We start from the raw sequence: 57,423 nt of genomic DNA on the forward strand, positions 1-57,423 counted from the left end.
CAACGATACCCAGCGACTGCGGCTCAACCACGGCAGCAATGGCAATAAACACCGCGGCCAGGCCGATCATGCTGTGCATGAAGGCGACCAGTTCCGGCATCTTGGTCATTTCCACGCGCTTGGCCATCACCGAGCCAGCGGTACCGCCGACCAGCAGGCCGACAATCACGTAACCGATGCCCTGGGTGGCGATTTCAGCACCGAGCTTGTAGATCAGGCCGACGGTGGTCAGCACCGCCAGACCCATGCCGATCATGCCGAACAGGTTGCCGCGACGCGACGTAGTCGGGTGCGACAGGCCTTTAAGCGCCTGGATAAAGCAGATCGAGGCGACGAGGTAGAGAACAGTGATCAGATTCATGCTCATCAGTGTTTCTCCACCGCAGCGGCTTTCGGCGCTTTCTTCTTAAACATTTCCAGCATGCGCCGGGTAACCAGGAAGCCACCGAACACGTTAACCGCGGCCAACGCCACGGCCAGGGTGCCCATGGTCTTGCCCAGCGGGGTCACGGTCAGTGCCGCGGCCAGCATGGCACCGACGATAACGATCGCGGAAATCGCGTTGGTCACCGCCATCAGCGGGGTGTGCAGGGCCGGAGTCACGTTCCACACCACGTGGTAGCCCACATAGATGGCCAGCACGAAGATGATCAGGTTGTAGATGCCGTCGGAAATCATATCCATGAGCGGTGCTCCCCTTAGCCGTTAGTGCGCACGACGTTGCCGTCACGGCACATCAGGCACGCGGCGACGATGTCGTCTTCAAGGTTGAGGTGGAACTTGCCTTCGCCGTCGATAACCAGCTTGAGGAAGTCCAGCAAATTGCGTGCGTACAGCGCCGAAGCATCGGCCGGCACCAGGGCCGCCAGGTTGCTGTGGCCGACGATGGTCACGCCATGCTGCACCACCACCTGCTCGGCGACGGTCAGCGGGCAGTTGCCGCCTTGCGCTGCAGCGAGGTCGATGATCACCGAGCCTGGCTTCATTTCCGCCACGGTGGCGGCATGCAGCAGGGTCGGTGCCTTGCGGCCCGGGATCAGCGCAGTGGTGATGACGATATCGGCCTGCTTGGCCTTCTCGTGCACTGCCTTGGCCTGACGCTCCATCCACGAAGCTGGCATCGGCCGGGCATAGCCGCCAACACCCTGGGCGCATTCGCGCTCTTCATCGGTCTCGAACGGCACGTCGACGAACTTGGCACCGAGCGACTCGATCTGCTCTTTAACAGCAGGGCGTACGTCGGAGGCCTCAATCACCGCACCCAGGCGCTTGGCCGTGGCGATGGCCTGCAGACCGGCAACGCCAGCACCGAGGATCAGAATGCGCGCGGCCTTAACGGTACCGGCAGCAGTCATCAGCATCGGCATAAAGCGCGGGTAGTGGTGCGCGGCCAGCAGCACGGCCTTGTAGCCGGCGATGTTGGCTTGCGACGAGAGCACGTCCAGGCTCTGCGCACGGGAAGTGCGCGGGGCGGCTTCCAGGGCGAAGGCAGTAACGCCGCGGGCATTGATGCGCGCGATGGTCTCGTTGCTGAACGGGTTGAGCATGCCAACCAGCACAGCGCCGGTTTTCATGTGGGCCAGTTCGGCGTCGGTCGGGGCAACCACTTTCAGCACCAGATCGGCACCAAAAGCGGCAGCATCGTTGCCGATAGCCGCGCCAACAGCCTGATAAGCACTGTCCGGAATGCTCGCGCTAACGCCGGCACCGGTTTGTACTGTGACCTGATGGCCTTGGCCAATCAGCTTCTTGATGGTTTCGGGAGTTGCGGCAACGCGCGTCTCACCAGCATGGGTTTCGAGAGGAACACCGATGTGCACTTCAATTCTCCTGCGTGATCTTTTTGGTGAACCGGCGCACTGCGGATGGCACGCGGGCGTTGGGGAGGATCAGCACAAACCCGGCCGGCAAATAGCACTGACGCAGGCGGGGCGCGGCATTTTGCAGGCGAAGGGCATGGTCATCAAGCCGTTATGAAGTAAAACCTGGTGATAACTACAAGTCACCGGGTGACCTTGTCGCTCGCAAAACCCGACGAAGCCTTGTGCTGCCTGGCTTGCAGCCAGGAAGGCGCGGTTTTATGACGCACCCATATTCTTGACGGAAATGCTGCGCCATCAGATCAGCGGCTGAGCCGCCAGTTACAGGGCAAAGCCACTGATTCAGGGCTCTGCAGTGGGGTGAGTGTGCAAAAAACACCACACTTTCGGCCGGTAGGCGCGGTTGCAAGTGTAGCAACCCAGATAGCTGACTACGGGGTCAGCATTGAGCGACGACCCAGCCTGCATGGGCTCTCGCCGCCGAGCGACGGCCCAGTTAAAGCTCAGTCGACGGACAATTGGCGGGATTTTGCGTCAGGACCTTGGCAACTGTTGCCTATTTCAAACCACTGGCCAGGGCATAAGCCGCCGCTTCCCGCACCAGCCAGTCGCGCAGGAGCAACAGGGCCGCCGACTCCAGCTTGCGTTCGGGGATGATCAGGTAATAGGCCTTGTCACTGGCCAGGCTGTGCGTCGAGGCCATCACCAGGTGACCCTCGTCGAGTTCGCGGCGGATCAGGAACGGCGGGATCAGCGCCACGCCCATCTCATGCATGGCCGCCTGGGCCAGCATGGAAAACAGCTCATAACGCGGCCCGCTCATATCCCGTGGGCTGTCCAGCCCCTGGGCGTTGAACCACTGACGCCAGGCATAGGGCCGCGTGGTCTGTTGCAACAGCGGCAGGCTGGCGATCTGCTCGGCGCTAAGCGCAGCCTGCCCGGCGAGCAGCGCCGGGCTGCACACCGGCATCGGATTTTCACGCATCAGCAAGTGCGCCTGGGTACCGGACCAGTCGCCATCGCCGAAATACACCGCCGCGTCGAACTCGGTGTCGGCAAACAGAAAGGGGCGGGTGCGGTTGGTCAAGTTGACCGTGATCTCCGGGTGCAACCGCTGAAAGTCCTTCAGACGCGGCAGCAGCCACTGCGTACCAAAGGTCGGCACCACCGCCAGCTCGATGCTCATTGCGCCCTGCTGGCCCATCACCGCCAGGGTGTCGCGCTCCACCGCATCGAGCTGGCCGGCCACCCGGCGCGCATAGGACTGCCCAGCTTCAGTCAGCTTCACCCCACGGCGCGAGCGGCGGAACAGCTCGATATTAAGGAAGGTCTCCAACCCGGAGATCTGCCGGCACACCGCGCCCTGGGTCAGCGCCAGTTCCTCGGCGGCCTTGGTAAAGCTCTGGTGGCGCGCCGCCGACTCGAAGGCGATCAGCGCGGCGGTGCTGGGGATCTTGCGGCGCATCTGTGCGTCACCCTCACTTTATTTGGCTAAAAATGCCACACAAGCCTATCTCGAAGTGAGTAATACGCACAATTGCGTGCACAATCCTCGTTTGCCTGTCTGCCACAAGCCGCCTAGGATCAATCCCACATCAACTGCGGGCGCAGTCTAGCTGCGCACACAACCGCCCTATCACTGTCTGAATTCGAGGTTTTCGCGATGGCCAAGGCAAGCTTTAACTGGATCGACCCGCTACTGCTCGACCAGCAACTGACCGAAGAAGAGCGCATGGTGCGCGACAGCGCCCAGCAGTTCGCCGCCGACAAGCTGGCCCCGCGCGTGCTCGAAGCCTTCCGCCATGAGCAGACCGACCCGAAGATCTTCCGCGAGATGGGCGACACCGGCCTGCTCGGCGCGACCATCCCTGCCGAATACGGCGGCAGCGGCCTGAACTACGTGTGCTACGGCCTGATCGCCCGCGAAGTCGAGCGCATCGACTCCGGCTACCGCTCGATGATGAGCGTGCAGTCGTCGCTGGTGATGGTGCCGATCTTCGAATTCGGCAACGAAGCGACCAAGCAGAAGTACCTGCCCAAACTGGCCAGCGGCGAATATATCGGCTGCTTCGGCCTCACCGAGCCGGATCACGGCTCCGACCCAGGCTCGATGATTACCCGGGCGAAGAAGGTCGACGGCGGTTACCGCCTCAGCGGCAGCAAGATGTGGATCACCAACAGCCCGATCGCCGATGTGTTTGTGGTCTGGGCCAAGGATGACGCCGGCGAGATCCGCGGCTTTGTGCTGGAAAAAGGCTGGCAGGGCCTGAGCACTCCGACCATCCACGGCAAGGTCGGCCTGCGCGCCTCGATCACCGGCGAGATCGTGATGGACAACGTGTTCTGCCCGGAAGAGAACGCCTTCCCTGACGTGCGTGGCCTGAAAGGCCCGTTCACCTGCCTGAATTCAGCCCGCTACGGCATCAGCTGGGGCGCGCTGGGTGCGGCCGAGTTCTGCTGGCACACCGCGCGTCAGTACACCCTCGACCGCAAACAGTTTGGTCGCCCGCTGGCGCAGACCCAACTGATCCAGAAGAAGCTCGCCGACATGCAGACCGAGATCACCATGGCCCTGCAAGGCTGCCTGCGCCTGGGTCGGATGAAGGACGAAGGCACCGCCGCGGTGGAAATCACCTCGATGATGAAACGCAACAGCTGCGGCAAGTCCCTGGATATCGCCCGCATGGCCCGCGACATGCTCGGCGGCAACGGCATCAGCGACGAGTACGGCGTGGCCCGCCACCTGGTCAACCTGGAAGTGGTGAACACCTATGAAGGTACCCACGACGTCCATGCGCTGATCCTCGGCCGCGCGCAGACCGGTCTGCAGGCGTTCTTTTAAAGCTGCCCGCGAACTTACGCCCTCTAACCGTAGGGTGGATGACACTCTGTTCATCCACCGCCTCTACCGCATGGTGGATGGATAAAACCTCATCCACCCTACGCAGGAATCTTCGCTATGCCCGGTGCCCTATCGCATATCCGTGTTCTCGACCTGTCTCGCGTGCTGGCCGGGCCCTGGGCCGGGCAGATTCTCGGTGACTTGGGCGCTGAGGTGATCAAGGTCGAGCGCCCCGACAGCGGCGACGACACCCGCCACTGGGGTCCGCCCTATGTGAAAGACGCCGAGGGCAACGACTCGCGCGAAGCGGCCTACTTCCAGAGCGCCAACCGCAATAAACAGTCAGTGACCCTGGATTTTACCCAGCCGGAAGGCCAGCGCCTGGTGCGCGAGCTGGTGCAGAACTGCGACGTGCTGCTGGAGAACTTCAAGGTCGGCGGCCTGGCGGCCTATGGCCTCGACTATGAATCGCTGAAGGCCATCAACCCGCGGCTGGTCTACTGCTCGATCACCGGCTTCGGCCAGGACGGCCCGTACGCCAAGCGTGCAGGCTACGATTTTATGATCCAGGGTCTCGGCGGCCTGATGAGCCTGACCGGCAAGCCGGATGGCGAGGAGGGTGCCGGACCGATGAAAGTCGGCGTCGCCCTCACCGATATCCTCACCGGCCTGTACGCCACGGTCGGTGTGCTGGCGGCGCTGAATCAACGTGAGCAGTCCGGCCTCGGCCAGCATATCGACGTGGCGCTGCTCGACGTGCAGGTCGCCTGCCTGGCCAATCAGGCGATGAACTACCTCAACACCGGGGTCGCGCCCAAACGCCTGGGTAACGCTCATCCGAATATCGTGCCCTACCAGGATTTCCCCTCGGCCGATGGCAACTTCATTATCGCCGTCGGTAACGACAGGCAGTTCCGCAAGCTGTGCGAGGTTGCCGGCCTTACGGCTTTGATCGACGACTCGCGTTTTTCCTCGAACAAGGCCCGCGTCGCCCACCGCGCCGAGCTGATCCCGCTGCTGCGCCAGGCCACGGTATTCAAAACCACCGCCGAATGGGTAACGCTGCTGGAAGCCGCCGGCGTGCCGTGCGGGCCGATCAACGACCTGGCTCAGGTGTTCAACGACCCACAGGTCAAAGCCCGCGGCCTGCGTATCGACCTGCCCAATAGCCTGGGCAGCACAACACCCCAGGTCGCCAGCCCGCTACGCCTGTCCGAGACCCCGGTGGAATACCGCAACGCACCACCACTGCTCGGCGAACACACCGAACAGGTGCTGACCCGCCATCTGGGCCTGAGCGCGGAACAGATCGCCGCGCTGCGTGAGGCCGGGGTACTGTAGAGACGGCTAGCAGGCCGTTGAAAAACGTAGGCGAGGCCCTTGTTTCAACTGTCCAGCGCGCTAGCCGGACCAAAGAACTCGTAATGGCTCTGCGCCGCCGGCACGCCGAGGTGCTGCAGATGCCGTTTGACCTGCGCCATAAACGGTTTAGGGCCGAGGAAGTAGGCATCCAGATCGCGCTGCTCGGGCAGCCATTGCTCTAGCTGCTCCAGACTAAGCAAACCTTCGGCATCGGCCGCATCGCCTTCGCGCGGCTCGCTGTAGCACACGTAATGGCGCAGCTGCGGCCGCTCAACACGCTGCGCCTCAATCCAGTCGCGGAAGGCATGCACGCCGGAATGCCGGGCGCAGTGGATAAAGTGGATATCGCGACCCGTGTCGCGCGCTGCTTCCAGCATGCTCAGCGCCGGGGTGATGCCGACCCCCGCGGTGATCAGCACCAGCGGCTTGGCCGACTCGCGTAGTACGAAATTCCCCGCCGGGGCAAACAGCTCCAGGCTGTCACCGACCTGCAGCTGGTCATGCAGGTAGTTGGAGACCTTGCCGCCGACCTCGCGCTTGACGCTGATGCGGTACTCGCGGCCATTGCTCAAGGCCGACAGCGAGTAGTTGCGGCGCTGTTCGCCGCCGTCCAGCAGCAGGCGCAGGCCGATGTACTGGCCCGGCTGGAATGCCGCCAGCGCGCCGCCGTCCGCCGGCACCAGGTACAGCGAGACGATCTCCTCGCTCTCCTGCACTTTGCGACTCAGGCGGAAACTGCGCGCTCCGCGCCAGCCACCCTCAGCATTAGCGTTGGCGCTGTAAGCAGCCTCTTCGGCACCGATGAGGATGTCCGCCAGCTGCCCATACGCCACGGCCCAGGCCTCGATCACCGCATCGGTGGCGATCTCCGCACCGAGCACTTCCCGAATCGCCCGCAGCAGGCAGCTGCCGACAATCGGGTAATGCTCGGGCAGGATCTGCAGCGACACATGCTTGTTGACGATCTGTCCTACTAGAGGCCCCAACGCCTCCAGCCGGTCGATATGCCGGGCGTACATCAGCACCGCATTGGCCAAGGCACGCTGTTGGCCGCCGCTGGCCTGGTGCGCCTGATTGAACAGCGCGCACATCTCGGGATACTCGTTGAGCATCATCTGGTAGAAGTGCCGGGTCAGGGCCTCGCCACCGCTTTCCAGCAGGGGCACGGTGGCTTTGATCAGGGCGGTTTGTGCAGGGGTCAACATAGAGCTTCCTCGTCAGGGCGACACGCTGCACTTGCGCAGCGATGCGGTTCATATCACCCTGACTATTACAGGAAGCGTGCCAATTATTTTATTTATATAAATCATAGACTTATAAATACTTGTGTCTTTATGACAGCAGGCATTTCGAGTCTTAATGACAGCTAGCGTGTCCTTATGACAACAAATCCACTGCTTACCGCGCTGATTCCTCTGGTCGCCGATCTGTCCCGCGAGCTGCCGGAAGCCGAGCGCTATCGCCGCCTGCTGCAAGCGCTGCGGCAACTATTGCCGTGCGACGCCGTGGCGCTGCTCAAACTCGATGGCGAGGTGCTGATTCCGCTGGCCGTCGAGGGCCTCAGCGCCGACACCCTCGGCCGGCGCTTCAAGCTCAGCGAACAGCCGCGCCTGCAGGCGCTGTTGGCGCAACGCGGGCCGACCCGTTTTGCCACCGATTGCGAGATGCCCGACCCCTATGACGGCCTGGTCGACGGCCATCGCGGCCACCTGCCCGTGCACGACTGCCTCGGCTGCCCGCTGTATGTGCAGGACCAGCCCTGGGGCCTGCTGACCCTCGACTCGCTCGACCCGGCGAGCTTCGGCCGGGTCGATCTGGACAACCTGCAGGCCTTCGCCAGCCTGGCCGCCGCCACCGTGATGGCCAGCGAGCGGATCAACGCGCTGCTGCAACGCGCCGAGGATCAGCACCAGTTGGCCGAAGCCTACAAACAGGCCGCCGGCCAGCAACGCCCGCGTGAACTGATCGGCCAGAGCGCCGTGCACAAACGCCTGCAGGAGGAGATCGCGCTGGTCGGCAACAGCGAGCTGAGTGTGCTGATCAGCGGTGAAACTGGGGTCGGCAAGGAGCTGGTCGCCGAAGCCTTGCATGCCGCCTCGCCCCGCGCCGCAAAGCCGCTGATCAGCCTCAACTGCGCGGCGCTGCCGGACAATTTGGTGGAAAGCGAACTGTTCGGCCACGTGCGCGGGGCCTTTACCGGCGCGCACAACGAGCGCCGCGGCAAGTTCGAACTGGCCGATGGCGGCAGCCTGTTTCTCGATGAAATCGGTGAGTTGCCCTTGGCCGCGCAAGCCAAGCTGCTGCGCGTATTGCAAAGCGGCCAACTGCAACGGGTCGGCGCCGACCAGGAACAGCGGGTCAACGTGCGCGTGCTGGCCGCCAGCAACCGCGACCTGGCCGAGGAAGTGCGCGCCGGACGCTTTCGCGCCGACCTCTACCACCGCCTCAGCGTCTATCCATTGAAAGTCCCGGCGCTGCGCGAACGTGGCCGCGACGTGTTGCTGCTGGCCGGCTACTTCCTCGAAGAAAACCGCGCCCGCCTGGGGCTACGCAGCCTGCGTCTGACTGCTGAAGCTCAGGCCAACCTGCTGGCCTACAGCTGGCCGGGCAACGTGCGCGAACTCGAACACCTGATCGGCCGCGCCGCCCTCAAGGCCCTGGCCGGTTGCAGCGAACGCCCGCGCATCCTCAGCATCGACAGCGCGCACTTGGACCTGCCTACCCGCCAAGCCGTCGCAGTGCCTGCAACTCAACGCGCCGCAGAGCCACACAACGAGCTGCCGCTACGCGAGGCCCTCGACGCCTACCAGAAACAGTTGATCAGCCAGGCGCTTGCCCGCCACCAACACAAATGGGCCGCCGCCGCCCGCGAACTGGGCATCGACCGCGCCAACCTGATCCGCCTGGCCAAACGCCTGGGCCTACAGTGAGCAGGCCCTAAAACGCAAAAAGCCCCGGATTTTCATCCGGGGCTTTTCGTTTATATGGCGCACCAGGCGGGATTCGAACCCACGACCCCTGCCTTCGGAGGGCAGTACTCTATCCAGCTGAGCTACTGGTGCAGCGCGGGCGCAATCATACGCATGTCGCTGGCGGGCGTCCATGCCGCTGCCTTGTTCGCAATTCTGCACGGCAGCGGCTACTCAGCTGTTTAACCACATAAAGCGGGTGAATAAGCGCAATATTCCGTTAATTTTTTCGAACAGGCTATTGCCCTTTACCCCTCGTGACCCTAGGATTCGTTTGAGATTTCAAACGCTCTTGCTAAAACTGTGCGCAATTCCGGGTGATTGGTCATCTGCGAGGCGCACATCAGCGGCAAAAGCGCACACACCGAACCTACACGCGCCGCTTGGCGGCGCACCCAGTGCAAGTGCCGATACCAGGGTGTCGGAATTTAGGAGACTGCCATGCAACTGAAAGACACCCAGCTGTTCCGTCAGCAGGCTTATATCGACGGCACTTGGCTGGACGCCGACAGCGGCCAGACCATCAAGGTCAACAACCCGGCCACCGGCGAAATCATCGGCACCGTGCCGAAGATGGGCGCAGCGGAAACCCGTCGCGCCATCGAAGCGGCCGACCGTGCGCTGCCGGCCTGGCGTGCCCTGACCGCCAAGGAGCGCTCGAACAAACTGCGCCGCTGGTTTGAACTGCTGATCGAGAACCAGGACGACCTCGGTCGTCTGATGACCCTGGAGCAGGGTAAGCCGCTGGCCGAAGCCAAGGGCGAGATCGTCTACGCCGCTTCCTTTATCGAGTGGTTCGCCGAAGAAGCCAAGCGCGTTTACGGCGATGTAATCCCTGGTCACCAGCCAGACAAGCGGCTTATCGTCATTAAACAGCCGATTGGCGTGACCGCAGCCATCACCCCGTGGAACTTCCCGGCGGCGATGATCACCCGTAAAGCCGGCCCGGCCCTGGCCGCTGGCTGCACCATGGTGATCAAGCCAGCCTCGCAGACGCCGTTCTCCGCTCTGGCCCTGGTGGCTCTGGCCGAGCGCGCCGGCATTCCGAAAGGCGTGCTGAGCGTGGTTACCGGCAGCGCCGGCGATATCGGCAGCGAGCTGACCAGCAACCCGATCGTGCGCAAGCTGAGCTTCACCGGCTCCACCGAAATCGGTCGCCAGCTGATGGCCGAATGCGCCAAGGACATCAAGAAGGTATCCCTGGAACTGGGCGGCAACGCGCCGTTTATCGTGTTCGACGATGCCGACCTGGATAAAGCCGTCGAAGGCGCGCTGATCTCCAAGTACCGCAACAACGGCCAGACCTGCGTCTGCGCCAACCGCCTGTACATTCAGGACGGCGTGTACGACGCCTTCGCCGCCAAGCTGGCAACAGCCGTGGCCAAACTGCAGATCGGCAACGGCCTGGATGATGGCACCACCACCGGCCCGCTGATCGACGACAAGGCCGTGGCCAAGGTGCAGGAACACATCGCCGACGCCATCAGCAAAGGCGCACGCCTGCTCGCTGGCGGCAAGCCGCACGCCCTAGGTGGCAGCTTCTTTGAGCCGACCATTCTGGTCGACGTGCCGAACAACGCAGCAGTCGCCAAGGAAGAAACCTTCGGCCCGCTGGCACCGCTGTTCCGCTTCAAGGACGAGGCCGACGTGATCGCCATGTCCAACGACACCGAGTTCGGCCTGGCCTCGTATTTCTATGCCCGTGACCTGGGTCGTGTGTTCCGTGTGGCGGAAGCCCTGGAATACGGTATGGTCGGCGTCAACACCGGGTTGATCTCCAATGAAGTCGCGCCGTTCGGCGGCGTAAAAGCCTCGGGCCTGGGCCGTGAAGGCTCGAAGTACGGCATTGAGGATTACCTGGAAATTAAGTACCTCTGCCTGGGTATCTAATCCTGGCGAAGTGGCAATAACCCCGCCGAAGACGCACGAGAGCGCTGCGTCTTCGGCTTTTATACGGACATAGCTGTGGCCGGGTGTGCTGTGACAGTCGATCATCGAATACTGCCAAGCCGTCGCCGGTGACACATCCTTGAACCACGCCGAAATTAACCGGCGAATGAGGACATCATGAGCAAAACCAACGAATCTTTGATGCAACGCCGCACCGCTGCCGTTCCGCGTGGCGTGGGCCAGATCCACCCGATCTTCGCCGAGTCGGCGAAGAACGCCACCGTAACCGACGTTGAAGGTCGTGAATTTATCGACTTCGCCGGCGGCATCGCGGTGCTCAACACCGGTCACCTGCACCCGAAAGTGATTGCCGCCGTGCAGGAACAGCTGACCAAGCTGACTCACACCTGCTTCCAGGTGCTGGCCTACGAGCCATACGTCGAGCTGTGCGAGAAGGTTAACGCCAAGGTCCCGGGCGACTTCGCCAAGAAGACTCTGCTGGTCACCACTGGCTCCGAAGCGGTGGAAAACGCCGTGAAGATCGCCCGAGCCGCCACTGGCCGCGCTGGCGTGATCGCCTTCACCGGCGGCTACCACGGTCGCACCATGATGACCCTGGGCCTGACCGGTAAAGTGGTGCCTTACTCGGCCGGCATGGGCCTGATGCCCGGCGGCATCTTCCGCGCCCAGTACCCGTGCGCGCTGCATGGCGTCAGCACGGATGACGCGATCGCCAGCATCGAACGCATCTTCAAGAACGATGCCGAGCCGCGCGATATCGCCGCGATCATCATCGAGCCAGTACAGGGCGAGGGCGGTTTCTACGTCGCGCCGAAAGACTTCATGCTGCGCCTGCGCGCCCTGTGTGATCAGCACGGCATCCTGCTGATCGCCGACGAAGTGCAGACCGGTGCCGGCCGCACCGGCACCTTCTTCGCCATGGAACAGATGGGCGTCGCCGCCGACCTGACCACCTTCGCCAAATCCATCGCCGGCGGTTTCCCGGTGGCGGGCGTGTGCGGCAAGGCCGAATACATGGACGCCATCGCCCCGGGCGGTCTGGGCGGCACCTATGCCGGCAGCCCGATTGCCTGCGCCGCGGCCCTGGCCGTGATGCAAGTGTTCGAGGAAGAGAAACTGCTGGATCGCTGCAAGGCCGTTGGCGAGCGTCTGGTCACTGGCCTCAAAGCCATCCAGGCCAAGCACAAGGCCATCGGTGACGTGCGCGCCCTCGGTGCGATGATCGCCGTCGAGCTGTTCGAAGGCGGCGACCTGCACAAGCCCAACGCTGCACTGACCGCCGCCGTGGTGGCCAAGGCACGCGACAAGGGCCTGATCCTGCTGTCCTGCGGCACCTACGGCAACGTGTTGCGCGTATTGGTACCGCTGACCGCCGAAGACACCTTGCTCGACAAAGGCCTGGCCATCATCGCCGAGTGCTTCGCCGAACTGGCCTAAGTACGCCGCGTTAACCCGGCAATAAAAAAGACCCGCTTCGGCGGGTCTTTTGTTTTCGGCGATTGAGTAGGCCATCGAACTGATAGCCAGGTGCTATTGGCGAGAAACAAGCCATAGCCTGCATCATGCCGCCCGACACAGCCTTGTCAGCTACCTCCGCAGCGCTTTGTAGGACAACCAGACCGCTCTATCACGGCCTATTCAGGCCGCATAAGAAAGTTGACGAGTTGTTCAGCACTTCGTCGGCCGACGCTGGTTTTAAAGTTGCCACCCCGTACACTGCGCGCCGTCACACCGCTGACGCCATTATTTTGCTATCACGCTTTACCCTGAGGTTTTCATGACTGCCCTGGCCAACGCTCCGGAGATTCTGATCGCCGAAGCAGACCCCTGGACTGCCGACCTGCTCGTGCAACTGGTACTCGACGTTCGCGCCGATGCACGCATCATCCGGGTCACCGACGGCGCGGCGGCACTGGCCAAGTGCAAGCGTCGCCTGCCCGCCCTGGTGATTGCCGACGGCGACCTGCCGGGCCTCGACGGCCTGGAGCTGCTGCGCCAGTTGCGCCGACACCCGCGTACCCCGGCCTTGCCGTTTATCCTGATCAGCAGCCGCCTGGATGCCAGCAGCGTGCGTGCCGCGCGGCCACTGGCACCGACTGCTTATCTGGCCAAGCCGTTCAATGCCGAACAACTGCGCCAGCGCCTGCTCGGTATTCTCGGCAGCGCCGCAGCCCACGAAACCGAAGTGGCCGCGCCGCTGCTGGTCGACAGCCTGGATGACTACCTCAATGCGGTGCGCGAAGAAGGTCAGGGCGCGCCGTTGCTGGCCTCGGTGCGTGATTCGGTGAGCCAGTGCCTGAGCGGCGATGACAGCGACCTGCGTGAGCTGGAACAGGTGTTCGCCCGTGACCCGCAGATCACCGCGCGATTGATCGCCGCCGCCAACAGTGCCGCGCAGCACCAGGGCGCACCCTGCCAGACCCTCAGCCAGGCGCTACCTCGCCTGGGCCTGGCGCGCACGCTGAATCTGGTGCTGGGCATGGCCGTGCAACGCAATGCCCGACTCAGCGACCCACGCCTGGCCGAGCTGGCCGGCAGCGCCTGGGACAACGCCCAGCGCAGCGGCGAACTGGCGCGCTGGCTGGCCAATGAACTGAACCTGGATGCCGAGCTGTGCTTTACCGCCGCGCTGCTGCACAACATCGGCGAGCTGGCCTTGCTGCGCAGCCTGCAGGACTGGCAGGACGCCGGCGGGGCCCTGCGCGATGAGGATATTCAGCAGAGTTTCCAGCAGCGCGCCGCCAGCTTCGGCTCGGCGCTGCGCATCCGCTGGCGCTTGCCATTCGGCCTGCGCGAGCTGATCGCCGCGTTCTACAGCCTCGGCAGCGGGGTGTTTTCCCGCGAGGCGCTGGTGCTCAACCTGGTTGGCCTGATGCTGCGCCAGCGCAGCAATCAGTCACCCAGCGACCTGCGCGAGGAGCGCTGTGTGCGCATGCTGCGCCTGGACAGCGAGCTGCTGGAGCGCATGCCGCGCCTGGCGGCTTAGCGGCGGTTAAACACCTAGCGGCCGGACGGGTCGAGCGCCAGCGTCATCTGTGTGTCCGGCAAATGGGCATCGGCCAGTTGGGTCAGCGGCTGCGGGTGGCCGATAAAGTAGCCCTGGGCGTAGTCGAGCCCCAGCCCGCGTACGCATTCCAAGGTGGCCTGGCTTTCAACGAACTCGGCCACGGTGCTCAGGCCCAGCTGACGAGCGATCTGCTGCATCGAGCCGACCATCGCCTGGTTGATCGGATCGGCTTCAATGCCGCTGATAAAGCTGCCATCGATCTTGACGATATCCAGCGGCAGGTGGCGCAGGTAGGCATAGGACGCAAAGCCGCTGCCGAAATCGTCCAGCGCCACCTTCAGGCCCAGGCTGCGCAGCTGCTTGATCCACTGCGCGGACACGCCCAGCTCGCCGAGCGCGACCATCTCGGTCACTTCGATGCACAGCTTGTGCGCCGGCAGGTTGAGCCGCAGCAGTTCGCTGTGCAGCAGCTCATGGAAATGCGCATTGAGCAGCGAGCTGGCGGTCAGGTTGAAATTGACCTGGGCCAGTTGCTGCACATGCCGCGGGTTGTCCGCCAGCCACTGCAATAGTCGCAGCAGCACCCAGCGGTCGATTGCGCCGAGAAAACCATAGCGCTCGGCCGCGCCGAGAAACTGGCTGGGGCTGATCCACTCACCGCTGTGCGGGTCGCGGTAGCGCAGCAGCACCTCATAACGCAGGCCGTCGGCGGCGCCCTGCAGTGCCACCACCGGCTGATAGAACAGCTCAAAGTGGCCCTGATCGATGGCCTCACGCAGGCGGGTGATCCACTGCAGCTGGCGCTGATGTTCGAGCAGCACGCCATCGGCCGGATTGAACTGCTGCACCCGATTGCGTCCCAGGTGCTTGGCCAGCTGGCTGGCGCTGTCGGCCCAGTTCAGCGCGGTTTCCCAATCGCTGACGCCGCTGCCCAGTTCGAGCAGGCCTATGCTGGCCTGCACGCGGAACGGCCGGCCCTGCCAGTTGAACACGAACTGCTCGACGCACAGGCGCAGCGCCTCGGCGTGCTCGAGGGCCGCCTCGGCATTCACCTCGCGCAGCAATACCGCGAACTCGTCGCCACCGATGCGCGCCAGCTCGGCATGCCGTGGCAGCTGGTGTTGCAGATGGCTGGACAGCTGGCGCAACAGCTGGTCGCCGGCCGAATGGCCGCAGAGGTCGTTGACCTGCTTGAACTGATCCAGATCCAGGCACAGCAAGTGGCTGAAGCGCAGCCGCGCGCCACTCGTCAGGCTTTCGCGCAGCAGGCGTTCCAGCTCGCGGCGATTGAGCAAGCCGGTCAGCGAGTCGTGGGCGGCCAGGTGCTGCAAGCGCTCCTCCAGCGCACGGCGCTCGCTGAGGTCGACGACGATGCCTTCGATGCAATCCTGGGTCGGGCGCAGGTGCAGCGACAGATAGACCCAATGGCTCTGCCCGTCGAGGCCCTGCATCTGGCATTCCTGGCTCAGCGTCGGCTGCTCGTGCTGCAACGCCGCCACCCGCTCGGCCCATTGCTCGGCCCCCAGCAGCTGCTGCATGGACAGCCCCTCGCTGCCCTGTTCCAGACCCAGCAGCGCTGCAAAGCTCGGGTTGGCTTCAATCAGCGCGCCACTGCGGGTGCAACGAAAAATCCCTTCGCCACTGCTGCTGAACAGCGCCTGGTATTGCTCCAGGTTGCCCAGCGCCTGGGCCTTGCTTTGCAACAGGGCGCGGCGGATCTGCTCAAGCTGCTTGTCGAGCATGCCGCCGAACAGCAGCATGCTCAGCACCGGCAGGTAGGCGTGCATGTAGTTGAAGGCCGGTGGCAGCGGAATCAGCCCGCTGCGGCTGAGCGGCACCAGCAGCATCAACAGCAACGCGGCGCTCCAGCACAGCAGGTAGCCGATGGCGTAAGGCCGCCGCTGACGCACAGCCAGCAGCAAAAGCAGCAGCTGGAACAGACCGGTCAGCAGAATCAGCCCATTCAGGGCCTGGTAGGAACGGTAGTGGCCGTAGCTGAGCATGGTCCAGGCGCTGACCAGCAGGATCAGTCCGAACAGGCCGTTGCGCAGCAGGTGCAGGCGCGGCAACTCAAGCTTCAGCGCGCTGGCGAGGAACAGGCTGCTGAAAATCAGCATGCCCGGGTTGGCCAGGTTGGCCAGTTGCATCGGCAGCCACACCCACTGCGGCGCGAGCATGGCGCTGACGCCGTGGAGGCTGGCGTTGTACAGGGCGACACTGGCCAGGGTCAGGCAGAACCACACCAGCTGCGGCTCACGCAGGGTGCTGAACTTGACCAGGTAGAACAGCGCCAGGCTGAGCAAAGCTCCGAGTAGCAGGCCGCTCTGCAGCCAGACTTGCGCCAGCAGCAGCGGGCTCTGCTCCGCCGCGACCAGCTGCAACGGCAGGCTGATTGCCGAACCGCTTTGCACCCGTACCAGCAGGGTATGCGGGCCCTGACCGAGACGCGGCAGACTCAGCATAACGTTCGGCGAGGGTTCGCCGCGCAGCTGAAAGGCGCGGTGATCACCGCTGTAGAGCGACGTCACCAAACGCCCGCGCTCATACAACCAGACCTCAATATCGTCGAGCACGGGCCGGTCGATGATCAGGTTGAGGCGCTCGGCCGGCGGGGCCTCAAGGCTAAACGCCAACCACCAGGCACTGGCCGAGTACCCCATGTGCGGGATGCCCTGCACCCGCTGGCCCTGGCGCTCGATCAGCGCCAACACTTCACCCGCGGTCAGGTTTGCCCCCGGGTCTTCCAGCACCTGGCTGGCGGGCACCGCGACCGGCTGCGCCAATTGCTCGGCGCTCAGTTGCAGCACCGGCAAGGCAGCCAGCGCCTGGCCGGTGAGACCCAGCAAGAGAACCAGCAGGGGAAGTTTGAACAGACGAAACATCCTTGACGCCTCAATACACTGCAAGGCGTCACGGCTCAGGGTGAACACAGCCCGTTCGGAGAAAACGAGATGACGCTGCGAAATTCTAGCTGAGAACCGCCGTCTTGATTGCGTCGACCGTCTCACTCGGTGCCCGCGCCAGGCACGCATGCCGAAACGATTGTTCACGGCTGATCGGTAACAAAAGCGCCCAGGCAGTCTCTATAGTGGCTACAGACCGGCTGGCAGCGCTCAACGCGTTGCAATATCCGCCAGCATAAGGAGCCCAACCGTGCACGCCATGCTGCCCCTGCTCGACCAACTGGCCTTTCCGCCGATCCGCCGTGGCCGGCTGGAAGCGCTGCAGATCAACCTGACCTACCGCTGCAACCAGCGCTGCCTGCATTGCCATGTGAATGCCGGGCCGACCCGCACCGAGGCGATGACCGACGATAGCCTGGCGCTGCTGCACCAGGTGATCGACGCCCATCCGGTGCACACCCTGGACCTCACCGGCGGCGCGCCGGAGATGCACCCGCGCTTTCGCGAGATAGTCGAGCACGCCCGGCGCGAGGGCCTGCGGGTAATCGACCGTTGCAACCTGACCATCTTGAGCGAGCCGGGCTTTGAGGACTTGGCGCAATTTCTCGCCGGGCAGGGCGTGGAAGTCACCGCCTCCTTGCCCTGTTATTCCCGCGATAACGTCGATAAACAGCGCGGCGACGGCGTGTTCGATGCCAGCATCCAGGGCCTGCAGCAGCTCAATGCCCTGGGCTACGGCCAGGCGGACAGCGGCCTGATCCTCAACCTGGTGTACAACCCGCAAGGGCCCAGCCTGCCGCCGCCACAAGCGGCGCTGGAAGCCGATTACAAACGCCACCTGGCCGAGGACTTCGGCATCGTCTTCAACCACCTGCTGTGCATCACCAACCAGCCGATTGCCCGCTTCGGCAGCACCCTGGTCAGCAAGGGCCAGTTCAACGGCTATATGCAGCTGCTACGCGACAGCTACCGCGCGGAAAACCTCGAACCGCTGATGTGTCGCTCGCTGGTCAGCGTCGACTGGCAGGGCTATCTGTACGACTGCGACTTTAACCAGATGCTCGATCTGCCGCTGCAACTGCCCGGGGTGATCGGGCGTGATCGGCCACACCTGCGTGATCTGCTTAACGCATCGCTGAGCGGCAATCCCATCGTTACCCGCGACCATTGCTTCGCCTGCACCGCCGGGCAAGGCTCCAGCTGCGGCGGCTCGTTAACTTCCTAAGGATCGAAGCATGCAACCAACCAGTCTGACCGGGCTGTTTTTCTGGGGCTTTCTCGTGGTCTACGGCGCGCTGATGCTGGCCTTGTCGCCACGCGCCGTGACCCTGGGCGGGTTCTTCAATGGCGAGGACAATCAGGGCCGCAGCGCCAGCCCCTGGCTGATCACCTCCAGCATCTTTATCAGCTGGATCTTCGCCAAATCGGTGACCAACGCCGCCAACCTGGGGGCCAGCTACGGCCTGGTCGGCGGCCTCGCCTATGCCATGTACTGGCTGTCTATTCCGCTCACCGGCTTTGTCATCTACCGCCTGCGTCGGCGCTTTGCCGCCACCGGCCTGGTCAGCTTCCTGAGCAGCCATTACGGCCGGGGCGCGGCCCTGGCGTTCTCGGCGGCGATTCTGATCCGCCTGTTTAACGAGGTGTGGAGCAACACCGCGGTGGTCGGCGGCTATTACGGCGACTCGGGCAGCTTTGAATTTATCGCCTCGGCCCTGCTGTTTACCGCCGTGACCCTGGCCTACAGCCTACGTGGAGGCTTGCGCAGCTCGATTCTCACCGACGCGGCGCAGGCGGCGATCTTCGTTATCGCCCTGGTCTGGGTGCTCGGCCTGGTGCTGCCACAGCATTCGCCCAGCGAGCTGGCCAGCACCAGCAACTGGGCGCTGAATGCCGGTGTCGACCTGCTCCTGGTCGCCGGCCTGCAGGCCTTCAGTTATGGCTTCCATGACCCGGTGCTGACCGACCGCGGCTTTATCAGCGAGGAGAAGGCCATGCGCCGCTCCTTTCTGATCGCCGGCATTCTAGGCTTTATCGCCATCCTGGCCTTTAGCCTGATCGGCGTACACGCCCAGCTGACCGGCCTGGCCGCCTCGGACAATGTGCCCGCCGCCCTGGCCAAGAGCCTGGGCATCGGCGCGCTGCTGGTGATGACCGTGGTGATGGTTTCGGCCGCCGGCTCGACCCTGGATTCGACCTTCTCCAGCCTGGCCAAACTGGCCGGGCGCGAGCTGCCGAAACTGGCCGGCCGCGACCTGGGGCAGAAGGCCATAGGCGTCGGCATGGCGGTGATGGTGCTGTTCGCCCTGCTCGGCAACCTGCCGATGATCGCCGGCACCGATATCCTCAAGGCCACCACCATCAGCGGCACCATGGTGATCGGCCTCGCCCCGGTGTTCGTCCTGCACGGCCTGACCCGTCCGACCCGCCTGGGCTTTCACCTAAGCTTCTGGACCGGTCTGGGCCTCGGCGTAGCCCTGACCCTGAACTGGACTCCGCAAAGCTGGGCCATAGGCGACGGCAAATATGCACTGTTGCTGGGTACCAACCTGTATGGCCTGGGGCTCTGCGTACTCGGCTATCTGATCCCGGGCTGGCTGCGGGGCAAAGCCTGATGCGCGCCGGCCGCGATTGCCCGCTGGACTACCGCCTGGCGCGAGATGCCTTTAGCGGTGAGCCGCTGTTCGACTGCGATGTGCTCTATGTGGTCGGCGGCCTCTATGGCAATCGCCAGGCCCTGGCGGCCGTACAGCGCCGCCTGGTCGCCGAACCAAAGGCACGCGTGGTGTTTAACGGCGACGCCCACTGGTTCGACCGTGATCCCGAGATTTTCCAGCAGATCGAGCAAGGCCTCGCTGCCCATCTGGCCTTACGCGGCAATGTCGAGACCGAACTGGGTCGCGCGACCGACAGCGGCGCGGGCTGCGGCTGCGCTTACCCGCTGACCGTGGAAGAGGCGGTGGTCGAACGCTCCAACGCCATCCAGCAGGAATTGAATAAAACCGTGCAGGGCTTGCCCGGGATGGCTGAACGCCTGGGCGCAGGGCCCAGCACTGCACTGATCAGGGTCGGCGGCCAACGCGTGGCGATCAGCCATGGCGACGAGCAGTCCCTGGCCGGCTGGAGCTGCTCGCGGGAAGCTCTCAGCGAAGCGGCGCGCCAGCAGCAACTGGATAACTGGTTGCAGAGCGCAGACATCCGCGGTCTAGCCACCAGCCATAGCTGCTCGGCGGTGGCGCTAAATCTGACTCATGGCGCGCTAATCAATAACGGCGCGGCCGGCATGCCCAACTTTGCCGGCGGCCGCTATGGCCTGCTTAGCCGCATCGCGACGACACCACATCCGGCGGCGCTGTATCGCTGCCAACGCGACGGCCTGTTTATCGAGGCGCTGCCGCTGAACTATAACCACGATGATTTTCTCGCCGACTTCGACCGCCAGTGGCCCGCCCATAGCCCAGCGGCGCTGTCCTATCGTTCACGGGTACTCGGCCAACTGAGCGACCGCCCCGAAACTGCCCTGCTGGCCGGCTTTAGCCTGTGCCAAAGCCTCTGCGCCCTGGAGGCGCTGACTGATGAATAGCCGCAAACTCGCCCTGATGGGCCTGATCCTCGCGCTTCTGGGCAGTTTCTTTGTCTTCGACCTCGGCCAGTACCTCAATCTGGAAGCGCTCAAGACGCAGCAGGCGGCGCTGAATGCCCAGGTAACGGCGCAGCCCTGGCTGGCGGCTGGCGTGTTCTTTCTCGCCTATGTGGCGGTCACAGCCCTGTCGCTACCCGGCGCGGCGCTGATGACCCTGCTGGCCGGCGCGCTGTTCGGCCTGTTCGAAGGCTTTGTCCTGGTGTCCTTCGCTTCCACCCTCGGCGCGACCCTGGCCATGCTCAGCAGCCGCTTTCTGCTACGCGACTGGGTGCAGAGCCGCTTCGGCCAACGTTTGGCCGGCATCGATGCGGGGATTGAGCGCGAAGGCGCGTTCTACCTGTTCGCCTTGCGCCTGGTGCCGCTGTTTCCGTTCTTTCTGATCAACCTGGCGATGGGCCTGACCCGTCTGCCGGCGCGCACCTACTGGTGGGTCAGCCAGCTCGGCATGCTGCCGGGCACCCTGGTGTACGTAAATGCCGGACGCGAACTGGGTCAGCTGGATTCGTTGGCCGGCATCCTCTCGCCAGGGCTGCTCGGCGCCTTCGTACTGCTCGGGGTATTCCCGCTGATTGCGCGCAAGCTGCTCGACCTGATCCAGGCGCGACGGGTGTATGCCGGTTGGCACAAACCGAAAACCTTCGACCGCAATCTGCTGGTGATCGGTGCCGGTGCCGGCGGCCTGGTCAGCGCCTATATCGCTGCGGCGGTGAAGGCCAAGGTCAGCCTGATCGAGAAGCACCAGATGGGCGGCGACTGCCTGAACACCGGCTGCGTGCCATCCAAGGCGCTGCTGCGTTCGGCCAAGCTGGCCAATGAACTGAAAAAGGGCGCGGCACTAGGCTTTACCGGCGTGCAGGGCACGGTAGATTTCCCGGCGGTGATGCAGCGCATCCAGCGGGTGATTGCCGATATCGAACCGCATGATTCGGTCGAGCGTTACACAGGCCTGGGCGTCGAGGTGATTCAGGGCGAAGCGAAAATCCTTTCGCCCTGGAGCGTGGAGGTAAACGGCCAGACCCTGACCAGCCGCAACCTGGTTATCGCCGCCGGCGCGCGGCCACTGGTGCCGAAAATTCCCGGCCTGGAGCAGGTGCAGAGCTACACCTCGGACAGCATCTGGGGCCTGCGTGAGCAGCCGCGTTGGTTGCTGGTGCTGGGTGGCGGGCCGATTGGCTGCGAGCTGGCCCAGGCCTTTCAGCGCCTCGGCAGCCAGGTGATTCAGGTGGAACTGGCCGAGCGCCTGTTGCCGCGCGAGGATGCCGATGCCAGCGAGCTGGTATTGAATAGTCTGCGCAGCGACGGCGTGGATGTGCGCCTGCAACACAAGGCCGAACGCTTTGAAGTGGTGGATGGCGAACAGCGGATGGTCGCTCGCCGTCTGGACACCGGCGAGGAGGTGACCATCGCCTTCGACGGTCTGCTGCTGGCCCTCGGCCGCGTCGCCAACGTCACGGGTTACGGCGTCGAGGAACTGGGCCTGACTGTGCGGCCCAACGGCACCCTGGAAACCGACGAGTACCTGGCCACGCGCTTTCCCAATATCTACGCGGTGGGCGATGTCACCGGGCCGTATCAGTTCACCCATGTCGCCGCGCACCAGGCCTGGTATGCCGCGGTGAATGCGCTGTTCAGCGGTTTTAAGCGTTTCAAGGTGGATTACCGGGTGATTCCCGCCTGTACCTTTACCGATCCCGAGGTCGCCCGCGTCGGTCTCTCCGAAGGCGAAGCAAAAGCGCAGAACATTGCCTATGAGGTGACCCGCTACGGCATCGACGACCTCGACCGGGCCATCGCCGACGAAGCCGCCCACGGCTTTGTCAAAGTGCTGACTGTCCCGGGCAAGGACCAGATTCTTGGCGTAACCATAGTCGGCGAGCATGCCGGCGAACTGCTGGCGGAATACGCTCTAGCGATAAAACACGGCCTGGGCCTGAACAAGATTCTCGGCACCATCCATAGCTACCCGACCATGGCCGAGGCCAACAAGTACGCCGCCGGCGAATGGAAGCGCGCGCATGCACCGCAGGGGTTGCTGCGGTTGGTTGAGCGCTTTCATAGCTGGCGCAGAAGCTGATGCGCGCCCTGTTAATCACCCTGCTGCTGGGCACACCGCTGGCCCAGGCCGATAACCAGCTAACGCCCTGGACGGCCGGCCCACCCAGCGGCGAATGGTCGGCACCCTGGCGCCTGGCGGATATCCCCAAACTCAAACCATCCGCGCGCACGCTGGTCGAACAGGACGGTAAGCCGGTGTTACGCATTCAGGCCGATGCGGCGGCGGGCGGCCTGCTGCACCCGCTGGATCTACCCGGCGAGCAGCCCTGGCAGCTGAGCTGGCAATGGCGCACCGAGCAGAAACTGGAGCAGGCGCGCTTTGCCACCCGCGAGGGCGACGACTACGCGGCGCGGGTTTATGTGCTGCTGGATTACCCGCTGGACTCGCTAAGTTTTGTCACCCGGCAGAAGCTGCGCCTGGCGCGGACCTTCTTCGATCCGAATCTGCCGGCGGCGACCCTGAGTTACGTCTGGGACAACCGCGCCGCGCCCAGCACCCATGCCCGTAGCGCCTATACCGAAACGGTGGAAATGCAGGTGCTGCGTGGCCCGGAAGCGCCGCTGGGGCAATGGCTCAGCGAAAGCCGCGATCTAAACGCCGACGCCATCGCCGCCTTTGGCAGCGCGCCACGCAAGATCCTCGGCGTGGTGTTTGCCGCCGACAGCGACAACACCGGCGAGTCGGCCACCAGCTATTTCGCCGCGCCACAACTGCAGCGCGGCGAACCCTGAATGATCAGGCGGTTTGCGCCTGCTGCAGCGGCTGCTTATCCGCCACGCGGGTCCAGCGATTAGCCCGCACAAAAGTGCCGAAGTCGTTAAAACGCACGCCGTGTTCGCGCATCACCTTGTGCGCGAACGGCACGCTGAGTTGGCGGATATAGAAGGGCTCCTTGACCACAAAATGGTGGATCGCGTGGCTGCTGCCGAAGTTAAAACAGAACGCCTGCAGCGGCCACAGCCACCAGGGGTTGAGCACCTGGGTTTGCTGGATCACGTTGCCAGCCTCGACATCGCCGTAGTAATGCATGTTGGAGCTGACAAAGTGCAGGCAGAAGGTGCGCAGCACGTTGGGGCCGACCAGCACCACCACGGCGATATTTACTGCCGCCATCACGTTCAACGTGCTTGCCGACCAGGCCACTGGCGCGCCCAGCGCGGCGGCCGTGAAGTCGATCAGATGAAAGCCGAGAAACACATACCAGGTGCCCCAGTTGAGCAGGCCCAGCGGCGCATAGACCTTGAGCGTACGGCTGACGATCAGCCACTTGTGCTGTGCATTCTTGGCGCGCAGAAAACGGATAAACGACGACATCATATTGTCGCCAACCATCAGCAGGCGGGCGATGCCCCAGGGCTCGCCATTGGTGATCGCGCGCTCCTCGATATCGGTTTCGCTGCCGGACACCTTGTGGTGGTTGAGGTGCAGATGGCGGCGCACCCAGGGGTTGATGGTGCTCGGCCGCGCGAGCCAGACCAGCGCCATCATCAGGTTGTGCGGCACCCGGCGCTTGCGGAAATACATCGAGTGGATCAGGTCGTGCTCCAGCTCGTGGGTCAGCGAGGCGAAGAAGGCGTTTAGCAACAGACACACCCACCAGGCCATATAACCGCCGATATACAACGCCGCCGAGCCGAGCATCCCGGCCAGGGCAACGCTCAGAATGCCGACGCCGATGGCGTCCTGGTGCTTGAGAATGGGAAAGCGCTGGCGCAGTTCGACGCCATGGGCCATCACCTGTTGGCGAATCGCAGCGGCGCGTTGCGCATCATTCATAAGCGTGGCACTTGCGGGGGAATGGGACATGCCTACATCCTCTGGTTGAGCATGCGCCCACTGTGCCGCGAAGCCCGGGCGGCCGCCTGACCCTGAACGCCAACCTGTTGACCGGATACGCCAACCTGCATGACAGCCGAACCCACCACGCTGGCCAGCTGGACCCGCGCCCTGCGCAAGCAGCTCGACGCCCTCGGTCTCGACAGCGCCTCCCTGTGCCGCCAAGCCGGACTCGAACCGAGCCTGCTGGATGACCCCAATGCGCGCTGTCCACTGTCCATCACCACGCGGTTGTGGCAACTGGCGGTCGAGGCCAGCGGCGATCCGGCGCTGGGGCTGAAGACCTCGCAATTTGTCAGCCCGACCACCTTTCACGCCCTCGGCTACGCGCTGATCGCCAGCAGCAGCCTGCGCGAGGTGTTCGAGCGCATCGTGCGCTATCACCGGGTGGTCAGCGATGCGCTGGAACTGGAGTTGCGCGAATGCGCCGACGCCTACGAATTCCGCTTTAGCGTGCCGCCCGGCAGCCCGCCGCCGGCCCCCGAGGCGCTGGATGCCTTCGCCGCGATCTATGTGCGCAGTTGCCGCAATCGCCTGGGCCGCGACTTCGCCCCGCTGGCGGTGTACCTGCAACGCCCTGAACCTATCGATGCCCAACCCTGGCACAGGGTATTTCGTGCGCCGCTGTTTTTCGCCGCGACGGAAAACCTCCTGCGCTTTCCCCGCGCCGCCCTCGAACAGCGCCTCGACGACGGTAACCCGGAGCTGGCCGAACACAACGAGATGGTGCTCAAACGCACCCTCGAACAACTGCAACCCGCGACCTGGACGCGCAAGGTGCGCGCCTGCCTGGAAGCGCAACTGCCGGCCGGCGAACCCTCCGCCGAGGGCATCGCGCAGACCCTGCACCTGAGCCTGCGCAGCCTGCAACGGCATCTAGCGGATGAGGGCAGCGGCTATGAAAGCCTGCTCAGCGACACCCGCCACAGCCTGGCGCTGCAACATATGCGCGACCCGCGCTGCTCGATCAGCGAGGTCGCCTACCTGCTCGGCTTCGCCGACACCAGCAGCTTTAGCCGCGCCTTCAAACGCTGGACCGGGCAAGCGCCCAGCCAGTACCGCGAAGGGCTCAAACACGGATGAACCACTACGACCTGCTGTTGCTCGGTGCCGGCCACGCGCACCTCGGTGTGCTGCGCCGCTGGGCCATGATCGAACGCCCGCCCGGGCGCATTGCGCTGATTAGCGCCGGGCCGACGGCCTGGTATTCGGGGATGTTGCCGGGGCTGCTGGCCGGGCGGCAGCATCCGGCGGATTGCCAGGTGGAACTGCCGGCACTGTGCCGGGCGGCCAAGGTCGAGCTGATTCTGGCGCCGGTGGAAAGCCTGTCCGCCGCGCAGCAACAGGTGCAACTGGCGGACGGGCAAACCCTCACTGCCAGCTGGCTGTCGCTCAATGTCGGGGCGCAGGTTGCTGCTCCACAGCAACAGGGCGATGCCATGCAGCTGCTGGCGGTCAAACCCTTCGCCGCGTTCCTCGCCGGCTGGCAACAGTGGCAGGCCGCACCGCAGCCTATGGCGATTCTCGGTGGCGGCGCGGCCGGGGTGGAACTGGCGCTGGCCTTGGCCGGGCAGGTGCCGCAACTGGCGCTGTTCTGCGCCGGGCACCTGCTCGACGGCCTATCACCCGGCGTGCGCCTGCGCGCGCTCGGCCATCTGCGTCAACGTGGCGTCTGGGTGCGCGAGGATTGCCCGATCAGCCGAATCGAGGACGATTGCCTGCTCAGCGGCGACGAGCCGGTCTGGCGCGGCCAGCGCCTGCTGCTCGCCAGTGGCGCGCAAGCCTTGCCCTGGCTGGCGCACAGCGGCCTGGGCAACGACGAACGCGGCTTTGTCCTGATCGCACCGACGCTGCAGAGCTACACCCACCCGACCATTTTCGCCGTCGGCGATTGCGCCAGCCTGCCCGGTGCGCGCAAGAGCGGCGTCTACGCGGTGCGCCAGGGCCCGGTGCTGGCGGCCAACCTGAATGCCGCCCTGCGCGGCCTGCCGCTGCGGCGTTATCGCCCACAGCGGCAGAGCCTGGCGCTGCTTGCCACCGGCGATGGCGGGGCCTTGCTCGACTGGCACGGCTACAGCGCCGGCGGGCAACTATTTGGGCGCTGGAAGGATTATCTGGATCAAGGCTTTGTCCAGCGCCATCGGCTGTAGCGGCCTCTAAGAGGCTGCTTACGATCTGTTGCGCGTCGGCCCTGCTGCGTTAAAAACAGGCTCGGAATGCTCATTTACAACTCGTAAACTCCGCTTCCTCGCCTGTTTTTGCCTTGCATGGCTCTAGCTCACGAGATCGTAAACAGCCTCTAGGAATCGTTGGTCAGCTAAAGGTTGGCCGCCGCGTGCGTCAGCCGCTATGGTCTATAGATTCGTTGATAATGGCCGATCACTACGCCAGCCATCACGCTCCAGCCGGCACGCCATAGGCAGTTTCTGGATCTAGCCCCGCCAGAATAAAAATAACGAGGTTTGTCATGCGCTCTGCGTTTATCACCTACCCCAAGGCCTGCCTGCTGCATGCCATTGGCTTGGCCGGGTTGATGCTGGCATATCAGCAGGTCCAGGTGCCCTGGTTTATCAGCATTCCGTCTTATCTGCTGCTGGCGCTCTGGCCCTGGCTGGGTCCCTGGCAGCGCCAGCACTACGAAGCCGAGCCGCAGGCGGATGAGCCCAACGACGCCTTCCACAGCCTGAGCCAGAACCTCTCGCGGCATACCTGCCATAACGCCCTGTCCGCCGCCCAGGTGGCGCATGCGGCGCAGCAACTGGCGGACAAACTGCAATCGCAACTGAGCGCCGTCGAGCAGATCAACCAGGCGGCCGAGGCCATTACCCACACCGAGCAGGACAACGCGCAGCGCGCCGAACAGACCCTATTGGCCGCGCAAAGCGTGCGCCAGAACAGCGAAAGCGGGCAGCAGGAATTACGCGCCGCCATCACGGCCATGCAGCAGCTGAGCACCCAGGCGGCGACCAGCCGCGAGCTGATCGACGGCCTTAGCAGCCGCACCGAGCAGATCGAGAAAGTCACCCTGGTGATCCAATCGATCGCCAGCCAGACCAACCTGCTGGCGCTGAATGCCGCCATCGAAGCCGCCCGCGCCGGCGACCTCGGCCGCGGCTTTGCGGTGGTCGCCGATGAGGTGCGCAACCTGGCCGGGCGCACCAGCAGCGCCACAGGCGAAGTCGGGCAGATCGTCGCCGATATCCGCCAGCAGAGCGCCGCCGTGGTGGCGCATATGCAGCAGCAAGCCGAACAGCTGAGCCTGGCGGCGCAGCAGGTCGAACACACCGGCGAGCAACTGCAGGGGATTGCCGAACTGGCGGTGGACGTGGAAAGCCAGGTCGGCCAGATCGACAGCGGCACCCGCCACAACCACGAGCGCCTGGCCGAGCTGTCGGTGGCGGTCAGCCAGTTACGTGGCGATGTCGGCAGCAGCGCAGCGCAGACCCAGCAGCTCAGCAGCAGCGCCGAACAATTGGTCGGCCAGGCCGAAAGCGTCAGCGCACAGCTCGCCGAAGTCGGCCTGGATGACTACCACCAACGCATCTATGACCTGGCACGACAGGGCGCGGCGCAAATTGCCGCGCAGTTCGAGGCGGATATCCAGGCCGGGCGCATCAGCCTGGGCGACCTGTTCGACCGTCACTATCAGCCGATTGCCGGCAGCTTCCCGGCCAAGTACAAGACCCGCTTCGACCACTATGCCGATCAGATGCTGCCGGCCATTCAGGAGCCGCTGCTCAGCCAGCATGAGGGCCTGGTCTTTGCCATCGCCTGCACCCCGGAAGGCTATGTGCCGACCCACAACAATGCCTTCAATCAGCCGCCCAGCGGCGACCCGGCCATCGATGCCCTGAAAAGCCGCAGCAAGCGCCTGTTTAACGACCGCACCGGCATCCGCTGCGGCAGCCACCAGCAGCCGCTGTTGCTGCAGACCTATATGCGCGACACCGGCGAGCTGATGCACGACCTGTCCGTACCCATCTATGTCCAGGGCCGCCACTGGGGCGGGCTGCGCCTGGGTTACAAACCTCAGGCCTGAGCGGCCATCAGGCGTTTGTACAGACGGGTGCGCCGCGCGCTTTTCAGTTGTTCCAGCAGCAGCGCGCGCAACGGCGAAACCCCGGCATGGGTGTGCTTGCCCAGGCTGAGCTGGCGCATCTGGAATTTCACCACCGCCATATAGGCCAGGGACGCCAGCGCCTTGTGCTTCCAGCGGATCGGCGCGAGTTCGGCGCGGCTGTCCTGACCGGTCTGCCACTGCTTGGGCAGCGCCGGATTGACCGCCAGCGCCGTGGCGATACCGGCCATGGCCACACCGCTGGCCAATACCTGCTCGACCACCGGCAAGCGCCGGATACCGCCGGTAACCATCACCGGCATGCGTGCGGCCGCGGCGATCTCACCGGCAAATTCCAGGAAATAGGCCTCGCGCGCCAGGGTGCGGCCGTCACGGGCATCGCCCTGCATGGCCGGGGCCTCGTAGCTACCGCCGGACAACTCGACCAGGTCGACATCCAGCTCATTGAGCAGCTGCACCACGCGCTTGGCGTCGGCCGCATCGAAGCCGCCGCGCTGAAAGTCCGCCGAGTTGAGCTTTACCGCCACGCAGAAGCTCGGCGCAACGACTGCACGCACCGCCTTGACCACCTCCAGCAGCAGGCGCGCGCGGTTTTCCAGGGCACCGCCCCAACTGTCCGTGCGCTTGTTGCTCAGCGGCGAGAGGAACTGGCTCAGCAGGTAACCGTGCGCCGCGTGGATTTGTACGCCGGTGAACCCGGCCTGTTCGGCCAGCTGCGCGGTGCGCGCGAAGCGCTGGATCAGCCCGTGGATTTCCTGCTCATCCAGCGCCTTGGGCACGGGGAACATCTTCGACAGGCCGCCCAGCTCCAGGGCCACGGCCGAGGGTGCGACGGTCTGCTGGCCGAGGTTGGCCTGCATCTGCCGCCCGGGGTGGTTGACCTGCATCCAGAACTGCGCGCCCCGGGCGCGGCCGATGCGCGCCCACTCGCGGAACTTGTCCAGCTGGCGCTCATCTTCCAGCACCACGCCACCGGGGCCGGTCATGGCGCGGCGGTCGACCATCACGTTGCCGCTCAGCAACAGCCCAGCACCACCCTCGGCCCAGGCCTGGTACAGCCGTAGCAGCTCGGCGGACGGACCCTGGCTGGCGTCGGCCAGGTTCTCTTCCATCGCCGCCTTGGCGATGCGGTTGAAAATAGTAGTGCCGTTCGGCAGTTGCAGCGGTTGGAAGGCAGTCATGGCGTACTCCGGGGTAGCAGGTGGAGCAAGCCTAAGGTTAAAGTCAAGTTTAAGGTCAATAGCCCGGAGAGAGAAAAATGAAAATAGGTGAGCTGGCCAAGCGCTCGGGCCTGACGCCCTCGCGTATCCGCTTCTACGAGGCCAGCGGGCTGATCACCGCGCAGCGCCAGGCCAATGGCTATCGCGAGTATTCGGAGCAGACGCTGCAGACCCTGGGCGTGATTGTCTGCTCCCAGCAGTCCGGCTTCAGCCTGGAGGAAATCCGTCACCTGCTGCCCGACTCGGCCGCGCAGGGCTGGGCGCATGACGAGCTGCTGGCCAGCCTGCGGCGCAAGGTTGTCGAGATCGAGGCGATGCAGCAGCGCCTGGCGCAGAGCAAGCAACATCTGCTGGGCATCATCGACGGCATTGAGACCAAACCCGAAGGCATGGCCTGTAGCGACAACGCCGAGCGGGTGCTGGCCAATCTGCGCGACACACAACTGGCCGCGGGCAAAACGCCGGCGGTCTAGGATGCTTTTTCGCCGCTCAGGCGACCGAGACGTGCAGCCCATAGGTTGGCGCTCAGGCCGTGCAGCAGCACGCTGAGCAGTACCGTGCAGATGGCTGTGGCCACCACCGTACTGCCGTGCTGCATGGGGCTGTCCATGATCATCACGGTGAACACGATGGTGGCCAGGCCACGCGGGCCGAACCAGCCGATAAACCAGCGGATTTCCTGGCTGAACTGGGTGCCGAGCAGGCTGAGCAGCACCGGCAGGATGCGAATCAGGGTCAGGGTGAGCAGGGCGTACAACCAGACATTCAGGGTGAAACTGCTCCAGGCCAGCGGGATCACCAGCGCACCGAAGATCACCCAGGTGATGACCGAGAGCAGGCTGGCGAACCCCTCGGAGCCTTCCAGCAGCTGATGCTTGTGCTCGGCAAACAGATGGCCCGCGAGCATGCCGCCGACAAACGCCGCAATAAACCCACTGCCGCCGATCGCCTGGGCGCTGGCGAAACAGAGTACCGCCAGCCCCGGCAGGGTCAGCTGCGACCAGACCGGGTTTTGCCACTGGCGAGCGCTAGAGAAGCTCTGCAAACGCCAGGCGAGCCAGGTCAGGGCCAGCCCGCTCAGCGCGCCGATGCCCAGTTCCTCGACAATCAGTACGCCCGCCAGCGCCAGCGGGGCCTGGTTCTGCGCATCGACCAGCAGGGTGAGGAACACCAGCAGCACCGGCACGCAGATGCCGTCGTTCAGGCCGCTCTCGACGCTCAGGCCCTCGCGTACCGCGGCTGGCACGGCCGGGTTGCTGACCACTGCCTTGCCCAGCGCGGCATCGGTGGGCGCGAGGATGGTGGCGAGAATGGCCAGCTCCAGCAGCGGTATCTGCGGAAACAGCCAGATGCCCACCAGCCAGCCGCTCAGTAGCGTCAGCGGCAGGCCGATCAACAACAGACGCAGCGGCCGCCCTTCGCGGGCCTTGAGGATTCTCAGGTTGGCATTGGCGGCGTCACTGAACAGGACGATGGCCAGCGTCAGCTCGGCCAGGACCTTCAGCCCGGCGCGGTCGATCTGCGAGTGCAGCAGGCCTAGCGCAGCCGGGCCAAGCAGCAAGCCCGTGAGCATAAACAGCAAGGGACCATTGAGCAGGCGCGACTCGAAGCGGCCGGCAAACAGGCTGTAGATCAGCAGGAAGGCGGCAAGTACAGCAAGGCTCTGGTACATCGGCGGGTATCTCGCGGCGGCGGTTCGCTGAGTGTGGGTGGGCCTATGGCAGTCGGCAAGTCGCCGCCTGTACGTTACTCCCGGCGCTGGGACGCGGATAAGCGGGGAGGCTCGGCACAGTGCCGACTTCTATACTCAACAGACCAGAGTCGGACGTGCTGGACGTTCCGTTGGAGCGGGGGCGGGCAACGCTGCACAGCAGTTATATGCAGCCTGCTCAGGGAGGCAAGCGGCCTGTACAGGGCTGCGAGGCAGTCACGCGCTATGAGTGGTGCAAGTGTCTCGGCCACCCTCCGGCCACACGAGGCGGACGGGTGGATAGCGATGCTGCGGGTTCTGATCGTCGCCTTGCTGCTGGCGCTGGGCGGCTGTGCCAGTGACCCGCCGGTACAGATCAGTGCGAGCACCTGGCGGCAGGTCGACCGCGATATCGCCGCGGCCTCGCACAACGCCTCGACGCAGGCCAGGGAGCATGCACTGACGGCCATGCGGCGCTGGATGGAGCTGGTCTACGTGGAAACCGAGGCTGAATTTATCCCCTGGTTTTCCAGCTACTGGACCCGCCAATGGCTGAGCATGAAGGTGTCCTGGTACAACCTGAATGCCGCTGACGAGAAGAATCCGGCGGTTAACCGCCTGGCCCTCTACCTGCAGGAGCAATACCAGGAGAGAGTGCTGGAAGCGGTCGCCGAAGAGATCGACCCGGGGCAGATCATGGAGGCCAGCACGCGGCTCTACGTACTCCACCTGCAGCATCAGGTGCCGGGCATTGGCCCGCGCCATGGCGTGCCGGAGGACCAGTTCGAGCAGCGCCTCAAGGCTATCCCGGCCATCACCCTGGCTCCCGGTGCCTCGCTCTACCAACTGCTGCAGGCCGACCCGCCGGACCGATTGCCGGCCTACCAGGCTCTGCTCGAGCGCATTCGCACCACGCCCGGCGGTGCCGGCGACTGGTCGACCAACCCCGGCATCTCCTTGGTGGCGCGCCGCACCAGCGAGCGTCTGGTCAACGATCTCACCGCCAGCGGTGCCGCCAGCGCAGTCTCGGCGATGGTCGGGCGAGTCGCTGGCCTGGGCATCTCCCTCGGCGTGGCGGTGTTTACCGCCATCGCGCACGCGGACGAACGCGCGGACACCGAAACGCAGTTGCGCAAGAACCTCACTGTGGCCTTCGACGAGGAATGGCGCGAACTGATGCGCAGCCCCGAGCGCGGCGTGCTGGCCGGGGTCCATCACCTCTCCGGGCAGATCGAGGGCGGCCTGGGCGTGCCGTTCCGCTATCAGCCACCGCGCTAGGCACAGGCCGAGATTTGTTTAGCTGATGCATAACTGAATATGTGAAAAATACGATTTAACCAACGCTCACCGCCGTGCGAGTCTGCTGCTCCATGAGTGAGCCCATCGTCGATCTGCCGCCTTTACCCCGCTTGCGCCTGCTCCAGGTCGCAGCCGGCTGCGACGTCGCGCGAGCCAATCCGCTGCTGCCTGCAATCCTCGCCTTCTGGGCCCTGTGGCATTGCCGCCACGCGCGCCCGCCGGATGCACTGACCGCACGCCACTGATCGCCCCGCAGCCAGCAACCCTGGCTGCCGACGCTGAGCCCCCTGGCTCATGCCCTGCCAGCCGCACCCAGGAACCGCCTTATGAACGCCGCAATCAAACCCGTGAAGCCCGCCGCCGAACGCTGCAAGTCGTACTACAGCGCCAGCCTCAATGAGGAAACCGACTACCCGACCCTGCAGGGCGAGGTCAGCGTCGATGTGGTGATCATCGGTGGCGGCTTTACCGGTGTGGCGTCTGCCGTGGAGCTGGCCGAGCGTGGCCTCAAGGTGGCCATCGTCGAGGCGCACAAGATCGGTTGGGGTGCCACCGGGCGCAACGGCGGCCAGGTCACCGGCAGCCTGTCGGGCGATGCGGCGATGACCAAGCAGATGCGCAACACCTTGGGCGAGGAGGTTGAAGACTTTATCTGGCACCTGCGCTGGCGCGGCCACGAGATCATCAAAAAGCGCGTGGAAAAATACGCGATCCAGTGCGACCTCAAGCACGGCCACCTGCATGCGGCGATGAAGCCCGTGCATATGCAGGAACTGGAGGCCACCTACGCCGAAGCGGTACGCCGCGGCATGGCCAATGACGTCACCCTGCTCGACCGCGCCGGGGTGCAGAGCCACCTGGCCAGCGACCTGTACAGCGGCGCGCTGAAGAACACCCGCAATATGCACCTGCACCCGCTGAACCTGTGCATTGGCGAGGCCAAGGCCGCAGCCAGCCTGGGCGCACTGATCTTCGAGCATTCGCCGGTACTGGAGATCATCCACGGTGCCAAGCCGGCGGTGGTCACTGCCGAAGGCCGGATCAACGCCAAGCAAGTGCTGCTGGCCGGCGACGTGTATCACAAGCTGGAGCCGAAAAAGCTCAAGGGCATGATCTTCCCGGCCATGGGCGGCATTGTCACCACCGCGCCGCTGGGCGAGTTGGCCAAGCAGATCAACCCGCAGGACCTGGCCGTGTACGACTGCCGCTTCGTCCTCGACTACTACCGCATGACCGCCGACGGCCGCCTGCTGTTCGGCGGCGGCTGCAACTACTCCGGGCGTGACTCGCGGGATATCGCCGCCGAGCTGCGCCCCGGCATCGAGCAGACCTTCCCGCAGCTCAAGGGCGTCGACATTGATTTTCAGTGGAGCTGCGCCATGGGCATCGTGATCAACCGTATCCCGCAGCTGGGCAAGCTCTCGGATAACGTCTGGTACTGCCAGGGCTACTCCGGCCACGGCATCGCCACCACCCATATCATGGGCGAGATCATGGCCAACGCCCTGACCGGCACCATGGGTCACTACGACACCTTCGCCGCCTGCAAGCACATCAAGGTGCCGCTGGGTGATGTGTTCGGCAACCCGATGCTGGCGGCGGGCATGTGGTACTACCAGATGCTGGAAAAGCTGCGCTAAGACGCGGTTTCTGAGCGACTGCGCGCCGCCTGAACAGCCGGCGCATCATCGCGATCATCGACAAAGGCCACCGGCGCAGAGCCATCGGCATTCAGCTGGTAGATCGCGCTGGGCTGGCCCTGCTCGTTGAAAAACACCTGACCCAGCCCCGCGCCATTCCACAGGCGTTCGCCGGCCTTGCTGCGCGACGGGATGCGCGGGCTGACCTGCATACGCCGGCGGGTGGTCAGCCAGTTAAGCGGCGACCAGGGTGCGTAGAGCCATCGGTTGAGGCGGTCGAACCAGTCGAGCAGGCGCGGCGGGAATTCGTTCTTCAGGCCGCTGCTGGTGATCTGCCAGAGCTGCGGGCCGCGCTTGCGCTGGCGGATCAGCACCTCGTAGACGAACGAGTAATGCACGTCGCCGGAGAGGATCACGTAGTTACCCGGCGTGCGTGAGTGGCGGAAGATATTCAGCATCACCTGCGCCGCGCCACGGTGGGCCATCCAGTTTTCGGCATCGACCAGCAGCGGGTGGCCAGCCCAGCTGAAGACCTTCTGGATGGTTTCGATCAGCTTGACGCCGAACATTGGCGCGGGGGAGACGATGATCGCCGACGGATGATCGAGCAGCTCCTGCTGCAACTCGCACAGCGCCTCCCAATCCAGCAGGCCGGACGGCCGCTTGAGGTTGCGCTCGCTACGCCAGCGCCGCGTGCGGGTATCCAGTACCACCAACGCTGGGCTGGTTGGCAGCACGTATTGCCACTGGTGAAAGCGCAGCAGCTGCTCGATCAGCGCGTCCTGCACGGCGCTGTCCAGATGATTGCGCGCATCGCGCCCGGCGCTCATGGCCTGGATCGCCCGCAACGGTTCGGCGAACACCTCCGGATTGTTGCCCCAGCCCTGGCACAGCAGGTAGGCGATCAGCGCGTTGCCAATAATACGTTTGGAAAACGGGTGACCGTAGGCCGTCTCTTCCCACTGCGCGGAGAGGTTCCAGTCATCGGTGATGTCGTGGTCATCGAAGATCATCAGCGTCGGCAGATGGGCGAGGGCGCGCGCGGCCTGGCCAAGACCGCCACGAAACGCCTCAATATGGCCGCGTTCGGCCTGGTAACGCGGCACTTCCTCGGCGCTTAGCGCCGGCATCTCGGCGTCGAGCAGGGTCCAGGGCGTCGGCGACCAGACCAGCAGGTACATGGCCAGCACCTCGGCGCAGGTCACCAGGTGGTTGTCGGCGCTGCTGCTGGTGAATACCGGCTTTTCCACGCCACCGAAAAACCGCTCGCGCAGGGTTTCGTTGCTCTTCAGCGCCGGCAGCAATTCGGCGCGCTGGTAGTAGCTGGCCGGATGCACGTAGAGCGCGTCGCTGTCATCGACCACCGCGCCTTGCAGCCACTCGCCGAACAGGCCCAGACGGGCGATGACCTGATGAATCGCCCGCAGCAGCGGCCCGCTGACATCATCGGCGTAGATCTGATCGCCGCTCATCAACAACAAGGCCGGGCGCTGTTCGGGGGCATGCGCTTCGGCCAGCAGACGGTCGGCGCAAAGCAGGCCATCGGCCGCCGGGTGATGCGGCTTGCGGCAAGAGCCGTGCAGCAGATGATCCAGCTGCGCACGCAGGACGAAATTGGCCTGGGTCGCGCCGGCATACAGCAGGTGCGGTGCCCAATCGGCCATGCCTTGCGCCGCCTGGTCGGGCTGTTCGATCAGCAGGTCGTAGTCGATCTGCACGTCGCAAGGCAGCGGACTCTCCAGCGCCAGATCAATCAGATGGATAAACGCCTGCTCGCCAATCTGAATGACCTGGCAGCTGTCGCCGTTCAGAGCGAAGCGTTGTGGCTCGGGCGCAGCGTCATGACTCAGCAGCAGGCTCAGCGTCAGCGGTTGGCTGCCAACCAGCCACAGCACCAGGCGCTCAGGTTGCAGGCGGCGCAACAGCGGGCCGGCCAGCACCAGGGGCAGGGGCGGTATGGCAGAAGATGCAGCAGGGCTTAACAACATCAGCAATCAGACCAGAGCGGAACAAAGGCCGCAGTTTAGCCCAGCCGTTCGGCACTTCCGCATCTGCCCGTTGCGCCTGCCAGCAGCCCGGGCGGAAAAACCTCACGCTTTAGGATGAGTTGCAATATCACTACTTTGTCCGTTACCCCGGCAGGGGGGATTGATTAGCGTGGCCGCTGATCAAAAACCCAGCAGGGGAAAGCTGCATGACCATAAAAATAAGAAGTGCCCGTTTTCAACAACACGCATTGGCCGCCGCCATTGCGTTGAGCTGCGCGGCCGAGGCGCAGGCCGTGGTGTTCAACATTGGTGAGATCGAAGGGCAGTTCGATTCCTCGCTGTCGGTAGGTTCCAGTTGGTCGATGCGCGGTGCCGACCCAGATCTGATCGGGGCCAACAACGGCGGCAAGGGCCTTTCGCAAACCACTGACGATGGTCACCTGAACTTCAAGAAAGGCGAGACCTTCTCGAAAATCTTCAAGGGCATCCATGACCTCGAACTGAAGTACGGCGACACCGGCGTGTTCGTGCGCGGCAAGTACTGGTACGACTTCGAGCTGAAAGACGAGAACCGCCTGTTCAAGGACATCGACGACCACAACCGCAAGGAAGGCGCACAGTCGTCCGGCGCGCAGGTGCTCGACGCCTTCGTCTACCACAACTACGCCATCGCCGATCAGCCGGGCTCGGTGCGCCTGGGCAAGCAGGTGGTGAGCTGGGGTGAAAGTACCTTTATCCAGAACAGCATCAACTCGATCAACCCGGTCGATGTGTCCGCGTTCCGTCGCCCAGGTGCCGAGCTCAAGGAAGGTCTGATCCCGGTCAACATGTTCTATGTCTCGCAGAGCCTGACCGAAAACCTCTCCGCCGAGGCCTTCTACCAGCTGGAGTGGGACCAGACCGTGGTCGACAACTGCGGCACTTTCTTCGCCCAGGCGGACGTTGCGACCGATGGCTGTGACGACAACCTGCGGGTGCTGGCACCCCGTTCAGGGATCCCGGCTCTGGCCTTGGGTGCCCTGGCCCCGTTTGGCCCGGATATCAACGAGGAAGGTGTGCTGGTGCCGCGTGGACCGGACCGCGACGCCGACGACAGCGGGCAATGGGGCGCAGCGCTGCGCTATCTGTTCGAGCCGCTGGATACCGAGTTCGGTGCCTTCTTCATGAACTACCACAGCCGTGCGCCGATCTTCAGCCTCTCGTTGCCCGAGCAGGCTCGTTACAACGCCATTGTTGCGGGACTTCCCGGCCCGCTGGCAGGCGTACGTCCAATAGCCGGCGCAGGCAGCGCCCGTTACTTCATGGAATACCCGGAAGATATCCAGCTGTATGGCCTGAGCTTCTCCACCACACTGCCCACCGGTACCGCCTGGCAGGGCGAGCTGAGCTACCGACCCAATGCCCCAGTGCAGCTGAACTCCACCGACATTCTCTATTCGGGCCTGACGCCAATGGCCGGCTTCGGCAACGTCTCGGTACTGCAGGGCACGCCAGGCCAGGACACCACCGGCTATCGCCGCAAGGAGATCACCCAGCTGCAAACCACCTTCACCCACTTCTTCGATCAGGTCATGGGCGCTAGCCGCCTGACCCTGGTCGGCGAAATTGGTGTAGTGCGGGTCGGCGGCCTGGAAGACACCTCCGAAGTCCGTTACGGCCGCGATGCGGTCTATGGCCCGGGTCCACTGCCTGGCACCCGCCCGAATACCGCCGGTGCGGTGTTCCCAGCCGGGATTTCCGACGCGTGCGTGGCGCTGAACAAGGGCACCATCAACGGTGGCGGTGCAGGCACCTCGACCAATAACGTCAGCCAGTTCTGCGAGGACGACGGTTTCGTCACCTCCACCTCCTGGGGCTACCGTGCCCGCGCCATCTGGGATTACCCGGATGTGTTCGCCGGGGTCAACCTCAAGCCGAGCGTGGCCTGGTCGCATGACGTCGACGGTTACGGCCCCAACGGCCTGTTCACCGAGGGTGCCAAGGCGGTCAGCCTGGCCCTGGATGCCGATTATCAGAACACCTACAACGCCAGTATTTCCTACACCGATTTCTTCGGTGGTGATTACAACACCTCGGTTGATCGTGACTTCCTGGCACTCAGTGTTGGCATGAGCTTCTAACGCGCAGAACAAGAATAAGGATGGACAGAGAAATGAGTGTACGCAGAACCCTGATGCAAACCGGTGCCCTGGCCCTGAGCCTGCTGGCCACCAGCGTGATGGCCAAAGTAGCCCCGGACGAGGCTGCCCAGTTGGGCGCCACGCTGACCCCGATCGGTGCCGAGAAAGCCGCGAACGCCGACGGCAGCATCCCCGAGTGGACCGGCGGCCTGCCGGCCAACGCCGGCGCGGTAGATGGCAAAGGCTTCCTCGCCGACCCGTTCGCCGCCGAGCAGCCGCTGTTCACCATCACTGCGGCCAACGTCGAGCAGTACAAGGACAAGCTGTCTGCCGGCCAGTTGGCGATGTTCAAGCGTTACCCGGACACCTACAAAATGCCCGTGTATCCAACCCATCGCAGCGCCGCGCTGCCGGATGCGGTGTACGCCGCAGCCAAGACCAGTGCGCTGAACACCGAAGGGGTGGATGGCGGTAACGGTCTGACCGGTTTCAACGACAGCCGCTATTACGCCTTCCCGCTGCCCAAGAGCGGAGTCGAGGTGGTGTGGAACCACACCACCCGTTACCGCGGCGGTAACATCAAGCGCCTGATGACCCGTGTGCAGCCACAGACCGACGGCGCGTTCAGCATGATTCACTTCGAGGACGAGGTGTCCTACCCAGGCGAACTGGCCGATCAGAACATGGCCAAGGCCGACAACATCCTCTTCTACTTTATCCAGCGGGTGACTGCGCCGTCGCGTCTGGCCGGTAACGTGCTGCTGGTTCACGAGACCATCGACCAGGTCAAGGAGCCGCGCATGGCCTGGCTCTACAACGCCGGCCAGCGCCGCGTACGCCGCGCCCCGCAGGTGTCCTATGACGGCCCGGCCACCGCCGCCGATGGCCTGAGCACCTCGGACAACTACGACATGTTCAACGGCGCACCGGATCGCTACGACTGGAAGCTGGTGGGCAAGAAGGAGATGTTTATCCCCTACAACAGCTACAAGCTCGACTCGCCGAGCCTGAAGTATGACGACATCATCAAGCCCGGCCATATCAACCCGGACGTGACCCGTTACGAGCTGCACCGGGTCTGGGAAGTGGAAGCCAAGCTGAAAGCCGGCGAACGGCATATCTACGCCACCCGCCATATGTACTTCGACGAAGACAGCTGGCAGCTGGCAGTGGTCGACCACTACGACGGCCGCGGTGCACTGTGGCGTGTGGGCGAAGGCCATATCCAGCAGTACTACCACAAGCAGGTTCCGGGCTATACCGCCGAAACCCTGTATGACGTGATCGGCGGCCGCTACTCGGTACTGGGCCTGAAAAACGAAGAAAAACGCAGCATCGAGTTTGGTTACAAGACCACTGCGTCCAGCTACACCCCGGCTGCTCTGCGTCAGGCCGGCGTGCGCTGATCACCGAGTTCCAACGCGCAACTCCATAGTTTGAGGCGACCTTAGGGTCGCCTTTTTTTCTTCAGACACCCACTAGCCGCCTTAGCGTTCAGGACGTATTGCCTGTTGCGCGCGCCACTGCCGCGGCGACAGGCCGGTCCAGCGCTTGAAGTGGCGACTGAACACCGCAACCTCGGCATAGCCCAGGTTGAGGGCCAGGTCGGTGATGCTCATCTTCTGTTGCTGCAGGTGTTGGCGGGCGATGCCCAGGCGGGTCTTCTGCAGCAGTTGGCTAAAGCTGCTGCCCTCCTGTTGCAGGCGCTTCTGCAGGGTGCGCGGGTGCAGGCCGAGGGCCGCGCCGACCCGTTCGACACTGCCTTCGCCGGCCGGCAGCAGGCTGCTGATGACATGGCAGACCTGGTCCTGCAGCTGGTCCGGGTAGCGCGCTGCGAGCATCTGCATGCGCTGCTGGAAATACTCGCGAGTCAGCGCTTCGTCACGGCTCGGCGGGCGCTCGCGCCAGTCGGCCGGGAAACTCACGCCATTGATAGGGCTGTCGAAGACCAGCCGACCCGCCTGCCAATCGGCCAGCCAGGCGCAGTCGGACGGGCGCGCCTGCTGCAGATGCAGGCGCAGCTGGCGGCTGGTACTGCCGGTGAGAAAGCCCAGGGCGTTGAACAGCTGGCCCACGCCCAGCTGGTTGAGCTGCCACAGACCGCTGGCGTTGCTGAAGGCGAAGCTCAGGCTCAGCTCATAGTCGGCCGAGACCAAAGTGCCCTGCAGATTGACCCCCTGGGCATGCAGGTGCAGGTAGCGCTTGGCAAACTCCAGGGCCTCGCCGAGGCTCGGCTGCTGGCTGCCTGGCAACGCCATCTCGCCGATCGCCAGCAGGCTCTGCCCGGCGGCCAGGCGTAGACCAAACAGCGGTTCGTGACAGAGCAGGGCGCAGTCGTCCAGCAGGTCGGCCAGCTTCAGGTAGGAGAGGTAGCTGTTGGGTTCGCGCAACTGCGCGCTGCTGAAACCGTGCTGGCGCAGCAGTTCGGCGGGATTCTGGCCCAACTGGCCGAGCAATCGCTCGAAGCCGTCCAGGGCACCGCTGCGGATCAGAAACATGATGGTCTATTGCCTGTGCGGCGTGGTTGTTCGCGAATAGTCAAATTACGCTCGTGATTAGTCAAGTTTATAGGCCGAAGCTTGATTAGGGTTGCACCTGTCCTTTTAACGCTTCACGGGCCATCGACATGAACGAGAAAACCAAGATCAGCGACATCTTCAGCCGCGACGAGATCAAGATGCTCGCCGCGCGCTCCGACGCCTGGGGTGCCTGGGCGGTGGGTTCGACCTGGGCGGTGCTGGCCCTGACCTTCACCGCCCTGGCCTGGGCTCGCGAGCAGTTGCCGCTGTGGGCTTTCCTGCTGGCGCTGCTGGTGGGCCTGGTGATCATCGCCGGGCGCCAGCTGTGCCTGGGCATCCTGCAGCACGATGCGGCCCACGGCACCCTGTTCAAGAGCAAGTGGGCCAACGAGGTGCTGGTCGACTGGCTGTGCTCGCGGCCGATCTGGAACGAACTGCACAAGTACCGCCCCTATCACCTGACTCACCACGCCAAGACCGCCACCGCGGCGGACCCGGACCTGTGCCTGGTGGCTGGTTTTCCCACCACTCGCGCCTCGCTGGCGCGCAAGTTCCTGCGCGACCTGTGCGGCGTCACCGGGCTGAAGTTTCTGATCGGTCGCCTGCTGATGGATGCCGGCGTGCTCGGCTGGTCGCTGGCCAGCGACATCCGTCGCCTGCCGCAGGATGGCCGGCATTGGTGGGACTATCCGCGGGACCTGCTGGGCAATGCCGCCGGCATGCTGATCAGCAACGGTGTGCTGCTGGGCGCATTCTGGGCCTGCGGCGAGACCTGGCTGTATGGCGTCTGGGTGCTGGCCTATGTCACCCCCTTTCCGCTGTTTATCCGCATCCGTTCGATGGCCGAACACGCGGCCCTGGAAGACAGCCGCGACGTACTGCGCAACACCCGCAGCACCCACGCCGGCTGGCTGGCCCGCGCCTGCGTGGCACCGATCCGGGTCAACTACCACATCGAGCACCACCTGATGGCCTCGGTGCCGTACTTCCGCCTGCCACTGATGCACCGCCTGCTGCGCGAGCGCGGTCATGTGCCGCCGCCGCCGAGCTACTGGCAGGTGCTGCGGCTGGTCAGCGGCGGCGCTGCCCGCTAGTCGCTGCGGTTGCCGCGCAGTGCCAGCAACTGCCGGCGCCGCGCGCCGGGGGCCATGGCGAACCAGCGCCGGCAGGCGCGGTTGAACACGCTCTGCTCGCTGTAGCCGAGCATGCCGGCGATCTGCGCCAGCGGGATATCGCGCTCGGCCAGATAGAAGTCGGCGCGGTCACGGCGAATACCTTCCAGCAACTCGTCGAAGCGCTGGCCCAGCTCGGCCAGCTGGCGCTGCAGCGCACGCTCGTGCAGGCCGAGCTGCTCGGCGATCAGTGGCAGGCGGCACTGCTGGGTCGGCAGCAGGCGCAGCACCAGGCGGCGCACCTGCTCCGGCAGATCGGGAGAACCCTGCAGATGAATCTGGTTGAGGTACTGCAGCAACATGCGGTGCAACTGCGGGTCCTGCTGTTCGATGCGCTGGCTCAAGTGCTGCTCGGTCAGCACCAGGGCGTTGCAGGCCTGGCCGCCATACACCTCGGTGTGGAAGTAGCGCCGATAGCGCGCCACCGGCACTGGACTGCCCCCACATAGCTGCACCGCCTGAGCACTGAAATGGCTGCCGCACAGCAGCTTCATGGTGTTGTGCGCCACGCCCATGGCCAGCTCCACCATCTGTCGCTGCGGCAGCGTCCCAGGCAGCAGCAGGGCGATCAGTAGGCGCGGTGCCTGTGGCTCACTGCGGTCCAGATCGAGCTGCACGCCGGAGCTGTGGTAGCCGATAAAGCGCACGATCTCCGTCAGCGCATGGCCGACGCTCGCCGAGCTGCGCGCCATCACCGCGATCGGGCCGAGCACGTGCAGGTTCTGATACTCGGCCATGCGCAGGCCGAAATCGGCGCACCCCAGCTCCTCGGCGGCGCACTCCAGCAAGCCCACCAACGAACGCAGCGGCACCCGCGCGTCTTCGTCGTCGAGCAATTGCGGCGTGACCCGAAAGCGCTGCAGCAGCGGCGCGGGATCACCGCCGAGCTTGGCGACCAGCTCGCGAAAGCCGGCGAATGAGGTGGTGCGGATAAAGGCTTCCATGTCGGCAAAGATCAAATATCCGTCGGCAAAGATCAATCACTTCCTGTCGGCTCCGCGAACAATGCCAGCGTCCCCTCTCCCCGACCGGAGCGCTTATGCAATTCGACTACATCATCGTGGGTGCCGGCTCGGCCGGTTGCGTGCTGGCCAACCGCCTGAGCGCCGACCCGGCGGTTTCCGTGTGCCTGCTCGAAGCCGGCCCGCAGGACTGGTCGCCGTTGGTGCACGCGCCGGCCGGGGTGGCCGCCATCCTGCCGACCCGTCACGTCAACTGGGCCTTCGACACCGTGCCGCAGCCCGGCCTGGGCGGGCGTGTCGGCTACCAGCCGCGCGGCAAGGTGCTCGGCGGCAGCAGCTCGATCAACGGCATGATCTATATCCGTGGCCACCACAGCGACTTCGACGACTGGGCCGCGCTGGGCAACCCCGGCTGGTCGTTCGCCGAGGTGCTGCCGTATTTTCGCAAGAGCGAGATGAACCATCGCGGCGGCTGCGACCTGCATGGCGAGGACGGCGAGCTGTACGTCGGCCAGATCGAGGCGCATGCCGCCACCCATGCCTTTATCGAGGCCGGGCAGCAGGCCGGGCACCGGCATAACGCCGACTTCAACGGCGCGGAGCAGGAAGGCGTCGGCCAGTACGACGTGACCATCCGCGACGGCCGCCGCTGGAGCACCGCCACCGCCTTCCTCAAGCCAGTTCGGCCGCGCAGCAACCTCACCGTGCTCACCGGTGCCCATGCCGAGCGCATCCTGCTGCAGGGCCAGCAGGCCACCGGCGTGCAGGTACGCATCAAGGGCCGCTCCATTACGCTCAAGGCGCGCAAGGAGGTGCTGCTCAGCGCCGGTGCCTTCGGCAGCCCGCAGCTGTTGTTGCTCTCCGGCATCGGCACGCAGGAACAGCTCAAGCCCCATGGCATTGCCGTGCAACACGAGCTGCCGGGCGTCGGGCAGAACCTGCAGGATCACCCGGACACGGTGCTGGGCTACCAGAGCAGCGACAACTCGTTGCTCGGCTACTCGCTCGGCGGCAGCCTGAAGATGGGCGCGGCGCTGGGTCAGTACCTGGCGCGCAAGCGCGGCCCGCTGGCGAGCAACTTCGCCGAGGGCGGTGCCTTCCTCAAGACCGACGCGGCGCTGGCCCGCCCGGACGTGCAGTTGCACTCGGTGGTCAGCCTGCTCGATGACCACAACCGCAAGCTGCATTGGGGCCACGGCTTTAGCTGCCACGTCTGCGTGCTGCGGCCGAAAAGTATCGGCAGCGTCGGCCTGCACTCGGCCGATCCCGCCGCGCCGCCGCGCATCGACCCAAACTTCCTCGGCCACGACGACGATGTGCAGACCCTGCTCAAGGGCTACCGTATTACTCAGGAGATCATCGCCCAGGCCTCCATGGCCCGCTTCGGCCTGCGCGACGTGTTCGCTGCCGGCCTGCACAGCGACGAGCAGTTGATCGAGTTGTTGCGCCGCCGTACCGACTCCATCTACCACCCGGTCGGCACCTGCCGCATGGGCCACGACGAGGGCGCGGTGGTCGACAGCCAGCTGCGCGTACACGGCATCCAGGGCCTGCGGGTGGTGGATGCCTCGATCATGCCGATCCTGGTCGGCGGCAACACCAACGCGGCGTCGATCATGATCGCCGAGCGCGCCGCCGAATGGGTCGCCCAGGCCTGATGTTTTCCACTACAACAACAATGAGGATGCACCCCATGCACCGCTCCCTGAAATCTCTGACTGCCGTCGGCCTGACCTGCGCCCTGCTGGCCAGCACCGTCGCCCAGGCCGCACCGGCACCGACCAAAGCGGCGACCGATATCACCAAGGCCGCCCAGCAGGCGGTGCTGGCGGCGCTGCCGTTCAACGACAAGCGCGAGTTCGACGATGCGCAGAAAGGCTTTATCGCCAAGCCGGACAGCCTGACCATCAAGGATGCCAACGGCAAGGTGGTCTGGGATCTGGAGAGCTACAAGCAGTTCATCGCCCTCGATCAGCCGGCCCCGGACAGCGTCAACCCGAGCCTGTGGCGCAACGCCCAGCTGAATATCCAGTACGGCCTGTTCAAGGTCACCGACGGCATCTACCAGGTGCGCGGCTACGACGTCTCCAACATCACCTTTATCGAGGGCAAGAGCGGCTGGATCGTCTTCGACCCGCTGCTCTCCACGGAAACCGCCAAGGCGGCCCTGGACCTGGTCGACCAGCATCTGGGCAAGAAGCCAGTGGTCGCGGTGGTCTACAGCCACTCGCATATCGACCACTTCGGCGGCGTGCGCGGCATCATCGACGAGGCCGACGTCAAGGCCGGCAAGGTGCGCATCATCGCCCCCGAAGGCTTCGGCGAGCATGCGGTCAGCGAGAACGTGATCGCCGGCAATGCCATGGCCCGCCGTGCCATCTACATGTTCGGCGCACTATTGCCGCGCAACGCCCAGGGCGGCGTTGGCTCCGGCCTGGGGCTGACCACCTCCCACGGCAGCATCACCCTGATCCAGCCCACCGAGCTGGTCCGCAAGACCGGCCAGGAACTGGAGGTCGACGGCGTGAAGATGGTGTTCCAGATGACTCCGGGCACCGAGGCACCGGTGGAAATGCACACCTACTTCCCGGATCACAAGGCCATGTGGATGGCCGAAAACACCACCAGCACCATGCACAACGTGCTCACCCTGCGCGGCGCGCAGGTGCGCGATGCGCTGCAGTGGTCGAAGTACATCGGTGAGACCATCGCCCTGTTCGGCGACAAGACCGAGGTGCGCTTCCAGAGCCACCACTGGCCGCAATGGGGCCAGGCGCAGATCGACGACTACCTGAAGAAGCAGCGCGCCCTCTACAAGTACATCCACGACCAGTCGGTGCGCATGATGAACCAGGGCATGACCGGCGAGGAGATCGCCGAGGCGATCAAGCTGCCGCCGGAGCTGGAAGCCTTCTGGCCGGGGCGCGGCTACTACGGCACCCTCAAGCACAACGCCAAGGCGGTCTATCAGCGCTACATGGGTTGGTACGACGCCAACCCGGCCAACCTCGACAAGCTGCCGCCGCAGCCGGCGGCGAAGAAATATGTCGAGTACATGGGTGGTTCGGCCGCCGTGCTGGAGAAGGCCAAGGTCGACTTCGCCAAGGGTGAGTACCGCTGGGTGGCCGAGGCGGCCAAGCAGGTGGTGTTCGCCGAGCCGGACAACACCGCGGCGAAGAACCTGCTGGCCGATAGCTACGAGCAACTGGGCTACCAGGCCGAATCCGGCCCGTGGCGCTCGATCTACCTGCAGGGCGCGTTCGAGCTGCGCAACGGCAAGCCCGCCGCCGGCGGTGCCGTCACCGCCAGCCCGGACGTGATCCGCGCCATGACCCCGGAAATGCTCTTCGACTACCTGGCCGTGCGCCTCAATGGCGAGCGCGCCGCAGGCAAGAAGCTGGTGCTCAATTACAACTTCACCGACCTGGGCAAGAGCTACGCCCTGACCGTGGAGAACGGTGTGCTGACCTACGAAACCAAGGCCGACGCCAAGGCCGATGTCGGCCTGACCATGAGCAAGACCGCCCTGGAAGACATCCAACTGGGCAAGGCGACCCTGGAGCAGAAGGTGGCGTCCGGCGAGCTGAAGTTCGACGGTAACCCGCAGGTCTTCGGCGAGTTTATGGGCCTGCTCGACACGTTCAACTTCTGGTTCGACATCGTCACCCCATGAGAGCCTCGGCAATCGTGACCGCTGGACTTGTGCTGCTGCTCGGCAGCGCAAGTCCCAGCAGCCAGGCGTGCGGCTACGACGGCATGGCCATGGACCTGACCACCGCGCACCCGGCCTCGCTGTCGGTGGCGCTGGCCATCTTTGACGCCTACCAGGCCAAGCTGCTGAGCAAGCCGATTGCGCTGCAGGGCGGCTTCGGCATGCGCCGGGCGCAGATCACGCTGGAAAAGCTGCGCAGCGCCCTCGCCCCGATCGCCATGGGCGGGAGCTTTAGCCTGCTGCTGGTCGAACCGGGCCTGTGGGCGCGTTTCGAAGGCACGGGCGCGCAGCTGCGGGTAACCCTGCACGTGGCCGCACCCGCAGCCGGCGAGAGCGTGGTGATCACCGGCGAAGGCGTGCTGCTGGCCATGGTCCGCGGCCAACTGAGCGCCCGCCAGGCCATGGATGCAGGGCTGTTGCGCCTGGACACGGAGCCGCAGCAGGTACAGCGCTGGCAAACCGCGTTTGGCGCAGCCGGCTGATCCTGACGGCACGGCGGTTTAGCCGCAGAGAACCTGTTTACGATCTGCTGCGCCTCGGCCATCCGGCCCGCAGCAACCCACACGTCAAGGACGATCTCACTGGAGCATCTGCAGGGGCATTTATGTCGCCATCGTCACCCGCAGCCTCACGGCCAGCCGAACTACCACGGCTCGCGCCAGGCCACCTGCCCAGGCCACGCCTGCGCGATGCCCTGCTACAGGCCGACTGTCGCCTGCGCCTACTCTGCGCCCCGGCCGGTAGCGGCAAGAGCACCATGCTCAGTGAATGCGCGCAGCAGTGCCCGGCCGATACCAGCCTGGTTTACCTGGATTTGCGCGGCAAGGCGCTGAGCGGCGAGGCCTTGTTCAACAAGCTGGCGGTTGGGCTGGGAACGGCGAGCGCTGATCTGGAAGGGCTCATCCAGCAACTGGAGCACAGCCCGGGGCCGGTGTGGTTGCTGCTCGACGATTACCCGCGCTTTGCCGACAGCGCGCTCGACCATGCACTCAATGACCTGATCCTCTCGGCACCGCGGCGAGTTTGCTGGTGGATCGCCAGCCGCCGCCGTCCGGCCCTGCAACTGTCACGCCTGCTGATGGATGGCGAGCTGTTCGAGCTGGGGGCGGGCGAACTGAGCTTTAGCGTGGGCGAGCTGGGTGAGTTGTTGCAGCACAAGGCGCTGCACTGGCCTTGGCCGGCGATTGAGCAGTTGCATGAGGATTCGCAAGGCTGGTGTGCGGCGCTGCGCCTGCACATGCTGAGCCTGACGCCGGGGCAGGCACCGCTGGCATTGGATCGTGGCGATCCACGCCTGCTCGACTATCTCCAGCGTGAAGCCCTCGATGAACTGCCGGATGGCTGGTCTCAGGCGTTGTTCAGCCTGGCGCAGCTGCCGCATTTCACTGCCGCCTTGTGCGAACAACTGCTCGGCGTGGGCGAGGGGGCCCAGCTGCTTGAGCAGCTCAGCGAGTGCGGGCTGTTTATCGAGCCAAGCGGGACGGACGGGCAGTTGTCGCGGGTACAGCCGGTGGTGGCTCCGGCGCTCGCCAGCCAGCTGCCGGCGACCTTGGCCAAGGCAGTGTTTCGCAAGGCCTGCCAGTGGTACGTCAGCCAGGACAATGTGCGCCAGGCGCTGGAGTGCGCCGTCAAGGCTGGGCAAAGTGAAGTCGCCGTCAACCTGATGCAGCGCTACAGCGAAGACTTTCTGCTGCAGGGACGCAGTCTTGCCCAGTTGATGGCATGGCGACGCGAGTTGCCGCTGGAGCTGTTGACCAGTACGCCACGCTTGCTGCTGCTGAATGCCTGGGCGCTGCTGTTCAGCGGCCGGCTGGATGAAGCGCAGCATTACACCGAGCAGTTAGCCCGCTTTGCCCCGCAGCCCACGGCCAGCCGTCAGCGCGAACTGATCGCCCAGTGGAAGGCCTTGCACGCCAACCTGGCCTTCCATCGCGGTAACGCCGCGCAGGCCGGCGAACTGTTGACCGAGGCGGTGGCCGAGCTGCCCGAACGGTCCTGGAGCCAGCGCCTGTTCTGCTGCGCCTTGCAGGTCGAACAGGCGCTGATCAACGGTCGCCTGGACGTCGCCCTGGCACTCAACCGCAGCGCCACCAAGCAGGCCCGCGAGCATGCCAGCCTGGCCATGGAAAGCGTAATGGCCCTCGGGCATGTGAAATTGTTGGAAATTCGCGGCGAGTTGTTGCGCGCGGAAACCCTGCTCAAGCGCCTATACAACGAACTGAGCACCGCCTGGGGCGCAGAGGCCAGCCCAATGCGCGGCCGGGTGCAACTGCGGCGAGCCGCCTTGTTGCTGCAGCAGGGGCGTTATCCAGAGGCGACCAGCGCCTATCAGTCGGGCCAGCAGGAAAACCTGGCCTGCGGCGATCCGGCGGCATTCTGGAGTTACCTGGGGCTGGCCGAGCTGGATGCGCTGCAGGGCGATCTCAGCAGTGCATTCCAGCGGATTGCCGATGCCGAGCGCTTTATGCAGTACAACCATATCGACGAGGCCCTCTATCAGGGCCTGCTGCTCCGGGCCAAGGCACGCCTGTGGCTGATTCAGGGCCGCGTGGCGCAGGCCGACAAAGCCCTGCAGGCGATGCCGCACGCACTGCTGGAGGTCTCGCCTTATGGCGCACCGGAGCTGAACCTGCGCCTGCAGCTGCTGCAATTGCAGGCGCGTCTGGCCAACGGCGTGGTCGATGAGGCGTTAAGCGGCCTTGCCGAGCTGCACGCCAAGGCACTCGGCGAAGGGCGGCGGCCGTTGGCCTGCGAGATAGGTTTCAGCCTGGCCGAGGCACTGTATGCCGATAACAAACCGGCGCAGGCCAAGCAGGCACTGCTCGACGCCCTGGCTCTGGCCCGGCAAATGAACCTGGCCAGCGCCGAACGCGCCTTCGCCCAGCGCAGTCCGGCATTGATGCGCTGGGCCGGTGAGGCCAGTAGAAACGACGGTGTCCCGGCGGCCTTGCTCAGCCGGCGCGAACTGGACGTGCTGAAACTGATCGTCCGCGGTTACTCCAACCAGCAGATCGCCGAGAGTCTGTTTATCTCGCTGCACACGGTGAAGACCCACGCCCAGCGCATCAACTTCAAGCTCGGCGTTGAGCGGCGCACCCAGGCCGTGGCCAGGGCCAAGGAACTGGGCCTGGGTTGAGCCGGCGGTTGCAGCCTTACTGCGCCGCCTCGCGCAGGCGCTGCAGATCGACAATCTCGATCTCGCCATAGGTCAGGCGCAGGATGCCCTGGGCCTGCAGTTCCTTGAGGATCTGGTTGGTGGTCTGCCGGCTGATCGCCAACATCAGGGCGAGCTGCTCCTGGGGCAGGTGAATCACCCGGCGCAACTCGCCTTCGCCGTAGTTCTCGGCAATCAGCAACAAGCGCCGCGCCAGGCGCGGAGCGGCGGGCAGCAGGCTCATTTCCTCCAGGGCGATAAACGCCAGGCGCAGCTTGTGGCTCATCAGCAGGGCGAAGTCGCGCCAGTACTGCGGCTGTTGTTCGAGCAGCGCCAGCAGGCGCGCCTGCGGAACCAGCAGCAGGGTGCTGGGCCATTCGGCGAAGGCGTCGTGGGTACGCGGATGGCCATCGAACAGGGAAATCTCGCCAAACCAGTAGGGCGGTTCGACCAGGGTCAGCAGCGCCTCCTTGCCGGTGGCGCTGACCGCACCGATACGCATGCCGCCCTCAACCACCGCATACAGGCCGCAGGGTTTATCGCCACGGCGAAACAGCACCTGGCCGGCCGTCAGGCGCTCTACCTGGGCAGCCCCCAGCAACACCTCCTGCAAGGCTACGGGCAGGCCGTTGAACCAGTGGCCTTCACGCAGGCGGGCCTGGTAGGCGCGGGCATCGGTCATGCAGTTCTCCTGGTTTGTCGGCTAGCTGACAGAGCCGCGCGGGGCGGCGGGCGCATGCTGGGCGCACTTGTCTTGCCTAAGGAAAATAATAATGAAAACCCTGGTCGATCACCTGGCCCAATACGCGGCGTACCACCGCGATCAACGCAATATTCTCAGCCACTTTATCGGTATTCCACTGATCGTTCTGGCGGTCGCGGTGCTGCTGTCGCGCCCAGGCTTCAATCTGCTCGGCCTGTGGCTGTCGCCCGCGGCCCTGACTGCCTTGGCCGCGACGCTGTTCTATCTGCGCCTGGATCTGCGCTTCGGCGTACTGATGGCGCTGCTGCTGGGCCTGAGCCTGTGGGCCGGCGCGGCGCTAGCGCAGCAATCCACCCTGATCTGGCTAAGCATGGGCCTGGGGTTGTTTGTCATCGGCTGGATCATCCAGTTCGTCGGCCACCACTACGAGGGACGCAAGCCGGCATTTGTCGATGACATCATGGGCCTGGTGATCGGCCCGCTGTTTGTCGCGGCAGAAGCCGCCTTCCTGCTCGGCCTGCGCCACGAACTGGAACAGGCCATCGTCGAGCGCGCCGGCCCGACCTGCATCCGCGAGAAGAAAGCCACTGCCTGATCGCTGCTGGGCCGCCATTGATTGGCGGCCTTGTACCGACTCGCTCTTACGAGCGAGCTCTAGTACATCGCCATCCATTGCGTGGTCAGCGAACGGGTGTGGCGGTACACGGTCATCGGCGCAAACGGCCGGCCGGAGGCACTCTGCAGGGCGCTGCTCTGACTGTTGAGGTCAACCAGCGCGGCCTTGAGGTATTCCCAGCGGGTTTTCAGCTTGCCGACCTGCGGATTGCTTTTGCTGTCCAGCGCGGCCAGCTGCTCTTCCACCGACGGCACCAGCTTGCGTTCGTCCTGGCCGAGGTAGGTATCGGTCTGCTCGCGGGCGATCTCGAAATTGCCGAAGTAGGAACGGCTGAGGTACTGCACGGAGAGGTATTCGAGCTTGGCCGACAGTTCGCTGTCGCCCGCGGCCGAGAGCTTGCGGGTTTCCTCGAGCACGCCGAGCAGGGCTTTGCTCAGGTCCTCGGGGTAGCGCCAGGGCATGTCTTCTTCATTCGGGCCGAAGGCCACGCCACGGCGGATCTGCACCACCAGCTCCTGATGGGCGCTGCGCAGGGCATCGCTGCTTTGCGGCAGGCTCTGCACGGCGGCGGCGAGGGCTTGCAGGTCAGTTTCCAGGGCGTCCTGGTGTTTCTTTTGGAAACCTTCACCGCGTAACAGCATCAGGCTGCTGGTGACCCGGCTGGCCTGCACCTGCACCTGTTCCTGGGGGGTGACGGCCTGGGCCACGGCCAGCGGCGAGAGGCTCGCCAGCAAACCGATCAGGCACAGCCAGAGCGAGCGAGACAGCGTTGTAGAACGCATACGGGGGTGCTCCTTATTATTTTTGTGAGCAGTGCTGAGCGATGTCAGCTTATACAGTCGCGCGCCAAGGGTACTGCACTCGTCGCCCGAGGAAATTAGCCTAAAGAGTGATTTCGTCGGAAAGATGCGCCGCTGCGGCCAGGTCACGCAGGTACTGCGCGCTGAAGGCATCGGCCGGAAAGAAGGTTTCCAGCGCCAGTTCCGCCAGGGTGATGTCGTTGGCCGTGCCGAACACCGTGGTGGTGCCGATCAGGCTGACCACGCCCTGCTCGCTGGAAAACTGCAGCGGCATCAGCACCGTGTCGCTGTCGAACTGCGCCGGGGCCGCCGGCCCCGGATAGGCATTCAGCTCATCCCATAGCACCTGCAACTGGGCATCGCCGCTGGCGTGAATATCGCGCTGCAAACGCGCCAGCAGATAGGCGCGCCACGCGCCCAGATTGACGATACGTGGAGCCAAACCACCCGGGTGCAGGCTCAGGCGCATGACATTGATCGGCGGCACCAGCAATTCCGGGGCAAGGCCGACCAGAAAGGGCGCGATGGCACTGTTGGCCGCCAACAGGTTCCAGTGGCGATCGATGGTCAGTGCCGGGTAGGGCTCGTGGGCCTTGAGCAGCAGTTCGATGGCGGTGCGCGCGGCCGCCATGGCCGGTTCGGAAAGCGCATGCTGAGTAAACAGCGGCGCATAACCGGCGGCGCTAAGCAGGCGATTGCGCTCACGCAGGGGAATATCCAACTGCTCGGCGAGCAACAGCAGCATCTCGCGGCTGGGTTGAGCACGCCCGGTTTCGACGAAGCTCAGGTGGCGGGTGGAGATATCGGCCTCGCAGGCGAGGTCGAGCTGGCTAAGACGACGATGCTGGCGCCACTGGCGCAGCAGGGCCCCGACGGGCTGGTTTTGACTGTTCATGGCCATCGACGATAGACCAGCGAGGTTATTGCAGCCATTACCTGGCAGGTAATCGACGCGGCGCGCGGATCGGCGAAACCTAAGGACCAACCCGCCATCCCGGCGGTCCTTTGTGGAGGCTTCGCCATGACTACCTTGCAACCTTCGCTGTTACTGCGCCGTGCCCTGCTCGCCGATGGGCTGGTCGGGGTGCTCACTGCCGTGCACCTGCTGCTGCTCGCCGATGGCTTGAGCGCCTTTACCGAACTGCCGCGCCAGCTGCTATTGGGCAGCGGTCTGGCGTTGCTGCCGCTGGCGGCCTGGCTGATCTGGCTGGCCAAGCGCGAAACCCTGTCGCGCCTGGTGGTGTGGACGGTGCTGGCGCTGAATGCGCTGTGGCTGATCGACAGCCTGTTGTTGCTGCTCAGCGGCTGGGTCGCGCCGAACCTGTTCGGTTATGCCTTGGTGATCGGCCAGGCCGTCGTGGTGCTGGTGTTTATCGAGCTGGAACTGCTCGGCCTAAAACGTTCGGCGGTCATCCCTGGCTCGTTTGCCCAGGTGTCAGGCGGAACTCAGTAAGGACACCGACTTGACCTGCGCCCAGAGTGGCTGGTCGCGCTGGATATTCAAGCGGTCGAAGGAGTAGCGGGTGATGCGCGCGATCAGCTGTTCGCCGCCCACCTGCACCCGCACCAGCACATGGGCCTGGCCCTCGGCGTTGATCCAATCGACCACCCGTGCCGGCAGCAGGTTGAGCACGCTGCTGTCCTCGGCCTGCTGCAGGCTCAGGCTGACATCGCGCGCCTTGATCTTGACCCGCACCGACTTGCCCAACGGCAACGGCGCATGCGGCAGGCGCAGCTGGATAGTGCTGTCGGGCAACTGCATATAGAGCAAGCCATAGGCCTGGTCATGGGCGGTCACCCGGCCTTCCACCACCGCCTCGGCATCGTCCTCGAAGACAAAAGGCAAATCGGCGCGCAGCAGGGTTGGCTTCAGTGGGCCACTGGCGCTGACCTGACCGTCTTCCAGCAGCACCAGATGGTCGGCCAGGCGCGCCACTTCATCGGGCGAATGGCTGACGTAGATGATCGGAATTTCCAGCTCTTCGTGCAGACGCTCCAGGTAGGGCATGACCTCCAGCTTGCGCTTGAGGTCGAGCGACGCCAGCGGCTCGTCCATCAGCAGCAGTTTCGGGCTGCTCAACAGCGCGCGGGCGATGCCGACACGCTGGCGCTCGCCGCCCGACAACTTGTCCGGCAGGCGCTCCAGCAGATGACCGATGCCGAGCAACTCGACCGCCTGGGCCAAGGGGATCTGCCGCCCCGCCGCCGGGATGCGCTTAAGGCCGAACTCCAGATTGCGCCGCACCGAAAGATGACTGAACAGGTTGGCGTCCTGAAACACGTAGCCGATCGAGCGTTTATGCGCGGGCAGGAAATAGCCCTGGGCACTGTCCTGCCACAGCTCGCCATTGACCTGCAGGTAGCCATCCGCCGGCCGGTCCAGCCCGGCGAAGCAACGCAGGCAACTGGTCTTGCCCGAGCCGGAGTGGCCGAACAGCGCGCTGATGCCGCGGCCCGGCAGGTTCAGCTCAACATCCAGGCTGAAGCCGGAGTGCACCACCTTGAAACGCGCCTGGATTGCCCCCGGCACGGCCACGGTGCGAGCGGCCGCTGAGCGGCGCGAAAAAGGCCAGATCATTACCACCCCTGTTTGCCACTACGCCCTGAATACAACGCCAGCAGCACAAGAAAAGAAAACACCACCATGCCGCCCGCCAGCCAGTGGGCCTGGGCGTACTGCATGGTTTCCACAAGGCTATAGATCTGCACGGACGCCACCTGGGTCTTGCCGGGAATATTGCCGCCGATCATCAGCACCACGCCAAACTCACCCACGGTATGGGTAAAGCCGAGAATCGCCGCGGTGATAAAGCCCGGTTTGGCCAGCGGCAGCACCACCGTGAAAAAGGCATCCCAGGGGTTGGCGCGCAGGGTCGCCGCCGCCTCCAGCGGGCCACGGCCAATCGCCTCGAAGGCGTTCTGCAATGGCTGCACGACAAAGGGCAGGGAATAGAACACCGAGCCGATCACCAACCCGGTGAAGGTAAAGGTCAGGGTGCCCAGGCCCAAGCTCTGGGTTAGTTGGCCGAAGAAGCCATTGGGTCCCATGCTCACCAGCAGGTAGAAGCCGATCACCGTCGGCGGCAGCACCAGCGGCAGGGCGACGATGGCCCCGATCGGCTGCTTCAGCCACGAGCGCGTGCGCGCCAGCCACCAGGCAATCGGCGTCCCAATCAGCAGCAGCAACAGGGTGGTCAGCGATGCCAGCTCAAGCGTCAGCAGTACCGCAGCGAAATCAGCTTTGCTCAGTGGCATCACGACAGCCTTTTTAGAGTTGGTAGCCGTAGGACTTGATGATCGCGGCCGCCTTCGCCCCCTTCAGGTACTCGGTGAGGGCCGCAGCGGCAGGATTATGTTCGCCTTTCTTGAGGATCAACGCATCCTGCTTGATCGGCGTGTGCAGCTCGGCCGGCACTATCCAGGCCGAACCACTGCTGAGCTGGCCATCCTTGTACACCTGCGACAGCGCAACAAAGCCCAGCTCGGCATTGCCGGTGGATATGAAATGCAGCGTCTTGGCAATGCTTTGCCCTGTCACCAGTTTGCCCTGCACGGCCTCGGTCAGAGCGAGCTTATCCAGCACCTGGGTTGCCGCCAGCCCATAGGGTGCAGTTTTCGGGTCGGCAATCGCCAGGTGCTTGTATTGGTTGGCCTTGAGCACCGCGTCGCTACCATCGAGGTAGCCTGGCGTGGCCGACCACAGCACCAGGCTGCCGGTGGCATAGGTAAAGCGCGAGCCAGCCACACCTAGGCCTTCCTTCTCCAGCTTGGCCGGGGTGCTTTCATCGGCACTGAAGAACACCTCAAACGGCGCGCCGTTTTGGATCTGCGCATACAGCTGGCCAGTCGCGCCGTAGGCGGCCACCAGCGTGTGCCCGGTGTCCTTTTCGAACTCGCCGGCGATGGCCTGAATCGGCGCGGTGAAGTTGGCGGCTACGCCCACCTGGACTTCTGCCGCCAGGCTGCTGGCGCTAAAGACCAGACCGGCGAACAGGCTAAGCAACGCTTTGGGTGCAGGGTGTTTCATCGGGTGACTCCTTGTGGTTGATTGGGACTACGGGTTACTGCGGCGGATTCAGACCTGGCTGGCCAGAATCACGCTGGAGGCTTTGAAGAATGCGCAGGCCGCCATCCCTGGCGCGAAGCCGAGGGTCTCGCAACTGGCGCGGGTCACCACGGCGGTGATGGTGCGGCCCGCGGGCAGCAGCAGCGTCACTTCGTTATTCACCGGCCCGGGATGAATCACGCTGATCTCGCCCCACAGCTGGTTGCGCGCGCTGAGCTTGAGACCTTGCTCCACCGTCAGCATGACCGCAGAAGCCTTGACCAAGGCGAGCACCTCGACGCCGACGGCCAGGCCCAGGCTCTCGACGCTGGCCAGGGTCAGCACCGTGACGATCTCGCTGTGCTGGCCGATATTGATGCGCACCTCGGCCTCCACCGGACCCAGGGTCAGCGCGCTGATCACACCGAGAAACTGGTTGCGCGCGCTGCTGTTGATGCGCAAGCGCCGCATCAGCTGCTGAAACCCTTGCACATCGCCAGTGCCAACCGCACCGAGCTGGCTGGCGACCCGATCCAGGGTGGCCTGGTACTCGCCCTCCAGCGCCCGGTACATAGCCACCATACTCTGCCCGTAGGCCGTCAGCTGGCTGCCTCCGCCATTGGTGCCGCCCACCAGGCGTAGCACCAGGGGTTCGGCGGACAGGTTGTTGAGCGTATCTATCGCATCCCAGGCGGCCTTGTAGGACATGGGCACGGCCTTGGCGGCCTGGCTGATCGAACCGCGGCGGTCGATCTCCTCCAGCAGGCGAATGCGCACACCCGACAGGTCCGCACCTATGGCGCTTTCCAGCGACATGCGGGCGATAAAACGCGCCGCGCTCATCGGGCCGACCCTTGCCGGGCCTGGCTCTCGCCCCGCCCCGAGGCCAGCGGCGTTGTGGTGGTAAAGCTATAGCTGTTGCACATAGAGTCTGGCTCTCTCGCTTACCGCTGTATTTCTATCTATACAACGATAGGTATAAATTTTTGCACCACCCCGGAGTGACCCCGTGAAAGTAAGCGCACGCAACGTATTCAAAGGAACTGTCAGCGCCCTGACCGCAGGTGCCGTTAACGCTGAAGTCGTCATCACCCTACCGGGTGGCGACAGCCTGGTTGCCATCGTTACCCAGGCCAGCGTCAAGTCGCTGGGCCTGGCCGTGGGCAAGGAGGCCGTCGCCTTGGTCAAGGCCCCCTGGGTGATGCTGATGACCGAGAGCAGCGATATCCGTCTATCGGCCCGTAACTGCCTGGCCGGCACCGTGACCGCAATCACCGATGGCGCGGTAAACGCCGAAGTGGCGATCAGCCTGCCCGGTGGCAATCAGGTCGTCGCTATGGTCACCCGTGACTCGGT

45 protein-coding genes, 1 tRNA gene and 2 pseudogenes (2 of these 48 only partly in view) are annotated in these 57,423 nt (G+C 64.5%); 28 read left to right on the plus strand and 20 right to left on the minus strand.

Annotated features, from left to right (window positions below):
* The 4 genes from WBK23_RS09725 to WBK23_RS09740 form a co-directional block, all read right to left on the minus strand.
* Positions 1–367: the start of an NAD(P)(+) transhydrogenase (Re/Si-specific) subunit beta gene (locus WBK23_RS09725; RefSeq protein ID WP_424483776.1), read on the minus strand. 1,070 nt of this gene lie to the left of the window's left edge; the window shows 367 of its 1,437 coding nt (coding positions 1–367); it begins with the start codon at positions 365–367; its stop codon lies off the left edge, out of view.
* Positions 367–684, minus strand: a complete 318-nt coding sequence (locus WBK23_RS09730) for an NAD(P) transhydrogenase subunit alpha (protein WP_090378897.1) — start codon at positions 682–684, stop codon at positions 367–369. The genes WBK23_RS09725 and WBK23_RS09730 overlap by 1 nt, the downstream gene beginning before the upstream one ends.
* Before the next feature lie 14 nt (positions 685–698).
* Complete coding sequence (locus tag WBK23_RS09735) at positions 699–1,820, minus strand: Re/Si-specific NAD(P)(+) transhydrogenase subunit alpha (protein WP_424483777.1); 1,122 nt, start codon at positions 1,818–1,820, stop codon at positions 699–701.
* A gap of 556 nt (positions 1,821–2,376) precedes the next feature.
* Positions 2,377–3,285, minus strand: a complete 909-nt coding sequence (locus WBK23_RS09740; protein WP_424483778.1) for a LysR family transcriptional regulator — start codon at positions 3,283–3,285, stop codon at positions 2,377–2,379.
* A gap of 198 nt (positions 3,286–3,483) precedes the next feature.
* Here WBK23_RS09740 and WBK23_RS09745 point away from each other — a divergent pair, with 198 nt between their 5' ends.
* A complete protein-coding gene (locus WBK23_RS09745) occupies positions 3,484–4,662 on the plus strand; it encodes an acyl-CoA dehydrogenase (RefSeq protein ID WP_424483779.1) in 1,179 nt (392 codons plus the stop codon).
* A 117-nt stretch (positions 4,663–4,779) separates the two neighbouring features.
* Positions 4,780–6,003: a CaiB/BaiF CoA transferase family protein gene (locus WBK23_RS09750; RefSeq protein ID WP_424483780.1), complete on the plus strand. Its 1,224-nt coding sequence runs from the start codon at positions 4,780–4,782 to the stop codon at positions 6,001–6,003.
* Between the two features lie 44 nt (positions 6,004–6,047).
* Here WBK23_RS09750 and hmpA read toward each other — a convergent pair whose 3' ends face one another.
* Positions 6,048–7,229, minus strand: a complete 1,182-nt coding sequence (gene hmpA, locus WBK23_RS09755) for an NO-inducible flavohemoprotein (protein ID WP_424483781.1) — start codon at positions 7,227–7,229, stop codon at positions 6,048–6,050.
* A gap of 174 nt (positions 7,230–7,403) precedes the next feature.
* Here hmpA and norR point away from each other — a divergent pair, with 174 nt between their 5' ends.
* On the plus strand, positions 7,404–8,954 hold the full coding sequence (norR, locus tag WBK23_RS09760) for a nitric oxide reductase transcriptional regulator NorR (protein ID WP_424483782.1): 1,551 nt from the start codon (positions 7,404–7,406) through the stop codon (positions 8,952–8,954).
* Positions 8,955–9,009: 55 nt separating this feature from the next.
* Here the strand turns inward: norR and WBK23_RS09765 are convergent.
* Positions 9,010–9,086 (minus strand) — tRNA-Arg (locus WBK23_RS09765).
* Positions 9,087–9,434: 348 nt separating this feature from the next.
* Here WBK23_RS09765 and gabD point away from each other — a divergent pair.
* The 3 genes from gabD to WBK23_RS09780 all read left to right on the plus strand — a co-directional run bounded on the left by gabD (position 9,435) and on the right by WBK23_RS09780 (position 13,890).
* Positions 9,435–10,883 (plus strand): NADP-dependent succinate-semialdehyde dehydrogenase, encoded by a 1,449-nt coding sequence (gabD, locus tag WBK23_RS09770; protein ID WP_424483783.1) that lies wholly within the window; start codon positions 9,435–9,437, stop codon positions 10,881–10,883.
* A gap of 177 nt (positions 10,884–11,060) precedes the next feature.
* Positions 11,061–12,341 (plus strand): 4-aminobutyrate--2-oxoglutarate transaminase, encoded by a 1,281-nt coding sequence (gene gabT / locus WBK23_RS09775; RefSeq protein WP_424483784.1) that lies wholly within the window; start codon positions 11,061–11,063, stop codon positions 12,339–12,341.
* A 340-nt stretch (positions 12,342–12,681) separates the two neighbouring features.
* Positions 12,682–13,890: an HDOD domain-containing protein gene (locus tag WBK23_RS09780; RefSeq protein WP_424483785.1), complete on the plus strand. Its 1,209-nt coding sequence runs from the start codon at positions 12,682–12,684 to the stop codon at positions 13,888–13,890.
* A gap of 14 nt (positions 13,891–13,904) precedes the next feature.
* Here WBK23_RS09780 and WBK23_RS09785 read toward each other — a convergent pair whose 3' ends face one another.
* Positions 13,905–16,793, minus strand: a complete 2,889-nt coding sequence (locus WBK23_RS09785; protein ID WP_424483786.1) for an EAL domain-containing protein — start codon at positions 16,791–16,793, stop codon at positions 13,905–13,907.
* A 280-nt stretch (positions 16,794–17,073) separates the two neighbouring features.
* On the opposite strand from WBK23_RS09785, the gene arsS reads away from it, so the two are divergent.
* The 5 genes from arsS to WBK23_RS09810 are packed head-to-tail and all read left to right on the plus strand — an operon-like array spanning position 17,074 to position 23,244.
* Positions 17,074–18,039, plus strand: coding sequence for an arsenosugar biosynthesis radical SAM (seleno)protein ArsS (gene arsS / locus WBK23_RS09790; RefSeq protein ID WP_424483820.1), 966 nt, complete (start codon positions 17,074–17,076; stop codon positions 18,037–18,039).
* Positions 18,040–18,049: 10 nt separating this feature from the next.
* A complete protein-coding gene (locus tag WBK23_RS09795) occupies positions 18,050–19,429 on the plus strand; it encodes a sodium:solute symporter (RefSeq protein ID WP_424483787.1) in 1,380 nt (459 codons plus the stop codon).
* Positions 19,429–20,397 (plus strand): hypothetical protein, encoded by a 969-nt coding sequence (locus tag WBK23_RS09800; protein ID WP_424483788.1) that lies wholly within the window; start codon positions 19,429–19,431, stop codon positions 20,395–20,397. The genes WBK23_RS09795 and WBK23_RS09800 overlap by 1 nt, the downstream gene beginning before the upstream one ends.
* Positions 20,390–22,531, plus strand: a complete 2,142-nt coding sequence (locus WBK23_RS09805; RefSeq protein WP_424483789.1) for an FAD-dependent oxidoreductase — start codon at positions 20,390–20,392, stop codon at positions 22,529–22,531. Before WBK23_RS09800 ends, WBK23_RS09805 begins: the two co-directional genes overlap by 8 nt.
* Positions 22,531–23,244 (plus strand): DUF3047 domain-containing protein, encoded by a 714-nt coding sequence (locus WBK23_RS09810; protein WP_424483790.1) that lies wholly within the window; start codon positions 22,531–22,533, stop codon positions 23,242–23,244. Before WBK23_RS09805 ends, WBK23_RS09810 begins: the two co-directional genes overlap by 1 nt.
* Before the next feature lie 4 nt (positions 23,245–23,248).
* Here the strand turns inward: WBK23_RS09810 and WBK23_RS09815 are convergent, their stop codons facing one another.
* Positions 23,249–24,319 (minus strand): fatty acid desaturase, encoded by a 1,071-nt coding sequence (locus tag WBK23_RS09815; RefSeq protein WP_424483791.1) that lies wholly within the window; start codon positions 24,317–24,319, stop codon positions 23,249–23,251.
* A gap of 99 nt (positions 24,320–24,418) precedes the next feature.
* On the opposite strand from WBK23_RS09815, the gene WBK23_RS09820 reads away from it, so the two are divergent.
* From WBK23_RS09820 to WBK23_RS09830, 3 genes are all read left to right on the plus strand, one after another.
* On the plus strand, positions 24,419–25,432 hold the full coding sequence (locus WBK23_RS09820; protein ID WP_424483792.1) for an AraC family transcriptional regulator: 1,014 nt from the start codon (positions 24,419–24,421) through the stop codon (positions 25,430–25,432).
* Entirely contained in the window at positions 25,429–26,499 is a 1,071-nt protein-coding gene (locus WBK23_RS09825) for an FAD-dependent oxidoreductase (RefSeq protein ID WP_424483793.1), read from the plus strand. Before WBK23_RS09820 ends, WBK23_RS09825 begins: the two co-directional genes overlap by 4 nt.
* 383 nt (positions 26,500–26,882) lie before the next feature.
* Positions 26,883–28,388: a methyl-accepting chemotaxis protein gene (locus WBK23_RS09830; protein ID WP_424483821.1), complete on the plus strand. Its 1,506-nt coding sequence runs from the start codon at positions 26,883–26,885 to the stop codon at positions 28,386–28,388.
* Here WBK23_RS09830 and WBK23_RS09835 read toward each other — a convergent pair.
* Positions 28,379–29,608 (minus strand): NADH:flavin oxidoreductase/NADH oxidase family protein, encoded by a 1,230-nt coding sequence (locus WBK23_RS09835; RefSeq protein ID WP_424483794.1) that lies wholly within the window; start codon positions 29,606–29,608, stop codon positions 28,379–28,381. The two genes, WBK23_RS09830 and WBK23_RS09835, sit on opposite strands and share 10 nt — an antisense overlap.
* A gap of 77 nt (positions 29,609–29,685) precedes the next feature.
* Here WBK23_RS09835 and WBK23_RS09840 point away from each other — a divergent pair, with 77 nt between their 5' ends.
* Positions 29,686–30,120, plus strand: coding sequence for a MerR family transcriptional regulator (locus tag WBK23_RS09840; protein ID WP_424483795.1), 435 nt, complete (start codon positions 29,686–29,688; stop codon positions 30,118–30,120).
* Here the strand turns inward: WBK23_RS09840 and WBK23_RS09845 are convergent.
* Positions 30,117–31,319 carry a cation:proton antiporter gene (locus WBK23_RS09845; RefSeq protein WP_424483796.1) on the minus strand — a complete coding sequence of 401 codons (1,203 nt, stop codon included), beginning with the start codon at positions 31,317–31,319 and terminating at the stop codon, positions 30,117–30,119. The two genes, WBK23_RS09840 and WBK23_RS09845, sit on opposite strands and share 4 nt — an antisense overlap.
* A 324-nt stretch (positions 31,320–31,643) precedes the next feature.
* Between WBK23_RS09845 and WBK23_RS09850 the strand changes: the two genes are divergently transcribed.
* The gene (locus tag WBK23_RS09850) at positions 31,644–32,615 is read left to right on the plus strand and encodes a hypothetical protein (RefSeq protein ID WP_424483797.1); all 972 of its coding nucleotides are present in this window, start codon (positions 31,644–31,646) and stop codon (positions 32,613–32,615) included.
* A gap of 347 nt (positions 32,616–32,962) precedes the next feature.
* Positions 32,963–34,276 (plus strand): NAD(P)/FAD-dependent oxidoreductase, encoded by a 1,314-nt coding sequence (locus tag WBK23_RS09855; protein WP_424483798.1) that lies wholly within the window; start codon positions 32,963–32,965, stop codon positions 34,274–34,276.
* Here WBK23_RS09855 and WBK23_RS09860 read toward each other — a convergent pair.
* Positions 34,273–36,264, minus strand: coding sequence for an alkaline phosphatase D family protein (locus WBK23_RS09860; RefSeq protein ID WP_424483799.1), 1,992 nt, complete (start codon positions 36,262–36,264; stop codon positions 34,273–34,275). The genes WBK23_RS09855 and WBK23_RS09860 overlap by 4 nt on opposite strands.
* A gap of 206 nt (positions 36,265–36,470) precedes the next feature.
* Here WBK23_RS09860 and WBK23_RS09865 point away from each other — a divergent pair, with 206 nt between their 5' ends.
* Together WBK23_RS09865 and WBK23_RS09870 are read left to right on the plus strand one after the other, a co-directional pair.
* On the plus strand, positions 36,471–38,384 hold the full coding sequence (locus WBK23_RS09865) for a DUF1302 domain-containing protein (RefSeq protein WP_424483800.1): 1,914 nt from the start codon (positions 36,471–36,473) through the stop codon (positions 38,382–38,384).
* A 32-nt stretch (positions 38,385–38,416) separates the two neighbouring features.
* On the plus strand, positions 38,417–39,790 hold the full coding sequence (locus WBK23_RS09870) for a DUF1329 domain-containing protein (RefSeq protein ID WP_424483801.1): 1,374 nt from the start codon (positions 38,417–38,419) through the stop codon (positions 39,788–39,790).
* Between the two features lie 81 nt (positions 39,791–39,871).
* On the opposite strand, the gene WBK23_RS09875 is transcribed toward WBK23_RS09870, so the two are convergent.
* A complete protein-coding gene (locus tag WBK23_RS09875; protein ID WP_424483802.1) occupies positions 39,872–40,882 on the minus strand; it encodes a helix-turn-helix domain-containing protein in 1,011 nt (336 codons plus the stop codon).
* A gap of 128 nt (positions 40,883–41,010) precedes the next feature.
* Here WBK23_RS09875 and WBK23_RS09880 point away from each other — a divergent pair, with 128 nt between their 5' ends.
* Entirely contained in the window at positions 41,011–41,997 is a 987-nt protein-coding gene (locus WBK23_RS09880; RefSeq protein WP_424483803.1) for a fatty acid desaturase family protein, read from the plus strand.
* Here WBK23_RS09880 and WBK23_RS09885 read toward each other — a convergent pair.
* Positions 41,994–43,055, minus strand: coding sequence for an AraC family transcriptional regulator (locus WBK23_RS09885; RefSeq protein WP_424483804.1), 1,062 nt, complete (start codon positions 43,053–43,055; stop codon positions 41,994–41,996). The genes WBK23_RS09880 and WBK23_RS09885 overlap by 4 nt on opposite strands.
* A gap of 59 nt (positions 43,056–43,114) precedes the next feature.
* Here WBK23_RS09885 and WBK23_RS09890 point away from each other — a divergent pair, with 59 nt between their 5' ends.
* The 5 genes and pseudogenes from WBK23_RS09890 to WBK23_RS09910 all read left to right on the plus strand — a co-directional run.
* Positions 43,115–44,695, plus strand: coding sequence for a GMC family oxidoreductase (locus WBK23_RS09890; RefSeq protein ID WP_424483805.1), 1,581 nt, complete (start codon positions 43,115–43,117; stop codon positions 44,693–44,695).
* A 35-nt stretch (positions 44,696–44,730) separates the two neighbouring features.
* Entirely contained in the window at positions 44,731–46,710 is a 1,980-nt protein-coding gene (locus WBK23_RS09895) for an alkyl/aryl-sulfatase (protein WP_424483806.1), read from the plus strand.
* Between the two features lie 14 nt (positions 46,711–46,724).
* Positions 46,725–47,231, plus strand: a complete 507-nt coding sequence (locus WBK23_RS09900; protein WP_424483807.1) for a hypothetical protein — start codon at positions 46,725–46,727, stop codon at positions 47,229–47,231.
* 1,235 nt (positions 47,232–48,466) lie between these two features.
* A pseudogene (locus WBK23_RS09905) lies at positions 48,467–49,588 on the plus strand (helix-turn-helix transcriptional regulator); the annotation flags it as partial.
* 111 nt (positions 49,589–49,699) lie between these two features.
* Positions 49,700–49,885: pseudogene (locus WBK23_RS09910) on the plus strand (response regulator transcription factor); the annotation flags it as partial.
* Between the two features lie 16 nt (positions 49,886–49,901).
* Here the strand turns inward: WBK23_RS09910 and WBK23_RS09915 are convergent.
* Positions 49,902–50,585, minus strand: a complete 684-nt coding sequence (locus tag WBK23_RS09915) for a Crp/Fnr family transcriptional regulator (RefSeq protein WP_424483808.1) — start codon at positions 50,583–50,585, stop codon at positions 49,902–49,904.
* Positions 50,586–50,676: 91 nt separating this feature from the next.
* Between WBK23_RS09915 and WBK23_RS09920 the strand changes: the two genes are divergently transcribed.
* Entirely contained in the window at positions 50,677–51,201 is a 525-nt protein-coding gene (locus WBK23_RS09920) for a DUF962 domain-containing protein (RefSeq protein ID WP_424483809.1), read from the plus strand.
* Positions 51,202–51,260: 59 nt separating this feature from the next.
* On the opposite strand, the gene WBK23_RS09925 is transcribed toward WBK23_RS09920, so the two are convergent.
* Entirely contained in the window at positions 51,261–52,004 is a 744-nt protein-coding gene (locus tag WBK23_RS09925; RefSeq protein ID WP_424483810.1) for a hypothetical protein, read from the minus strand.
* A 100-nt stretch (positions 52,005–52,104) separates the two neighbouring features.
* On the minus strand, positions 52,105–52,917 hold the full coding sequence (locus WBK23_RS09930) for a helix-turn-helix domain-containing protein (protein WP_424483811.1): 813 nt from the start codon (positions 52,915–52,917) through the stop codon (positions 52,105–52,107).
* A gap of 126 nt (positions 52,918–53,043) precedes the next feature.
* Between WBK23_RS09930 and WBK23_RS09935 the strand changes: the two genes are divergently transcribed.
* Positions 53,044–53,475, plus strand: a complete 432-nt coding sequence (locus tag WBK23_RS09935; RefSeq protein WP_424483812.1) for a hypothetical protein — start codon at positions 53,044–53,046, stop codon at positions 53,473–53,475.
* Here WBK23_RS09935 and modC read toward each other — a convergent pair.
* Genes modC through WBK23_RS09955 form a run of 4 tightly spaced genes read right to left on the minus strand, consistent with a single transcriptional unit; the run spans position 53,458 to position 56,910 of the window.
* Positions 53,458–54,600 carry a molybdenum ABC transporter ATP-binding protein gene (gene modC / locus WBK23_RS09940; RefSeq protein WP_424483813.1) on the minus strand — a complete coding sequence of 381 codons (1,143 nt, stop codon included), beginning with the start codon at positions 54,598–54,600 and terminating at the stop codon, positions 53,458–53,460. The genes WBK23_RS09935 and modC overlap by 18 nt on opposite strands.
* Positions 54,600–55,277 carry a molybdate ABC transporter permease subunit gene (gene modB, locus WBK23_RS09945; RefSeq protein WP_424483814.1) on the minus strand — a complete coding sequence of 226 codons (678 nt, stop codon included), beginning with the start codon at positions 55,275–55,277 and terminating at the stop codon, positions 54,600–54,602. The genes modC and modB overlap by 1 nt, the downstream gene beginning before the upstream one ends.
* Before the next feature lie 13 nt (positions 55,278–55,290).
* Positions 55,291–56,049, minus strand: a complete 759-nt coding sequence (gene modA / locus WBK23_RS09950; RefSeq protein ID WP_424483815.1) for a molybdate ABC transporter substrate-binding protein — start codon at positions 56,047–56,049, stop codon at positions 55,291–55,293.
* 48 nt (positions 56,050–56,097) lie between these two features.
* Positions 56,098–56,910 carry a TOBE domain-containing protein gene (locus WBK23_RS09955; RefSeq protein ID WP_424483816.1) on the minus strand — a complete coding sequence of 271 codons (813 nt, stop codon included), beginning with the start codon at positions 56,908–56,910 and terminating at the stop codon, positions 56,098–56,100.
* Between the two features lie 166 nt (positions 56,911–57,076).
* Here WBK23_RS09955 and WBK23_RS09960 point away from each other — a divergent pair, with 166 nt between their 5' ends.
* Positions 57,077–57,423, plus strand: partial view of a TOBE domain-containing protein gene (locus WBK23_RS09960; RefSeq protein WP_424483817.1) — the 5' portion only. 82 nt of this gene lie beyond the right edge of the window; only the first 347 of its 429 coding nucleotides appear in the window; its start codon is at positions 57,077–57,079; its stop codon lies beyond the right edge, outside the window.

Origin of the sequence: Pseudomonas sp. (genome assembly GCF_049653025.1) — a bacterium.
Classification (GTDB): domain Bacteria; phylum Pseudomonadota; class Gammaproteobacteria; order Pseudomonadales; family Pseudomonadaceae; genus Aquipseudomonas.

What these genes read in the sequence shown, in the direction of transcription:
- WBK23_RS09730 (WP_090378897.1), bottom strand. Translation starts at nt 684, where the DNA reads ATGGATATGATTTCCGACGGCATCTACAACCTGATCATCTTCGTGCTG.
- gabD (WP_424483783.1), top strand. Translation starts at nt 9,435, where the DNA reads ATGCAACTGAAAGACACCCAGCTGTTCCGTCAGCAGGCTTATATCGAC.
- WBK23_RS09800 (WP_424483788.1), top strand. Translation starts at nt 19,429, where the DNA reads ATGCGCGCCGGCCGCGATTGCCCGCTGGACTACCGCCTGGCGCGAGAT.
- WBK23_RS09890 (WP_424483805.1), top strand. Translation starts at nt 43,115, where the DNA reads ATGCAATTCGACTACATCATCGTGGGTGCCGGCTCGGCCGGTTGCGTG.
- WBK23_RS09845 (WP_424483796.1), bottom strand. Translation starts at nt 31,319, where the DNA reads ATGTACCAGAGCCTTGCTGTACTTGCCGCCTTCCTGCTGATCTACAGC.
- WBK23_RS09855 (WP_424483798.1), top strand. Translation starts at nt 32,963, where the DNA reads ATGAACGCCGCAATCAAACCCGTGAAGCCCGCCGCCGAACGCTGCAAG.
- WBK23_RS09835 (WP_424483794.1), bottom strand. Translation starts at nt 29,608, where the DNA reads ATGACTGCCTTCCAACCGCTGCAACTGCCGAACGGCACTACTATTTTC.
- gabT (WP_424483784.1), top strand. Translation starts at nt 11,061, where the DNA reads ATGAGCAAAACCAACGAATCTTTGATGCAACGCCGCACCGCTGCCGTT.
- WBK23_RS09830 (WP_424483821.1), top strand. Translation starts at nt 26,883, where the DNA reads ATGCTGGCATATCAGCAGGTCCAGGTGCCCTGGTTTATCAGCATTCCG.
- WBK23_RS09850 (WP_424483797.1), top strand. Translation starts at nt 31,644, where the DNA reads ATGCTGCGGGTTCTGATCGTCGCCTTGCTGCTGGCGCTGGGCGGCTGT.
- arsS (WP_424483820.1), top strand. Translation starts at nt 17,074, where the DNA reads ATGCTGCCCCTGCTCGACCAACTGGCCTTTCCGCCGATCCGCCGTGGC.
- modB (WP_424483814.1), bottom strand. Translation starts at nt 55,277, where the DNA reads ATGCCACTGAGCAAAGCTGATTTCGCTGCGGTACTGCTGACGCTTGAG.
- WBK23_RS09955 (WP_424483816.1), bottom strand. Translation starts at nt 56,910, where the DNA reads ATGAGCGCGGCGCGTTTTATCGCCCGCATGTCGCTGGAAAGCGCCATA.
- WBK23_RS09875 (WP_424483802.1), bottom strand. Translation starts at nt 40,882, where the DNA reads ATGTTTCTGATCCGCAGCGGTGCCCTGGACGGCTTCGAGCGATTGCTC.
- WBK23_RS09745 (WP_424483779.1), top strand. Translation starts at nt 3,484, where the DNA reads ATGGCCAAGGCAAGCTTTAACTGGATCGACCCGCTACTGCTCGACCAG.
- WBK23_RS09740 (WP_424483778.1), bottom strand. Translation starts at nt 3,285, where the DNA reads ATGCGCCGCAAGATCCCCAGCACCGCCGCGCTGATCGCCTTCGAGTCG.
- modA (WP_424483815.1), bottom strand. Translation starts at nt 56,049, where the DNA reads ATGAAACACCCTGCACCCAAAGCGTTGCTTAGCCTGTTCGCCGGTCTG.
- WBK23_RS09870 (WP_424483801.1), top strand. Translation starts at nt 38,417, where the DNA reads ATGAGTGTACGCAGAACCCTGATGCAAACCGGTGCCCTGGCCCTGAGC.
- WBK23_RS09935 (WP_424483812.1), top strand. Translation starts at nt 53,044, where the DNA reads ATGACTACCTTGCAACCTTCGCTGTTACTGCGCCGTGCCCTGCTCGCC.
- WBK23_RS09895 (WP_424483806.1), top strand. Translation starts at nt 44,731, where the DNA reads ATGCACCGCTCCCTGAAATCTCTGACTGCCGTCGGCCTGACCTGCGCC.
- WBK23_RS09930 (WP_424483811.1), bottom strand. Translation starts at nt 52,917, where the DNA reads ATGAACAGTCAAAACCAGCCCGTCGGGGCCCTGCTGCGCCAGTGGCGC.
- WBK23_RS09815 (WP_424483791.1), bottom strand. Translation starts at nt 24,319, where the DNA reads ATGTCCCATTCCCCCGCAAGTGCCACGCTTATGAATGATGCGCAACGC.
- WBK23_RS09820 (WP_424483792.1), top strand. Translation starts at nt 24,419, where the DNA reads ATGACAGCCGAACCCACCACGCTGGCCAGCTGGACCCGCGCCCTGCGC.
- WBK23_RS09810 (WP_424483790.1), top strand. Translation starts at nt 22,531, where the DNA reads ATGCGCGCCCTGTTAATCACCCTGCTGCTGGGCACACCGCTGGCCCAG.
- modC (WP_424483813.1), bottom strand. Translation starts at nt 54,600, where the DNA reads ATGATCTGGCCTTTTTCGCGCCGCTCAGCGGCCGCTCGCACCGTGGCC.
- WBK23_RS09880 (WP_424483803.1), top strand. Translation starts at nt 41,011, where the DNA reads ATGAACGAGAAAACCAAGATCAGCGACATCTTCAGCCGCGACGAGATC.
- WBK23_RS09915 (WP_424483808.1), bottom strand. Translation starts at nt 50,585, where the DNA reads ATGACCGATGCCCGCGCCTACCAGGCCCGCCTGCGTGAAGGCCACTGG.
- WBK23_RS09865 (WP_424483800.1), top strand. Translation starts at nt 36,471, where the DNA reads ATGACCATAAAAATAAGAAGTGCCCGTTTTCAACAACACGCATTGGCC.
- WBK23_RS09785 (WP_424483786.1), bottom strand. Translation starts at nt 16,793, where the DNA reads ATGTTTCGTCTGTTCAAACTTCCCCTGCTGGTTCTCTTGCTGGGTCTC.
- norR (WP_424483782.1), top strand. Translation starts at nt 7,404, where the DNA reads ATGACAACAAATCCACTGCTTACCGCGCTGATTCCTCTGGTCGCCGAT.
- WBK23_RS09840 (WP_424483795.1), top strand. Translation starts at nt 29,686, where the DNA reads ATGAAAATAGGTGAGCTGGCCAAGCGCTCGGGCCTGACGCCCTCGCGT.
- WBK23_RS09750 (WP_424483780.1), top strand. Translation starts at nt 4,780, where the DNA reads ATGCCCGGTGCCCTATCGCATATCCGTGTTCTCGACCTGTCTCGCGTG.
- WBK23_RS09795 (WP_424483787.1), top strand. Translation starts at nt 18,050, where the DNA reads ATGCAACCAACCAGTCTGACCGGGCTGTTTTTCTGGGGCTTTCTCGTG.
- WBK23_RS09860 (WP_424483799.1), bottom strand. Translation starts at nt 36,264, where the DNA reads ATGTTGTTAAGCCCTGCTGCATCTTCTGCCATACCGCCCCTGCCCCTG.
- WBK23_RS09780 (WP_424483785.1), top strand. Translation starts at nt 12,682, where the DNA reads ATGACTGCCCTGGCCAACGCTCCGGAGATTCTGATCGCCGAAGCAGAC.
- WBK23_RS09805 (WP_424483789.1), top strand. Translation starts at nt 20,390, where the DNA reads ATGAATAGCCGCAAACTCGCCCTGATGGGCCTGATCCTCGCGCTTCTG.
- WBK23_RS09920 (WP_424483809.1), top strand. Translation starts at nt 50,677, where the DNA reads ATGAAAACCCTGGTCGATCACCTGGCCCAATACGCGGCGTACCACCGC.
- hmpA (WP_424483781.1), bottom strand. Translation starts at nt 7,229, where the DNA reads ATGTTGACCCCTGCACAAACCGCCCTGATCAAAGCCACCGTGCCCCTG.
- WBK23_RS09825 (WP_424483793.1), top strand. Translation starts at nt 25,429, where the DNA reads ATGAACCACTACGACCTGCTGTTGCTCGGTGCCGGCCACGCGCACCTC.
- WBK23_RS09925 (WP_424483810.1), bottom strand. Translation starts at nt 52,004, where the DNA reads ATGCGTTCTACAACGCTGTCTCGCTCGCTCTGGCTGTGCCTGATCGGT.